Raw genomic sequence first — 57,671 nt, 5'->3', positions numbered from 1 at the left:
CCGTCTCTTATTAAGAACAATCTCATTTTGTAGTCATTAGCTTACAAATCACGTCATTAAAAGATGACATTTCAATCATGGAAATCTGGGTATGGTGAAGCCGATCAATAAGATTTTTCTAAAGGAGAGGTTGTATGAAGAAACTGCTGAGCTGTGCCCTACTGACGCTGGCGTTAAGCGTCTCCACCCTCGCGGTCGCCCAGGAAGATGCCTCGGCGCCTATCGACATCAATCAAGCCTCTGCCGAAACATTGACCCAACTGCCAGGCATCGGCGACGTCAAGGCACAGGCGATCATCGAGGATCGCAACGCGAATGGACCTTTCGCCTCGCTCGACGCCCTGACCCGCGTCAAGGGCATCGGCGAAGGAACGGTGGAAGACCTGGACGACCGTGTCACGTTCTGAAACCGCCCTATCGACGCTCGCACGGGAGGCACTCGGCGAGCGTCTTTGCAGCCGGCATCAAGTGCCGTTTGAAACGTTGACGAGCCATTAGATCCTCAGACCACCATCGCATTCCAGCACCCGCCCCGTGAAATAGTCGTTTTCCACGATATAACGCACGCTCGAGGCGATATCATCCGGCTGCCCCAGATGTCCCAAAGGAATGCCCTTGCTGATTTTCTCGAGTACTTCGGCGCGCATGGACGACGTCATCTCGGTTTCGATGAACCCGGGTGCCACCGCCGCCACTCGGATCCCTTGGCGTGCCAGTTCCTTCGCCCAGGTAACCGTCAGCGCCGCCACTCCCGCCTTGGAGGCACTGTAATTGCCCTGCCCCATGTTGCCAGATCGCGAGATACTCGAGACATTGATGATGACTCCGCCCTGGCCTGCCTCCACCATCTGCGTCGCACCTTCACGCCCGCATAGGAAGACGCCCGTCAGGTTGACGTCGATGACCTGTCGCCACTGATCTAACGTCATGCGTTTCTCGATATGCCCCGCGCTGCCTTTCACCAGCAGCCCATCGTGGGTGACGCCCGCATTATTGACCAACACAGCAAGCGGACCCAGCGATTCACGTTGTTGCGCGAATGCGCGGGTCACGGCGTCTTCATCGGTTACGTCGACCAGGAAGGCGTATGCGGAGATGTGACGCTCCGCCAATGAAGCAACCGCAGCGCTCAACATCTCTTCTTGCCGGTCGAACAATGCAAGACGCGCGCCCAATGCCCCGAGTTCAGCCGCCATCGCCAATCCCAGACCTTGGGCACCTCCCGTTATACCTACCACCGCCCCATCAAGCTGCATGGCGACACCTCCCGCTTTCAAGTAATGAGCCCGGACCTCGTGGCTCTTTTTGTGCACCGCAACATGAAGAGCTTAGCATGCGATGCATAGCGTCTCCACGAAGCAATCACAGCGTGCTTGCATCACCGCGCCGTTTCCCTTGCAATTCACACGCATGCCACCATCTACTGGAAAGTTGAGATCACACGGAGCCGCCATGCCACTGTTACTTTTCATTACGCTTTTCGGGCTACTCGATTTCGTAGTGCTGTTCGCAATCGGAGGGCAGATCGGTCTGCTTCCGACGCTGGCATTGGTACTGCTGTCCGGGGCCCTGGGTCTCCATCTGATTCGCCGCGAAGGGGTGCAGACGCTACAACGCGCCCAGAGCCGTTTTGCTCAGGGAGAACTTCCTTCGGACGAGCTGATTACCGGGGCCGCTCTGATCTTCGGCGGCGCATTACTGGTCGCTCCCGGCTTCCTGTCAGACGGCTTGGGGCTGCTTTGCCTCATCCCGAGTAGCCGTCGTTTGCTGGGCCGAGGGCTTCAACGCGGTGGATGGCGCGGCCGAATTTTTACGATGGGCTCCGGTGGCGCGACTCAGGAGAAAACCACGGGCAATGATTGGCACGAGCACACGCGGCGCTCGGATAAAGCCTCGCAAAACAGCCAAACGAATGACGAGCAACCGATCGAAGGCGACTACATAGGGAAGGACGATTCCCGGCATTGAAAAAATTCATGAAGGGCCCTTGAAAGTGGATACGTCGACCCAATCAAGCCCCTAACAGATGATTCGGCCGTAACGCCTTGATGCGTCGGCCTTATAAACAGAAGGCACTGCCTTCACCCTTGGGCTTGGCTCAACGGGATTATCCTATGATCCATAGAACCATCAGGAGAACGTGAGCAATGAAAATCCGTCCTTTGCACGATCGCGTCGTCGTCCGTCGCATGGAAGAAGAGCAAAAGACCGCTGGCGGCATCGTGCTTCCGGGTAACGCTCAAGAGAAACCGACCCGCGGTGAAGTTCTTGCTGTCGGCAACGGTCGTATTCTCGAAAATGGCGAAGTGCGCCCGCTGGACGTCAAGGTGGGTGACACGGTGATTTTCAAGGATGGCTTTGGCGTCGAGAAAGAAAAAATCGACGGTGAAGAAGTCCTGATCATGAGCGAAAGCGATATTCTGGCCGTTGCCGAGTAATTCACAACGCTCACCAGTCACATTTTCGTTTCACGTTTGCGCGACTTGATCGCGCCATTAATGGGAAGAGCTAGAAATGGCAGCTAAACAGATCAAATTCTCCGATGATGCCCGCAAGCGCATGGCGCGCGGCGTTAATATCCTGGCCGACGCCGTCAAGGTCACCCTCGGGCCCAAAGGCCGTAACGTCGTACTGGAAAAATCCTTCGGCTCACCGACCGTGACCAAAGACGGGGTTTCCGTCGCCAAGGAAATCGAGCTCAAGGACAAGTTCGAGAACATGGGCGCGCAGATGGTCAAGGAAGTTGCTTCCAAGACCTCTGATGTGGCCGGTGATGGCACCACTACCGCAACCGTTCTCGCCCAGTCGATCGTCACTGAAGGCATGAAAGGCGTGACCGCGGGCATGAACCCGATGGATCTCAAGCGTGGTATCGACCAGGCCGTCGATGCTGCCGTCAAGGAAATCCAGTCGCTTTCCGTACCGTGCACCGACGCCAAGGCCATCGCCCAGGTGGGTACCATTTCTGCGAATGGCGACAAGCGTATCGGTGAGATCATCGCCGACGCCATGCAGAAAGTCGGCAAGGAAGGCGTCATCACCGTCGACGAAGGCCGTGGCTTCGAAGATGAGCTGGAAGTCGTCGAAGGCATGCAGTTCGATCGTGGTTACCTGTCGCCCTACTTCGTGACCAACCAGGACACCATGATGGTGGAACTGGAAGATCCGTACCTGCTGATGGTCGACAAGAAGATCTCCAACATCCGCGAATTGCTGCCGGTGCTGGAAGCGGTTGCCAAGTCCGGCAAGCCGTTGGGCATCATCGCCGAGGACATCGAAGGCGAAGCGCTGGCGACACTGGTGGTCAACACCATGCGCGGCATCGTCAAGGTCGCAGCGACGAAGGCACCCGGCTTCGGCGACCGTCGCAAGGCCATGCTGCAGGACATCGCCATTCTTACTGGCGGCACCGTGATTTCCGAGGAAGTCGGCCTGACGCTCGAGCAAGCCAACCTGGATCATCTGGGTAGCGCCAAGCGCGTCACCATGTCCAAGGAAAACACCACCATCATCGATGGTTCCGGTGTCGAGTCCGACATCGAAGCGCGTGTCAGCCAGATCCGCGCTCAGATCGAAGACACCAGCTCCGACTACGACCGTGAAAAACTTCAGGAACGTGTCGCCAAGCTGGCAGGCGGTGTCGCCGTCATCCGTGTGGGTGCCGCGACCGAGTTCGAGATGAAGGAGAAGAAGGCCCGCGTCGAAGATGCGCTGCACTCCACACGTGCTGCCGTCGAAGAAGGCGTGGTGCCTGGCGGTGGTACCGCACTGGTACGCATCCTTGGCAATCTCGCCAACCTCAAGGGTGAGAACGAAGACCAGACCCACGGCATTGCCATTGCCCTGCGTGCCATGGAATCGCCGCTGCGTCAGATCGTGACCAACGCAGGCCAGGAAGCGTCCATCATCGTCAATCAGGTCAAAGCCGGTGAAGGTAACTACGGTTACAACGCACAAACCGGCGAGTATGGCGACCTGTTCGAAATGGGCGTTCTCGACCCCGCCAAGGTCACGCGTAGCGCGATGCAGTCTGCAGGCTCCGTGGCTGGCTTGATGATCACCACCGAAGCCATGATCGCCGACGATCCGGACGAGAAGGAAGCCGGCGGCGGCGCACCGGACATGGGCGGCATGGGAGGCATGGGCGGCATGATGTAAACACCGCCTACCGACTCCCGGGCGCTGTCCCGTGACTCGAAACCCCTGCCGGGCGACCGGCAGGGGTTTTTCGTTATCGGCCGCTCACCGGTGCCGTAGCCCGTAGCCCGTAGCCCGTAGCCCGTAGCCCGTAGCCCAAGTACACTATCGCCCTGCCCTAGACTGCCTCGCGATTTTCTATGCTCTCCAATATACGTATCGTACTCGTTCAGACATTCCATCCCGGCAACATTGGCCAAGCCGCGCGCGCGATGAAAACCATGGGCCTGAGTGACCTGGTGTTGGTCAATCCGCGTTGCTTTCCCGACGAAGAGGCCACTCGGCTGGCCGCTGGCGCCACCGATGTGCTCGACAACGCGCGCGTTGTCGAGCACATTTCACAAGCCGTCGGAGATTGCGTCCAAGTCGTCGGCGCCAGCGCGCGTCTGCGCAGCCTACCCCTGCCTCATTTCGACGATCCCGAGCCCATGGCGTCCGAGCTGATCGAGCATGCACAAAATGCTCCGGTGGCACTGGTGTTCGGGCGCGAGCGCTTCGGCCTGACCAACGATGAAATTCGGCATTGCACGCATCAGGTCAGCATCCCCGCCAACCCGGATTACGGTGTACTCAATCTTGCACAAGCCGTGCAGATACTCGCCTACGAAGTACGCCGTGCATGGCGTCATCACCAGGCCAGTCCCGCGACTCCGCAAACGCCGCCCTCGCTACCGACCCGCGACCAGATGGCCCATTTCGAGACGCATTTGCACGAGGCACTGGTGACATCGGGGTTTTTGACCCAACCCCACGCGCGTACCGAGGATCACCTGCGCGCACTCTTCGCGCGTGCACAGCCATCCCGCAAGGAGCTGTCCATTCTGCGAGGCGTGTTATCGACGCTGGAGAAAGCGGGCAGTGATCCGCGTTCCTCCTCGTAGGTCCCAGCGTCGCGCCGGCCCAGGCCGAGCACACTCCGGGCTGGCATTGCGCTAACACATGCCTCTCGCCCGTGGCCACACCGATGGGACCACCTACGCCATCTCTAGCCGCCTAGCAGCATTTGCGCGCCATGCCCCGTGATGAATGCCAGCCCGGCGGCGGCGGAGCCCATGAACAATGTCCGCAGCCCCGACCGCCAGGCCGGCAGGCCGTAGACCGCACTTTTCAGCATGCCGATACCCAGGAAGACACCAGCGGCTACCCCCAGGCTTGTCAGGAACTGCGTGACGGCACCCAGCCCCGGCACCGCGTACGGCACCAAGGGCAACGCCCCCACCACCAGAAAGGCCAAGAAAGTGACGAGCGCAGCGCGCAGGGGGCTCAGGCCCTCGCGTGACAAGCCATATTCTTCTCGCAACATGGTGCTCACCCAGACCTCGGGATCGCGACACAACACCGCCACGACCTGCTCGAGCAACTCGCCCTCGAACCCCTTGGCGCGAAACAGCTGGCGAATTTCCTCGCGCTCGCCTTCAGGCACCAGGGCAATATGCCGATGTTCGGTGCGCTCCGCGCTGGCGATCTGGGCTAACTGCGCCTGCCCCGCCTCGTAATTGCTGACCGCCATGCTCAAGCCATCGGCCAGCAAGTTGGCAAAGCCCAGCACGAGCGCCACCTGCGGCGAGAATCCAGCGCCGAAGGCGCCCGAGACCACCGCGAAAGTGGTCACACAACCATCGATGCCCCCAAGCACGGCATCGGGCAATGTCGATGCTCTCGGCGATATGCTCAGTCGTGCCTGGACGGCGTCGGGCTGGTGATCGGTAAGAAGGCGCTGACGGCTCGGGATTGGCATGACGAAGCGCTCGTGGAAAGCGAAGACGTGACTCTCGAGAAGCGCTGAGTCCCCCCGAGTCGACGTCAGATGCCAACGCTCCGCTTGCATCATCGACACCGGCAGCAACTCTCGTTCGAGATTAGCTTAGCACCGGCGAGCCAAACCTGTCGGCCAATCAGGCGAGCCGGGGTGCACGGGCGCATCGCACCACCCGGGAATGATGCATAAAAAAACCGTGCCTCGCGAGAGGCACGGTTTTCATGTGGCTATCAAGCCGAGACCGTCGCGTGCGGGACGCGACGGTGATGCGCAGGCTTATTCGCCGCCCATCTGCTGCTTGATCAAATCACCGATGGTGGTCGGGCCTGAGGACTCCGGCTCAGCTTCCTGATCGCGCAGTTTGCCCATCGCACGGCGCGTATCGACCTGATCTTTCGCCTTCACAGACAGGTTGATCGCACGATTTTTGCGATCGACACCGACGATCTTGGCTTCGACGCTATCGCCTTCGTTGAGCACGTTGCGTGCATCTTCGACGCGGTCGGGGCTGATCTCGGAAGCCTTGAGTACCGCCACGACATCAGTGGCCAACTCGACGTGCGCTTCCTTCGCATCGACTTCGACAACGCGACCGGTGACGATGGCACCCTTGTCGTTGACGGCCAAGTACTCGGAGACCGGATCGGTTTCGAGCTGCTTGATGCCGAGCGAGATACGCTCACGTTCCGGATCGATCGAGAGAATGACCGCTTCGGCTTCGTCGCCCTTCTTGAACTTGCGCACGGCTTCTTCGCCGGTTTCGCTCCAAGAAATATCGGACAAGTGGACCAGACCGTCGATGCCACCTTCCAAGCCGATGAAGATACCGAAATCGGTGATCGACTTGATGGTGCCAGAGACGCGATCGCCCTTGTTATAGCGCGCGCTGAAGTCTTCCCACGGATTGGTGGTGCACTGCTTGATGCCCAGGGAAATACGACGACGTTCTTCGTCGATATCCAGCACCATGACTTCCACGTCATCGCCGACCTGGACGACTTTCGAGGGATGGATGTTCTTGTTGGTCCAGTCCATTTCCGAGACGTGAACCAAGCCTTCGACACCTTCCTCGAGCTCGGCAAAGCAGCCGTAGTCCGTCAGATTGGTGACGCGAGCATTGACGCGGGTGTTTTCCGGATAACGATCCTTGATGTTGACCCACGGATCTTCGCCCAGTTGCTTCAAGCCGAGAGACACACGGTTGCGCTCGCGATCGAACTTGAGCACCTTGACGTTGACCTCATCACCAACGGCAACGATCTCGCTGGGATGCTTGATGCGCTTCCACGCCATGTCGGTGATGTGCAGCAGGCCATCGACGCCGCCCAGATCGACGAACGCACCGTAGTCGGTGAGGTTCTTGACGATACCGTCGATCTGCTGACCTTCCTGAAGCGTCGACAGAAGCGCTTCACGCTCGGCACTGTTCTCGGCTTCGAGAACGGCACGGCGAGAAACCACGACGTTATTACGCTTGGGATCGAGCTTGATGACCTTGAAGTCCAGCTCTTTGTGCTCGAGGTGAGCAGTATCGCGTACCGGACGGACGTCGACGAGAGAACCGGGCAGGAAAGCGCGGATGGAAGAGACATCGACCGTAAAGCCGCCCTTGACCTTGCCGTTGATCACGCCCTTGACGATTTCGTCCTTCTCGAAGGCCGCTTCCAGCTCTTTCCAGGCCTCGGCACGCTTGGCCTTTTCGCGAGACAGACGCGTCTCGCCGAAACCGTCTTCGACGGCTTCAAGGGCAACCTTGACTTCATCACCCACGGAGATGGTCAATTCGCCATTGTCATCACGGAACTGCGCCACGGGGATTTGACCCTCGGACTTCAGACCCGCGTTGACGGTAATCCAGTCACCTTCGATGTCGACCACGGTTGCCATGACGATGGCACCGGGTTCCATATTGATATCCTGGAGAGACTGTTCGAACAGTTCAGCAAAGCTTTCGCTCATGTTGTTCCTACGTGATCAACGTTAATAGCGGCCAGGCCGCTCATTCTCCGCACCACCAGCAAGCGCGGGCCTTTCCTACATACCCCTGGGGACGTTGGCGCTGGTTCGACCTGCGAAGGCTCTCGGTTATCGCCCGCGCACGTCATAACGTCTGGCCAGGGTCTCCGGATGGGTGCCCGTTTCACCCCAGCTGCTCAGTTCGGGAGGCCGAGCCCACGTGCACTAAGCAGCCTTTCGATACACTCCACCACGTCCGGTATCGCAAGACTCGTACTATCCAACAAAACGGCATCGTCTGCCGGCTTGAGTGGCGCCACGGCACGCTGCATGTCGCGCGCGTCACGAGCCTTAATTTCCTCTAGAAGACTCGTTAGATTAGCATCCCGACCGGCGTTCAGCAACTGTTCATGGCGTCGCCGCGCCCGCTCTTCCGCTGAGGCCGTCAGGTAGACTTTCAAGGGCGCATGGGGGAATACCACCGTGCCCATATCCCGTCCATCCGCCACTAGCCCTGGCATGTCGCGAAAGTCGCGTTGGCGCGTCAGCAGCGCATCACGCACCCGAGGTAACGATGCCACCTGCGAGGCAACGTCGCCGACCTTCTCGGTGCGAATGTCGCCACTCACGTCACGCCCTTCCAGCTCGATACGCGTTTCGCCATCGCACGCCACGAAGCGGACATCCAAGGTTTCGGCACAAGCCGCCAACGCAGCTTCATCGTCCAGCGCCAAGCCATGCTTGAGTGCTGCCAACGCCGTCAGACGGTACAGTGCCCCGGAGTCGAGCAGGTGCCAGCCCAGGCGCTCGGCGATCAGGCGACTCACGGTCCCCTTGCCTGCGCCGCCGGGTCCGTCGACGGTCAGTACGGGCACGTCGCTGTGCGACAAGCTCATGACGCCTCCTGTTCTTCGAGCGACAGCCCTACGCGGCGCGCCAGGTCAACGAATCCCGGGAACGACGTGGCCACATTGGCGCAGTCATCGATCACGATCTCGCCCTCGGCACGCAGGGCGGCAATGGCGAAGGCCATGGCGATGCGATGATCGCCCAGGCTATCGACATGCCCGCCGCGATAATGCGCGACATGCGTATCGCAGGCGTCGGCGCGACCGACGACGTCGATGCCATCGGAATGGACGGTATTCTCAACGCCCAGGATCGCCAGACCATCGGCCATCGCCTGGATGCGATCGGATTCCTTGACGCGTAATTCTTCCGCCCCCCGCAAGCGGGTCACGCCTTCGGCATTGGCCGCAGCGATGAACAACACGGGAAACTCGTCGATGGCCAGCGGCACTTGATCCACCGGGATATCGATGCCCTTGAGCGGTGCATGGCGAACGCGAATATCAGCGACCGGCTCGCCACCGACTTCCCGAGGATTGAGCAATTCGAGATCGGCGCCCATGGCCTTGAGGATATTGATGACCCCGATGCGTGTCGGATTGGTTCCCACATGCTCTAGGAGCAGATCCGAGCCCGGCGTGATGGCCGCCGCCACCAGGTAGAACGCCGCCGACGAGATATCCGAGGGCACGTCGATAGGCGACGCCGTTAAGCGCCCCCCACCCTGTAGCCAAGCTTCGTCAGCGTCGCGTTGCACCGCATAACCGAAACCATTGAGCATACGCTCGGTATGATCGCGGGTCGGTGCCGGCTCGCGCACCCGCGTCTCACCCTCGGCATAGAGCCCCGCCAGCAAGAGACAGGACTTAACCTGGGCACTGGCCATGGGCATGTCATAACGAAGGCCACGCAATGCCTGGCCACCGCGAATCGTCAGCGGCGGTCGACCACCTTCAGCGGTTTCGATCACCGCGCCCATCTCGCGCAGCGGATCGGCCACGCGGCCCATCGGCCGCTTGTTGAGCGACACATCGCCGGTCAACTCGGTATCGAAGGCCTGCCCGGCCAGCAAGCCCGCGAACAGGCGCATGGCGGTGCCCGAATTGCCCACATAAAGAGGGCCGGAAGGCGCCGTCAGGCCATGCAGGCCAACGCCATGCACGGTCACGCGTCCCTGGTGAGGACCTTCAATGGCCACCCCCATTTCACGAAACGCCTGCAGCGTCGCCAGGCTATCCTCGCCCTCGAGGAAGCCATGCACTTCGGTCACGCCCTCGGCAAGCGCGCCAAGCATGATCGAGCGGTGCGAGATCGATTTGTCCCCCGGCACGCGGATCCGACCGCGCACATTGCCACCGGGAGTCACGCGGTAACGGATATTGCGTTGTTCCATCGCTTGATAACTCGTCTGGTTCAAAAGCGTATCGAAATACTGCCGCGCATGACTGGCACGATCGAAGATCGCCAGCATGGCATCGCCATCATTATCGGTCACGGCACGGCGCAAACGGGCGACACCCGCTTCGAACTCATCCAGTGCGCCAAGCACCGCCTCGCGGTTAGCGCTGAAGATATCGCGCCACATGACCGGGTCGCTACCGGCGATACGCGTAAAATCGCGAAAGCCCCCCGCCGCATAGCGAAAGATCTCCAGGCGCTCGTCCTGACGCGCCAGGGTGTCGACCAACGAAAACGCCAATAAATGCGGGAGATGGCTAGTCCGCGCCAAGACCTGATCGTGGCGTGCCACGTCCATCTCCAGCAGCTCCGCCCCACACGCGGCCCATAGCACGCGAACGCGCGCCAAGGCCTCGGGATCGGTATCGGCGCGCGGCGTCAGTATCACCTTGTGCCGGTGATAAAGCGCGGAATTGGACGCCGCCACGCCGCTTTTTTCGGATCCCGCAATCGGGTGCCCCGGTACGAAGCGCGGCGGGATGTCACCAAAGACGCGCTCTACCGCCGCCTCGATGGCACCTTTGGTACTGCCGACATCGGTGATCACCTGTTCGCCTAGATGCGGCGCCAATTCGCGTAGCACAGCCTCCATCGCCAATACCGGCACCGCCAGCACGATCAAGCTGCTTTCGGCTACCAAAGGTGCCAGCTCGGTGCTGCCTGCGTCGATCAGCCCCATATCGATGCCGCGCGCTACTTCGTCAGCGTCACGATCACAGGCTAGGATACGCCCCGCAAAACCCGCTTCTTTCAAGGCCGCCGCCAGCGAACCGCCCATCAGGCCCAATCCAATGATGAGGATACCGCGCTCGGTCGGCGCACAGGACTGCTCCGACATTTACAACACACCCACGGGATAGGACCCCAACACCTTGAGCTCGGCAGCACGCAACGTAATCTCTTCCAGCACCGCCGCGACCTGCGGATCGTCACGATGCCCCTTGAAGTCGATGAAGAACACGTAATTCCAGACCCCAGTGCGTGACGGCCGCGTCTCGACGCGTGTCAGATCGATCTTGTGGCGGTGGAACGGCTCGAGCAAGTCGTGCAGCGCCCCGGGCTGGTTGCGCATGGCGACGACGATGGAGGTCTTGTCATCCTCGGAGATCGGCGTGTCGTGGTGCCCGATGATCAAAAAGCGTGTCGAGTTGTCGGGACGGTCCTCGATCTTCTCGGCGACCTTCTCGAGCTCATAACGCTTGGCGGCCATGTCGCCGGCGATCGCGGCGCTGTGCCATTCGCTCTTGATCAGGCGCGCCGCTTCGGCGTTGGAGGACACCGGCACCCGCTCGGCATTGGGATAATGCGCGTCCAGCCACTTGCGGCACTGCGCCAGGGACTGGGGATGCGAATAAATGCGCGAGAGCTTGTCGCGGCGCGTATTGTTGGACACCAGTAGATGATGGTGAATGCGCAGCACTACCTCGCCACAAATGCGCAGGCTGGCATCCATGAAGGTATCCAAGGTGCTGTTGACGATCCCCTCGGTGGAGTTTTCCACCGGCACCACGCCAAAATGCGCGGCTCCCGCTTCCACCTCGCGAAAGACCTCATCGATGGCCGCCATCGGCAAGCTCACCGCGCTGTCGCCGAAATGCTTGAGCGCTGCCTGCTGGGTGAACGTGCCCTCGGGACCGAGATAGGCCACCTTGACCGGCCGCTCCAGCGCCAGGCACGCCGACATGATCTCGCGGAACAAGCGTGCCATTTCCTCGTCGTCCAGGGGGCCCTTGTTGAGCGCCATGATACGACGCAGCACCTGAGCTTCGCGCTCGGGGCGGTAGAACGTCGCCTGCGGATCACTGTCGGTTTTGACCTGCGCCACCTGCTGTGCGCAATGCGCGCGCTCGCTGATCAGCTTGAGAATCTCGCTATCCAGCGTATCGATTCGCTCGCGCAGTGCCGGCAGGTCGGCCGGCGTGATAGAGGCATTGTTATCGAACATATCGTGATCAGCCATGGCGTCGTTCGAACTCCTGCATGAAATCGACCAGCGCGTCCACTGCCGCTTCCGGCACGGCGTTGTAGAGGCTGGCTCGCATGCCGCCTACACTGCGGTGGCCCTTGAGATTCAAAAGCCCCGCCGCCTCGGCATCATTCAAGAACGCACCGTTGAGCGACTCATCGGCCAGCACGAACGGCACGTTCATGCGCGAGCGATTGGGCATGGCGATGGGGCTGGAATAGAAGTCGCTGGCATCGATGGCTGCATACAGTTTTTCGGACTTGCGCGCGTTGAGTCGGTCCATCGCCTCGAGCCCACCCATGTCATGGCGCAACCAATCGAAGACCAGCCCCGCCAGATACCAGGCATACGTCGGCGGCGTATTGAACATCGAGCCGTTCTCGGCCATGACCCGATAGTTGAACATGGTCGGTGTATTCGGCAAGGCGCGCTCGAGCAGGTCGTCACGCACGATGACCAAGGTCAGCCCCGCCGGGCCGATATTCTTCTGGGCCCCGGCATAGAGAACGCCGAAGCGGGACACATCCAGCGGGCCCGAGAGAATCGATGAAGACATATCGCACACCAGCGGCACGTCGCCAATCTCGGGAATATAATCGAATTCCAGGCCACCGATTGTTTCATTGGCCGTGTAATGTAGATAGGCAGCATCCGACGACAAGACGATGTCCTCGGGCCGCGGCACCGCCGTAAACCCATTGGCTTCGCTGGAAGCCGCCACGTGCGCGCCCGCAAGATGACGCGCTTCGGCAACCGCCTTCTTGCCCCAAATACCGGTATACAGATAGTTCGGCGTACCGCCCGTACCCAGCAGGTTATAAGGCACCATCGCGAACTGGCTGGAGGCGCCGCCCTGCATGAACAGGACGCGATAATTGTCAGGCACGGCTAGCAGCGCGCGCAGGTCGCGCTCGGCACGCGCAGCGATCTCCGCAAAGGCATCGCTACGGTGGCTCATTTCCATGACCGACAAGCCATGGCCCTGATAGTCGAGCAACTCGTCGCGGGCGCGCTCGAGCACGGGATCGGGAAGTGCCGCTGGGCCGGCACAGAAGTTGAACTTGCGTGTCATCAGCGTGATTCCAAACGTAAAGCGACCACTCCGAAGGAGCGGCCGCATTGAGACTCAATCGCCTTGTGGCGCCTCGTCGTCATCATCCGGCGCAGGTGTTACCTCGTCGACCACCACTCCTTCTTCTTCATTGGGAGCTGCCTCCTCGGCCGGCTCATCGACCCGCACCGTGGCGACAAGATGCTCGCCTTCACCGGTGCGAATCAGAGTAACCCCTTGCGTATTGCGCGAACTGACCGAAATTTCTTCGACCCGCGTGCGCACCAAGGTGCCCTTATCGGTAATCAGCATCATTTCATCGCTGTCGCGGACTTGGATCGCCGCCACCAAGGCGCCGTTGCGCCGCGAGGTCTGCATGGCGATCACCCCTTGTCCGCCGCGCCCACGCAACGGGAACTCATCGAGACGCGTGCGTTTGCCGTAACCGTTCTCAGAGGCGGTCAGGATATAGACCTGATCCTCACTGACGCGCTGGGCCGGGGCTTCCTCGGCAACGTCATCGGTATCGTCAGCCTCGGCATCGATGGTCAACGACTGCGGAATGATCAAGCTGATCACCTCGGCGTCGCCTTGCAGGCGCATACCCCGCACACCGCGGGCGGTGCGTCCCATGGCGCGCGCCTTGCCTTCCTCGAAGCGAATGGCTTTGCCATTGGACGAGAACAGCATCGCATGGTCGTTGCCGGAAGTGATCGCGGCACCGACCAGACGATCGTCCTCTTCGAGGTCGATGGCGATCAGGCCCACGCTGCGCGGCCGCGAGAATTGCTCCAGCGAGGTCCGCTTGACGGTTCCCTTGGCGGTAGCAAAGAAGATGTAGCAGTCGTCGCGGTATTCACGTACCGGCAGGATGGCATTGATCGACTCGCCATCATCCAACGGCAGCATGTTGACCAGCGGCTTGCCGCGCGAACCACGGCTAGCGTTGGGCATCTCGTAGACTTTGAGCCAGTAGACCTTACCGCGATTGGAGAACAGCAGCATGGTGTCATGCGTCGAGGCCACCAACAGGTGTTCGATGATGTCCTCGTCTTTCATGGTGGTCGCCGACTTGCCACGTCCGCCACGCCGCTGAGCCTGGTAGTCGGAAAGCGGCTGTGTCTTGGCATAGCCGCTGCGCGAGATGGTGACCACCATGTCTTCTTCGTTGATCAGATCCTCGATGGTCAGGTCCAGATGGCTGGCCTGAATCTCGGTCTTACGGTCGTCGCCGTACTGGTCGCGAATCGCGCCGAGTTCCTCGCGAATGACCTCCAGCAGGCGCTCCGGCGAAGCGAGAATCTCGTTGAGTTCGGCGATACGCTTGAGGATCGATAAATATTCGTCGAGAAGCTTCTCGGTTTCGAGCCCCGTCAAACGGTGCAGGCGCAATTCCAGAATGGCCTGCGCCTGAGCCGGCGACAACCGATATTCACGCTCGTTGTCGGCGAGCCCGTAGCCTTCGTCGAGATCTTCCGGCTTGCAGGACGTCGCCCCAGCGCGCTCGAGCATGCCGGTGACCTGCCCCGGCTGCCAGGCACGCGCGATCAGCTTTTCCTTGGCTTCGGTGGCCGAGGGCGACGCCTTGATGAGTTCGATCACATCATCGATGTTGGAGATCGCCACGGCCAGGCCTTCGAGGATATGGCCACGGTCGCGCGCCTTCTTGAGTTCGAACAACGTGCGCCGCGTCACCACCTCGCGACGGTGCCGAATGAACGCCTCGAGAATCTCTTTGAGATTGAGGATCTTCGGCTGGCCGTTATCCAGCGCCACCATGTTGATGCCGAATACGGTCTGCAACTGGGTATGCGCGAACAGGTTGTTGACGACGACTTCGCCGGATTCGCCGCGCTTGACCTCGATCACCACGCGCAGGCCTTCCTTGTCGGACTCGTCGCGCAGCTCGGCGATGCCGTCGATACGCTTGTCCTTGACCAGCTCGGCGATCTTCTCGATCAAGCGCGCCTTGTTCACTTGATACGGCAGCTCGGTGACGATGATGTGATCGCGCCCGGTCTTGTCGTCATGCTCGATGGTATGACGAGCCCGCACATAGATGCGCCCGCGCCCGGTACGGTAGGCATCGAGAATCCCCGCGCGCCCGTTGATGATCCCCCCGGTGGGGAAATCGGGAGCCGGAATATACGCCATGAGATCGTCGATGCTCAGCGTGTAGTCATCGATCAGAGCCAGGCAACCATCGATCACCTCGCGCATGTTATGCGGCGGGATGTTGGTCGCCATGCCCACGGCGATGCCCGAGGCCCCGTTGACCAGCAAGTTAGGGACCTTGGTCGGCAGCACCTCGGGAATACGCTCGGTGCCATCGTAGTTGTCGACCCAGTCGACGGTATCTTTTTCCAGGTCGGCGAGGAGCTCATGGGCAAGGCGTGCCATGCGCACCTCGGTGTAACGCATGGCCGCCGCGCTGTCGCCGTCGATGGAACCGAAGTTACCCTGGCCATCGACCAGCACATAGCGCATCGAGAATGTCTGCGCCATACGCACGATGGTGTCGTAGACCGCGCTATCCCCGTGCGGGTGATATTTACCGATCACGTCACCCACGACACGGGCCGATTTCTTGTAGGCTTTGTTCCAGTCATTGCTGAGTTCATGCATGGCGAACAATACGCGCCGATGCACGGGCTTAAGGCCATCCCGTACATCCGGCAACGCACGGCCGATGATCACACTCATGGCGTAATCGAGATACGACTGTTTAAGCTCGTCCTCGATATTGACTGGCAGAATTTCTCTGGCGATCTCACCCATGGGTCGTTCAATCCTTTGCACCGCGCCATACCATCGGTCATGGCACTGAATGAAACGAACAGCGGCCTCACGAAGCACGAAGCCCCGCAAGCCACTCTTCAGCGCTCGACGCCAATGGCCGTCACAGCAATCATTGAGCTTCGATGGCGGGCCCAGCCTCAACAGGGCCCGAATCACGCCATCATACCATTTCACATGGCGATGCGGCAGGCTTGGTCAATGCAATCGCGTGCGCCGCACCAGCGCAAGAAGAACACGCTTCCTTACATGCCGCAGAACAAGTGCATCCGCTTGGGGGAGTGGCACCCGCCCTGGCGTTTCGCCATAATGAGCCCCTTTGTGACGGAATAGGCTCATGTGGTTCAAGCACTTGCATCTCTATCGCCTGCACGACACGACACCCATCGCGCTCGAGGCACTCGAATCGGCCCTGGAGGCCTTCGCCTTTCGTCCGGTGTCGCCCAGTGAAGGCAAGCGCCTCGGCTGGCAACGCCCCGCGGGGCGACATGGTCAACAGCTCGCCCATGAGATCCAGGGCCACCGCCTGCTGTCATTGCTGCGCCAGGAGCGCCTACTGCCAGCGTCGGTGGTACGCGAGGAAGTAGAAGAACGCGCCGCCGAGCGCGAGGCTGCCGAAGGCCACCCATTACCACGCCGCGAGCGCCAGGCACTCAAGGAACAGGTCGTAGAGGAATTTCTGCCACGCGCCTTCACGCGTAGCCAGCGCATTGATATATGGTGGGACACACGGCGCGGCCTCATCGCTGTCAATTGCGCCAGCCGTGCCCGGGCCGAGGATGCTCTCGATCTGCTGCGTCAGTCGCTGGGCTCGTTGAAAGTCACGCCGCTGGCCGTGCGCCAACTGCCCTCGCGCAGCATGACTGCCTGGCTCGAGGATATCGCCTCGCGCCCCGAGGGGCTGCAACTGGGCGATCAGGTCGAGCTCAAGGATGCCAATGACGATGGTGTATGGCGCGCTCGTGGCATCGACCTCGACGGCGAGGAGGTGCAGAGTGTGCTCGCCAGTGGGCGTCAGGCCAGCCGCCTGGGTCTGGATGTCGAGGATCAGCTATCGCTGGTCCTGCACGACGACCTGACGCTCAAATCGCTGCGCTTCGCCGACGCCTTGCTCGACGAAGCCGCTCAACAAGAAGACGATGACGACCCCACGCTACGCCTGGAAACGGACTTCGCCCTCATGGCCCAAGTGCTCTCTGGATTCATCGAACAACTCATCGACTGGCTGGGTGGCGAAGCCGACCCGGCAGCGCCGACATCATGACGCACGCATCGACTCCCCAATCCGCTCCCCACGATTTCGACGCCATTCGTCCTTATCATGACGACGAGGTGGCGACGGTACTCGACCGCCTGGCTCACTGCGACGAATTGCTCGACGCGATCACGCACTTCCGCCTCCCCCGGCTGGCGCGCTACGCGCCGCCCGTGGCGCGTTTCATCGCGCGCCTGGGGCTGCAACACGAAATGCGCAACATCGAAAGCGTCGCCGCTTTTCAGCAACGCATCGCCCGCTACATGGCGCGAATGATCGCCACCACCACGGATGCCTTCGAGATCGAAGGGCTCGAACATCTCGACGCCGACAAGGCCTATCTGTTCATCGGCAATCATCGCGATATCGCCATGGACCCGGCGTTCGTCAATTACGCGCTCTACCAGAAAGGCCGCAATACCGTACGCATCGCGATTGGCGACAACCTGCTGCAAAAGCCGTTCGTCAATGATCTGATGCGCCTCAACAAGAGTTTCATCGTGCCGCGCTCGGCCAAGGGCAAGCGGGCGATGCTGCAGGCCTATCAAACGTTATCGCGTTATATCCGCCACTCGATCACCGCCGATAACCACTCGATCTGGATCGCTGAGCGCGAAGGGCGTGCCAAGGACGGCATCGACCGCGCCGATACCGCCATCGTCAAGATGTTAGGCATGGCCCAGCGCATGGACGGCGACGAGGCCGATATCGGCGCTGCGGTATCCGAACTACGCCTCGTGCCGGTGTCCATCAGCTACGAATACGACCCCTGCGATCTCCAGAAGGCACGCGAACTATACGCCCGCCACACGGAAGGCCGTTACGACAAGGTCGAATTCGAGGACATTCAGTCCATCGTCGCCGGCATCACGGGCCACAAAGGCCGCATCCGTCTGACCTTCGGTACGCCCTTGGGGAGCGAGTTCGCGACCCCGGAAGCCGTCACCGAGGAAATCGATCGTCAGGTACTGGCGCACTACCATATGTTCCCCAGCCACCAACTCGCGCTTGAGGCAACGGGACTAGCGCCGGCGCTGGTCGATCTGAGCGAAGTCACCGACGCCGACCGGGCACGCTTCGAGGCACGCCTGGCCACGGTGCCGGACCATCTGCGCCATTGGTGGCTGCGCCAGTACGCCAACCCCATTCTCAACCGTGCCGGATATATCGAGGAAGACGCCTGACGCGTCACTTCCGCCAGAACGTGGGCGTCAACAGCACCAGCACGGTGAGGATTTCCAGACGCCCCATCAACATGCCCAGGCTCAGAAGCCACTTGGCGGCATCGGGCAATGACGAGAAATTCCCCGCGGGTCCGATGACCGGCCCCAGCCCGGGGCCGACGTTGGAGACAGCGGTGGCCGCCCCCGATAGCGCAGTCACCAAGTCCAGTCCCAACAGCGCTAGCCCCAACGCCAGACCCGCGATCGTCAGAAAGAAGAAGAAAGAAAAGGCGATGACCCCGCGCACGACCTCGTCGCTCAGCGGATTGCCATTGTAGCGTTGCGCGAAGACCCCTTGAGCATGTACGAGATGGCGCAGCTGGGTGAACAGCATGATGGCGCCGATCTGAAAGCGGAATATTTTCATGCCGCCACTCGTGGACCCGCTACAACCGCCGACAAAGGTCAGATAAAAGAATGCGGCGACGACCAACGGCCCCCACTGGGTGTAGTCGTCGGATGCATAGCCGGTGGTGGTCACCACCGAGATGACATTGAAGGCCACCTGGGTCAACGCCTCGAAGAAAGAAGCGCCCCCGGCGACGCGATACACGGTCAACCCTAGGATCACGACGCCCAACAGCCACAGCAATCCACGCACTTGCTGGTCGCGCCAGAGCACCTGAGGCGTATCGCGCAGCGCGCGAATGAACAGCACGAACGGTAGCGCACCACACAACATGAAGAACGACGCCAGCCACAGGATCAGCGGACGATCATGATAGACACCGAAGGATGCATCCGAGTTGGCAAAGCCCCCGGTGGCCATGGAACTCATGGCATGCACGACGGCATCCAGCGGTGTCATCCCTGCTAGCCAGTATGTCAACATCGCCATCAGGGTGCCGGCCAGGTAGATCGCACCACTCGCCTTGGCGATACCACCAGCGCGTGGCAGCACCTTGTCGGACCAGTCCGACGACTCGGTCTGAAAAAGGCGCATGCCCCCGACCTTGAGAAATGGCAGGATGGCGATCGCCATCACGATGATGCCGATGCCGCCCAGCCACTGCATCAGGCCACGCCAAAGCTTGAGACCGTCGGATAAGCCATCGATGCCCACCAGCACCGTCGATCCGGTGGTGGTAATCGCGGAGATGGATTCGAAGACGGCGTCGGTGAAGGAAAGCTGCGGCGCACCCAATATCAGCGGCAAGCTGGCACACGCACTCACCAGCACCCAGCTCAAGGTGGTGAGGATGAACATCTGACGCGGTCGCAGCAGGATCTCGATGCCGTGCGTGGCGAACCACATGAGGCAAGCGGCACCCGCCACGACCGCAATCGACAGCGCGAATGCAATGCGGTCGGGGTCGCCCTCCAAGGTCAATATACCTAGCGGCACGACCATCAAGATCGCCAATACGCCAAGCAACACCGCCAGAATCCTGACCACTGGGGCGGACACCACCAGGCTCCGCTTGATGCGCGGATGAATCACCGCCACCTGCCTACCTCCTCGGCCCATGCGCCCTGCCACCACCGGCGCGCCGTCTACACGGCGGCACGATTAACGGCGCGTCATTATCATGGGGCGCTACTATAAAGGGCGCGCGGGACTTTCTCCACTCGCGCGCTTTACCGCCCTCCATTCACCCTGGGGCCTACTCCCGTCCACCGCGACGATGTGCTATCGTCCGCGACATCGTCCTGCGAGTCGATTCGCGCCGTCGTGAACGTACGACACGCGATCCCGCATGAGCCACACGGAGAGAGCCCCCATGAGTTCCGCGTCCGAAATGCAGAAAGTCCGGATCATCAACGAGCTGCGTGAATTCATCAAGAAATTGCTGCAAGATCCGGCGATTCTCGAGCAATCGCTCACCATCGCCCGCGCCCATTACACCGACGACGGCGATAACCGGCAGATGTGGGCCACCATCGCCAACGAAATCTCGGACAATACCAGCGTGCACATCCCCGAGGACCCCAGCGAGCACTCGGAAGCCGACCGGCTGTTTCTGGAAGTGTTGAAGGAAGTCGTCGACGAAGGGAAGGCGTTGTACTGAAGCTCGAAGCTTCAAGAAGGAAGAGAGAAGGAAAAAGAACGAAGAGCCTCAGAGCGAACCTGAAAGAGAGAAGCTAAAAAGGCCGGCGAATGCCGGCCTGAAAACATAACTTGCTCAACCTTATGAAGTTGATGTCGTCGATTGATCGCAATTTGATGCATATTCCTCAGGAACGGTTGTCGTGCAGCTCCAAGAGCGGAAATCGTCCTCGACTGCATCCTCGCCCTCACCTTCAGTTTCAGCCTCATAGGTATAGGTGACAGTTAGGTTATCAAGATTGGAATTGGCCGTAGCATCAGTTCCGCTGCCAAAAGTATAGACTGCAGTAGCTGCACCATTAGTCTCACTCACACTAGTAATGGCACCATACTCACCCTGAGTTCTAATGCCAAGAGCATCGGCATCGGTAATGGCATCGCCCTGATCGACACGTTCCTGGATGGAGATCTTGGCGCCTCCCAGCAGTGAATGCGCTTCGGCGAACTGCGAGCGTGCGACGTAGTTCTGGTACTGCGGTATGGCGATGGCGGCGAGGATGCCGATGATCGCGACGACGATCATCAGTTCGATTAGCGTGAAACCGCGTTGCTGACGTTCCATTAAACTCTCCTGTAATCCCTTGTTGAATACCCTGCTATTCGCTTTTTGGCGAGCCCGACGCGGGCGGATGATAACGCGTTGCGGGCGATCCGGCGAGGCGTTGCCCCCCTGCCGGTTTTCTGCGAGGCAGCTACCTAACATGTTACGTTAAATTACACTTCTCATGCTGGCAAGATGATCGAGGTTAAAGTTTACCTAACGTCGGCCGATCATATACAAACACGCTAATTGACGAGATATCTCATGCCAAGGGTCACCATGACGGTCATGCATGGGGTAGGATGCGAGAAGTCACGGGGTATCGGCCGCCCCATCTGGTCACTCCTTTTGGTGTCGAAACGCTTATGCATTCGTCTTCATCGTCGTCTTCTCCCGCCCCCGGCTCGCCGTTTTTGACAGGGCTCGCCGCACGTTTGGTCACGGAAGGCCTGATAGAGGAATCCAAGGCGCAGCACGCCATGGAGGCGGTGCGCGACACGCATCAGTCGGTGCTCGAATACGTCATCGAGCAACGCTGGGTTTCCGCACGAGAGGCCACCCAGAGTGCCGCATGGGAATATGGCCTGCCGTTCGTCGACCTGGAAGCCATCAGTACCGAGCGCCTGCCCATCGGCGAGGGGCTGTCCGACACACTGATCCGCCGCCTCGGCGTACTGCCGCTAGCGCGTGGCGAGCGTCATATCAGTGTCGCGATCCCCTACCCCTCGACGCTGGCAAAACTCGATGAACTGCAGTTCACCACCGGGCTCACCGCCGAGGGGGTGCTGGTGGCCGCCGATCAGTTACAGCCGGCCGTCGAACGTTATCTCGTCCAGCGCGAGACGCATGGCATGCTCGAAGCCCTCGACGATGCCAGCGAGGCACTCGAGACGCTCGATCTCGACGATGTCACGCCTCTCAACGAAGGGCTCGACACCGATGACGACGATGCCCCAGTGGTCCGCTTCGTGCACAAGATGATGCTCGATGCCGCCCGGCGAGGTGCTTCGGATATCCACTTCGAGCCGTATGAGTCGGCCTTCCGCATCCGCTTTCGCATCGATGGCATCCTGGTCGAGGTCGCGCGGCCGCCGTTCAATCTGCGCGCCCGCCTTTCGGCACGCCTCAAGGTCATGTCGCGCCTGGATATCTCCGAGCGGCGTTTGCCGCAGGATGGCGCTATCAAGCTGCGTGTCTCGGCCTCGCGCACCATCGACTTCCGCGTCAGCACGCTACCCACGGTACACGGCGAGAAAATCGTGCTGCGCTTGCTGGACGCCGGTGCCACGCGCCTGGGCATCGATGCACTGGGCTTCAGCGAATCGCAAAAAGCGCTGTTCGAACATGCGCTCGCACAGCCGCAGGGGATGATACTCGCCACCGGCCCTACCGGCAGCGGCAAGACCGTGACCCTGTATACCGGGCTCAACATCCTCAATACCGACGCGCGCAACATCGCCACCGCCGAGGACCCCGTCGAGCTCAAGCTCGACGGCATCAACCAGGTCAATGTGCTACCCAAAATCGGGCTGGATTTCGCCAGCGCACTGCGTGCTTTTCTGCGTCAGGACCCCGATGTGGTAATGGTCGGTGAGGTCCGCGACCTGGAAACAGCCGAGATCTCCGTCAAGGCCGCGCAGACCGGCCACTTGGTGCTGTCGACGCTGCATACCAACTCGGCGGCTGAAACCCTGACACGTCTGCGTAACATGGGCGTGGCGGCCTACAACATTGCAAGCTCGGTGACATTGATCGTCGCCCAGCGGCTAGTACGCCAACTTTGCCCACACTGCAAAACACCCGTCGAACTGCCTCGGGAGCTCTTCCTCGACGCAGGCTTCACGACACAAGAAATCGAGACCTCGACCTGCTATCGCGCCACGGGCTGTACGCAATGCACCCACGGCTACAAAGGGCGTGTCGGTCTCTATGAGGTACTCCCCGTCAGTGAGTCCATGAGCAAACTGATCATGGCCGACGGCAATTCATTGGAACTCGGTGAACTGGCCCGTCAAGAAGGCCATCCCGATCTGCGGCGCAGTGGTCTGAGCAAAGTACTCGCGGGCATTACCAGCCTCGAGGAAATCAATCGCGTGGTGCTGGAATGAGCGATCCGGTCAAGTGACATGAGGGCAACGACATGGCGGTAGCGACACGCAGCAAGGCGCCTCGGCGCGTCGTCCTGCACCGCTGGCGGTGGAAGGGCAAGAATTCCCGTGGTGAAACCATTCAAGGCGAACTGGTCGCCGCGGATGAAATGGGCGTGCGCCAGGAGCTCGGGCGCCAGAACATCCTCGTCAAGCGGATTCAACGCGTGCGTAGCCCTTTCGGGCTGGGTCGCATACGTCCGCAGGACATCACCCTGTTCGCGCGCCAGATGGCGACCATGATTCGTGCCGGCATTCCCTTACTGCAGGCGTTCAGTGTCGTCTCTGAAAGCCTTAAGCGCCCCGCCATGCACCACCTTATCGAGACGCTGATGAACGAGGTCTCGGCCGGCGCCAGCTTTTCCGAAGCGCTCTCACAGCATCCGCAGCATTTCGACCGCATGTTCGTCAACATGGTCGAAGCCGGCGAACAATCCGGCTCGCTGGATCGCATGCTGGAGCGTGTCGCCAGCTACAAGGAAAAGATCGACTCGCTGCGCTCCCGCGTGCGCAAAGCGCTTTATTATCCCGCCGCCGTCGTGCTCGTGGGCATGGGAGTGACCGCCCTGCTGTTGATTAAGGTCGTACCGCAATTCGAGAGTCTGTTTCGCGGCTTCGGCGCCGACCTGCCCGCCTTCACGCAATTGACCATCCATCTCTCGGAATGGGTTCAGGCCTATTGGCCGCACTTGCTTGGCGCCTTCATCGCTGCCGGCGTGCTGATACGTCTCGGCATGCGGCGCTCACCACGCTTCGCCTATCGCATCGATGGCCTGATGCTGCGCCTGCCGGTCATCGGTGACATCCTCGACAAATCGTCGGTAGCACGCTTTTCGCGAACCCTAGCGACGACGTTTAGTGCCGGGGTTCCCTTGGTCGAGTCACTGCAGACTGCGGCAGGCTCGACCGGCAACCGCATCTACCAGCGCGCCATCAATGAGGTGCGTGAACACGTCGCCAGTGGCCAGCAACTCAACTTCGCCATGCGCGCCACCGGACGCTTTCCCAACTTGGCCGTACAGATGATCGGGGTCGGCGAAGAATCCGGCGCGCTGGACGCGATGCTCAACAAGGTCGCTGATTTCTACGAGGAAGACGTCGACACCAAGGTCGACGCGCTGACATCGTTGCTCGAACCCTTCATCATCGTAGTGCTGGGCGTTCTGGTCGGTGGTCTCGTCGTGTCGATGTATCTACCGATCTTCGAGATGGGATCGGCCATCTAGGACGCTACCGCGTTTCCCAATTCATCCGCCCCGGCATTTCGCCGGGTGCGTTCGTTTCAGGAGTGGCACGTTGCTTGCCGATATTCCTTTACCGTGGCTGGCCGCAATGGCGTTCGTCCTCGGGACCTTGCTGGGCAGTTTTCTCAATGTCGTCATCGTACGCTTGCCGGTGATGCTGATGCAGCACTGGCGCCAAGAAGCACGCGATGCACTGGCGCTTCCCGAGGAAGAGGTCGCACGCTACAACCTGTGCACGCCACGCTCGCAATGTCCGAGCTGCCGCCAGACAATCGCCTGGCACGACAACCTGCCGCTCATCGGCTGGTTCAAACGCCGGGGCCGCTGCGCGCATTGCCGGGCACGCATCAGCGTGCAATATCCGCTGATCGAGCTGATGGCGGGTCTATTGATGGCGAGCGTCATCATCGTACATGGCGCCACCTGGGCGGCGCTGGCCTGGAGCGGATTGTGCCTGGCATTGCTGGTGCTGGCAGTCATCGATCTGCGGACCCAGTTGCTCCCCGATATCATCACCTTGCCCTTGCTGTGGGCCGGCCTGCTTTATCAGCTCTTCTTTCAGCCCTATATGCTCGAGAATGCCGTGATCGGTGCCATGGCCGGCTATGTGCTGCTGTGGAGCTTCTACTGGCTGTTCAAATGGCTGACCAAGAAGGAAGGCATGGGGTACGGTGACTTCAAGCTGTTAGCGGCGCTGGGCGCCTGGCTAGGCTGGACGATGCTGCCGATGCTACTGATGCTATCCGCCGGGTTGGGCGCCATCATCGGGGTACTGTTGCAGCTCTCGCTGCCCCGCTTGCGCGGCATGCCACTACCATTCGGCCCCTTTCTCGCCCTTGCCGGATGGGTCGCGGTACTCTTCGGCGCACCACTACGCGCCTGGACCGGCTTATGAGGAATTGGCCATGACATCCGCCGCCCCCATCATCGGCGTAACCGGTGGCATCGCTTCAGGCAAGTCCACCGTCGCCGCCATGTTCGCCGAACTGGGCATTCCCTGGGTCGATGCCGATCTCGTGGCACGCGATATCGTCGCGCCCGGCGAACCCGCGCTGGACGAAATCGTGGCACGTTACGGAAACTCGCTTCTCGACGCACACGGCGAGTTGCAACGCCGCGCCTTGCGCGACATTGTCTTCGCCGATGACGGCGAGCGCGCGTGGCTGGAAAGCGTCACGCATCCACGCATCCGTCAACGATTGCGCGAGCGTCTCGAGGCGATACGCCAGGACGCAGCCCCTTATGGGCTACTCGTGTCGCCGCTGCTGTTCGAGACGGATCAAGTCTCGCTGGTCGACCGCCGTCTGGTCATCGATGTTCCCGAAGCGCTTCAGGTGTCGCGCACTCAGGCACGCGATGAAGTGAGTGAAGCTCAGGCGCATGCTATCCTCGCGGCACAGATGCCCCGCCAAGAGCGGTTGGCGCTTGCCGACGACGTAATCGAGAATCATGGTGACATGACGGCGCTGAAAGCGCAGGTCGCCAAGCTCGACGCACATTATCGGCAACTATTCGATGCCACCCATCAGGAGCATTCGCTTTAGCATGACGGAGACATCCCAAGACCGCCCCCTTGAAGTCGCCTGTCCTCAGTGTCGCACCAAGGTCGCCTGGACAACCGACAACCCGTATCGCCCTTTCTGCTCGAAGCGCTGCCGCTTACTCGACCTTGGCGCCTGGGCCGATGAATCCCATCGTATCGCGGGCGAGCCCGCTATGGATGAAACCGACCTCGATCGTTTGATCGACGATCTGGAGCGCGGCGAACCACGCCAATAAGGTATAAACGCCAACGGCCCGCCAAAATGGCGAGCCGTTGGTATGCGATATCACGCTGTCGCGACGAGGCGAGCGCGTTATTTCCAGAGGTCGCGAATCGTCGCAATCCCCTGGGCGCCCACTGCACGCGCCTGGTCTATATCGTGTCGCGTGACCCCTCCTAGCGCATAGACCGGCATGCCTGCGGTTTCCACTAGCTGCTGGAAGTCATGCCAGCCGACCGGCGCAGTATCGGGGTGGCTCGGCGTCACGCGCAGCGGCGAAAAGGTCACGAAATCGCAGCCAATCTCAGCGGCCTGATCGAGTTGGTGAGGATCGTGCGTCGACGCTCCTAGCCACTTGTCATGAGCGATGGGGCGGTGCTTGAGCGCCATCAGTGAACGACTGGGCAAATGAATGCCATCGGCATCGATGCTGTCGAGCAGTGCTGGATCGCCATTGAGAATCAAGCGTGCCTCATAGCGACGACAAAGCGCGAGTGCTTGCTCGGCACGTTTGAGATACGCGCTATCATCCAGCGTTTTGGCCCGCAGTTGCACCAGGCGCACGTCCTCATCGCGCAAGGCGCGCTCGAGCTTGTCGAGAAACACCGTGTCGTCGGCTTCTTCGTCACTGATCAAATACTCGTGCGGCAGGCACACCGCGCGCAAGATCGGGTGGTTGGCTTCCGGGAACGGGTAATTATGCAACTCGTTCTGCGGTACCCAGCGCACCGCCTGGCCCTCGCGCCCGAAGGGCTCGCCCTCGAACTCATGTACCTGCCAGACATCGAGCAAAATGCGTTTGTCGGCATATTCATGGTGAACGCGAATGAGTGGTTGAGCGCGCAGGATCTCAATGCCTAGCTCTTCACGGAGTTCACGCCTGAGCGCTTCGAAACCAGTTTCGTAGGGTGCCAGCTTGCCCCCGGGGAATTCCCATAGCCCACCCTGATCGACGATCGAGGGACGGCGTGCCAGCAACACATGGCCATCCTCGCGAATGATGGCAGCCGCCGCTACGTGTACCCTTCTCTTCACCATGTTGGTCATTTCACCTTGACTGACTATTCATGATCCGCAGACCGAAGACGGCCCGCTTATCGCTGCTGCCATCCGCACTCGGCTAGCCGTTCTGTACGACTCGCACTCAGCTACGGTAGTCGGCATTGATGGAGACATAATCGTGTGACAAGTCCGACGTCCAGACCGTCGCCGCGGTATCTCCGCGTCCAAGATGGATGCGAATCGTAATCTCGGACTCGGCCATGACTGCGCTGCCCGCCTCCTCGGTATACGAAGCCGCGCGACCGCCTCGCTCGACGAGTGCCACCTCACCGAGGTCGATAGCGATACGCGACACATCCAAGTCGGGCACCGGAGCACGCCCGACCGCCGCCAAAATACGCCCCCAATTGGCGTCACTGGCATAAAGCGCCGTTTTCACCAAGGGCGAATGCGCCACGGTAAAGGCAACGTCCAACGCTTCCTGCCGATGCGTTGCCCCTTCGACCTCAAGGGTAACGAACTTGGTCGCACCCTCGGCATCACGGATGATGGCCTGCGCCAATTCTACCAGTACCTCGGTCAGCGCCGCAGCAAAGCGCGACTCGTGCTCATCGGTATCGATGCGAGCACCGCGTCCGGTGGCAGCCAATGTACAGGCATCGTTGGTAGAAGTGTCCGAGTCCACGGTGATGCAATTGAAGGAGTCATCGACGGCCCGCCGCAGCAATACCTGCAGGCGCGCGTCGTCGATGGCGGCATCGGTGAAGACGAAGCTCAGCATCGTGGCCATATCGGGCTTGATCATGCCTGAACCCTTGGCGATGCCGTTGATCGTCACCGGCTGGCCATCAATCTCGATACACGTCGTGGCGCCTTTGGCTCGCGTATCTGTCGTCAGAATGCCTTCGGCCGCGGTCTGCCAACCATCCGCCGACAACACGGCAAGCGCTTCCGGCAACGCATCGCATAGCCGCTTTACCGGCAGGGGCTCGCCGATCACGCCGGTCGAAAACGGCAAGACGGACTGCGCGGCGACACCCGCCAGCTCGCCCAGCGTCTGGCAACTCTGCTCAGCATCGAGCATGCCCTGCTCACCCGTACCGGCATTGGCGTTACCGGTATTGATCAACAGATAACGCGGCTTTGCCGCCTCGAGATGACGTCGCGCCACATGAACCGGCGCCGCGCAAAAAGCGTTGCGCGTAAACGCCGCCGCCAGCGTCGTTGACTCGGGCAACTCGATCACTACCAGATCACGGCGCCCCGCTGCCTTGATGCCTGCCATCGACGTGCCCAGGCGAATACCTTCGATGGCCGGCATCGCCGGAAAACTCGCTTCCCCCACCGCCATGTCGTCTCTCCTCACGCCACGCTTGCCTTGAGCTCAGCTCAACTTGCCATGGCAATGCTTGTATTTCTTGCCAGAACCGCAAGGACACGGATCGTTACGACCCACTTTAGGGCCTTCACGGCGTACCGGCTGTGTATCTTCTTCGTCGCCAGCACGCTCCTCGCCTTCGGCGGTCACCGCCTCGGCCGAGGCCACGGCGTCTTCATGCACCGGTTGGCTGACCGCACGTTCGCGCTCCAGCGTGGCACGCCGTTCACGCTCCAGCTCATCGACTTCTTCCTGACGCCGCACTTGCACATGACTCAGGATGCGAATGACATCATGCTTGATGTTGGCCAGCAGCGTTTGGAAGAGTTCGAAGGCTTCACGCTTGTATTCCTGCTTGGGATTCTTCTGTGCATACCCACGCAAATGGATCCCGCGACGCAGATGGTCCATGTGCTGCAGGTGTTCTTTCCAGCGCGTATCGAGCACTTGCAACATGACCTGCTTTTCGAAACGACGCATCAGCTCCGGGCCGACTGCCTCGGCCTTGCTGGCAAAGAGACCGCGATGCTGATCGTGCAGACGTTCACGCAACAGGTCTTCATGGAAGTGTTCGTCTTCTTCTGCCCATTGCACCAAGGGCACATCGAGGTTGAACTCCTGCTTGAGATAGTCCTGCAACCCAGCAAGGTCCCACTGCTCGGGCAAGCTCTGCGCCGGCACATAACTGGTAATGGCCTCGGACAATACTTGCTCACGAATCTCGGCGATATTGGACGAGAGATCATCGGTGACAAGCACTTCATTGCGCTGCTGATAGACAACACGTCGTTGATCGTTGGAAACGTCGTCGTATTCCAGCAGCTGCTTGCGGATATCGAAGTTGCGGCCCTCGACCTTTTTCTGAGCACGCTCGACGGCATTGGACACCATCTTGTGTTCGATCGCCTCGCCACGTTCCAGTCCCAGGGCCCCCATCAACCGCTGCACGCGATCCGAGCCGAACAACCGCATGAGGTTGTCTTCCAATGAGAGGAAGAAGCGTGTCGACCCGGGATCGCCCTGACGACCTGAGCGCCCACGCAGCTGATTGTCGATGCGTCGGGATTCGTGGCGTTCGGAACCAATCACATGGAGACCGCCCGCAGCAAGTACAGCATCGTGGCGTTCCTGCCATGCGGCCTTGAGTGCTGCGACCTGCTCGTCGGAAGGATTATCGAGAGCCGCCGCTTCGGCTTCCCAGTTACCGCCCAGCACGATGTCGGTACCACGCCCGGCCATGTTGGTGGCGATGGTCACGGCACCGGGCTGCCCCGCCTGGGCGATGATTTCCGCTTCACTCTGGTGTTGCTTGGCGTTAAGCACATTGTGCGGTATCTGATACTTCTGCATCAGATGGGCGAGATATTCGGAGGTTTCGATCGATGCCGTGCCCACCAGAACCGGGCGACCTGCCTCGCGTTGCGTCTTGACGTCGTCGATGATGGCTTCGAATTTTTCCTCACCACTCATGTAGACCAAGTCATTATGGTCCACACGCACCAACGGGCGGTTGGTGGGAATCACCATGACATCCAGGCCATAGATCTGACGGAACTCGAAGGCCTCGGTGTCGGCGGTCCCTGTCATCCCCGCCAGCTTCTCGTAAAGACGGAAGTAGTTCTGGAAGGTGGTAGAGGCCAACGTCTGGCTCTCTTTCTGGATCGTGACCCCTTCCTTGGCCTCGACCGCTTGGTGCAGCCCCTCGGACCAGCGGCGGCCCGGCATGCTGCGCCCGGTGTGCTCATCGACGATGACGACTTCATCGTTGTTGACGATGTAATCGACGTCGCGATGATAGAGATGACGCGCACGTAACGCCGAATGCACATGTTGTAGAAGCCCCAGATTCTGGGCCGAGTACAACGAGTCGTCCGCGCCCAGAAGCTCCGTCTCTCTCAGTATCCCTTCCAGCTTCTGGTGACCGGTTTCCGTCAGCTCCACCTGCTTTTGTTTCTCATCGAGGATGAAGTCCCCGCTGGTCGGGTCCTCTTCGTCGCTGCACTCTTCAAGCCCCAGGGAAAGCTGATTGATACGCCGGTAAAGCTCGATGTTTTCTTCTACCGGGCCGGAAATGATCAGCGGCGTGCGCGCCTCGTCGATGAGAATCGAGTCGACTTCATCGATGATTGCGTAGTGCAGCGTACGCTGGACCTTGTCATCCAGCGAAAACGCCATATTGTCACGCAGATAGTCGAACCCAAATTCGTTGTTGGTGCCGTACGTGATATCGCAGGCGTAGGCTTCACGCTTCTGGGGCGAGGCCTGGCCGGAGTAGATCGTGCCCACGCTGAGATCGAGAAATTCATAGAGAGGGCGCATCCACTCGGCATCGCGGCTGGCCAGATAATCGTTGACCGTCACCACGTGCACGCCCTTGCCCGGCAATGCATTGAGATAGACCGCCAGGGTACCGACCAAGGTCTTGCCCTCGCCGGTTTTCATCTCGGCGATGCGGCCTTCGTGCAGCGTCATCCCGCCGACCATCTGCACATCGAAGTGACGCATTCCCATCACGCGCTTACTCGCCTCGCGCACGACGGCGAAAGCTTCGGGCAGTATCTTATCGATGGATTCGCCTGACTCCAGGCGCGTGCGGAATTCGCTGGTCTTTGCCGTCAGCGCGGCATCCTCGAGAGACTCGAACGTGGGTTCCAACACGTTGATGGCCTCGGAGGCCTTGCGCATGCGTTTGACTTCGCGCTCGTTCTTCGAGCCAACCAGCTTACGAACGATAGTATTGAGCATGTGAGATCCTGAAATCCAAAAGTGCCTAAAACGTCATATCGGCCACCGCATCGACGCGGCGCCAGCATCAATATCAGGCGATTAATCGCCCGATACCTCGAAACAAGACACTGCGTGGAGGACCTCGGCGCGAGAGAACATCGAGTCCCACGCTCAACACATGATAGAAGCGCTGCGGCAAGCGCCACAGGCGAGGAGACGGGGGGCGACGTCGCCTAGTGCCCAACAAGCGCTTGCGTCGCTCCACACGACGCGATTGGGCACGAATGGCTTCCGGCGCCATCAGACAGATCTGCGTCAACCGCCCGGCGATACGTAGTGCGTCGGAGTGCATCAACCCCGCCGGTAACAAGCACCCGACCAACAGACCGGCGAGCCACCATTGCGCACGGTGACGCGCGCGAACGCGACGCGGCGACGTTGAGCTATGGTGCGTAGCGCTGGTCATGCTATCGACGAGCTCCGGCTCATGGTAGATTGCGCAGACATTCTGCTTTCCTTCGCGCGGGCAAGCCCATGAGTATAAAGGCTAAGCGTTTCCGAGCCCAGTCCATCCACCATCTCATCGACGGATCCGGCGAATTGGGGTCGGTGGTACGTATGGCGAAACTACTACAGCGGGCCCAACAGCACCTGCGTGCCGGGCTTCCCGCCGAAATCGCCGAACATGTCTATGTCGGTGGCTACCGGGAAGGCGCTCTGACGCTCATTACCGATGGCGCCGTATGGTTGACGTGGCTACGTTACGAACGCCAACGCCTTCTCACACTGCTGCGCCAACTCCCCGAATTCGAAGCCGTACTCGCGCTCAACTTCAAGGTCCGTCCTGTACACCCTCTCAAGACGCCCACCTTTCAGGCACGCGCACTTTCAACCGAAGCCGCCCATCATCTCAAGGCATGCGCAGACGACACCGCGGACCCCAAGCTAAAAAAAGCGCTGACGCGCCTGGCGTCTCATGCCCCGGACGACGGCTAGACGGTCGTGTCCGCGTCACCCCCATAAAAAACGCCGACCTATCGGTCGGCGTCAATAAAAGCTTGGTCTTACGCTTAATCTTACAAACGGTGCGGCTATCAAGCCAACGCTGGCGCCGCGTACGAGATAGGCGCTGCTTGCGTCTCGTCTTCAAAGGTCACGATTTCCCAGGCATCCTGCTGCGCCATCAAGGCGCGACATAGCTTGTTATTCAAGCCATGGCCGGATTTGACGCCGCGAAATTCACCGATGAGGCTATGTCCCAACTGGTACAAATCGCCAATGGCGTCGAGCACCTTATGCTTGACGAACTCATCTTCGTAGCGCAAACCCCCTTCGTTCACGATACGATAATCATCAACGACGATGGCATTATCCAAGCTGCCACCGAGCGCCAGATTCTGGGCACGCAGGAACTCCAGATCACGCATGAATCCGAAAGTACGCGCGCGGGAGACTTCTTTCACGAACGACGTCGTCGAGAAGTCGACGCTCGCCGTCTGCTTCTGGTGCGCGAAAACCGGATGGTCGAAGTCGATGGCGAACGCGACTTTAAAACCGTTATGCGGTAAGAAGCGCGCTTCCTTGTCGTCCTCTTCAACCACGATCTCACGTTTGATGCGGATAAACTTCTTGGCCGCCCCTTGTTCAGCGATGCCCGCGGACTGAATCAAGAAGACGAACGGTCCAGCGCTACCATCCATGATGGGCACTTCCGGGGCGCTGAGCTCGACGAAGACATTGTCGATCCCCAAGCCGGCAAATGCCGACATCAGGTGTTCCACCGTCGCCACTTTGACGTCGTCACGCGAAAGCGCGGTACAAAGCGTCGTGTCGGTGACGTATTCGGCGTTGGCGGCTATCTGCACCACTGGATCGAGATCGGTACGTACGAAGACGACGCCAGTATTGACCGGCGCGGGGCGCAGCGTCAGGTAAACCTTTTCACCTGAGTGCAAACCCACACCAGTGGCACGGATGGTATTCTTTAATGTACGTTGTCTAATCATGGGCGTAAGCCAAGCTTGGAAATCGTTATGAAACGCTGTTCACTATAACACCGAACGAACGTTTCAACAAAAAAATGTCGCCTGGCCACGCCTATGCGCCCAGCATGTCGTCCGATCAATCGGCCTGACGGCGCAAGAACGCCGGGATATCCAGGTAGTCGTCGAGCTCTTGCGACTTACGGCGCGACTCCTGCCTAGACTTAGCCGACTCATCCTGCTCCTTCGCAGCCTGCTGGCGCATGACCGTTGGCTGCTGCAGCTTGCGATAATCGGGCGATTCGGCACTGCGTGCCGCCGCAACGGTCTCACGCTGCGGTGTAGCGACTGTCGCCTTTTCCTTGAGGCCCTCGAGGCCCGCTGCCACCACGGTGACGCGCAACTCGTCGGACAACTCCATGTCGATGGACGTCCCCACCACGATCGTCGCGTCCTGGGAAGCGAACTCTTGTACGGTAGCCCCCACATCGTTGAACTCGCCGATGGAAAGGTCCGGCCCCGCCGTGATGTTGACCAAGATGCCGCGCGCGCCATGCAGGTCGATGTCTTCCAGCAAGGGGCTGCGGATGGCCTTTTCGGCGGCTTCACGCGCACGGTTCTCGCCAGTGGCCGCGCCGGTCCCCATCATCGCCATGCCCATCTCGGACATCACCGTGCGCACGTCGGCAAAGTCGACGTTGATGATGCCAGGACTGGTGATTAGCTCGGCGATCCCCTGAACCGCGCCCAACAGTACGTCGTTGGCGGCACTGAACGCCGACAGCAGGCTGGCGTTCTTGCCGAGCACTGCGAGCAGCTTCTCATTGGGAATGGTAATCAGCGAGTCGACATACTCGGACAGCGCTTCCATGCCCTCTTCGGCAGCCCGCATGCGCTTGGGCCCCTCGAAGGGGAATGGACGCGTCACTACCGCCACGGTCAGAATACCCAGCTCTTTGGCGACCTGTGCCACGATAGGCGCGCCGCCGGTCCCGGTACCGCCTCCCATGCCGGCCGTGATGAACACCATGTCGGCGCCTTGCAGCAGCTCGGCGATCCGCTCACGGTCTTCCGTGGCCGCTTGACGACCAACCTCGGGGCTGGCGCCAGCCCCTAGCCCCTTAGTGATTTCGCTGCCGAGCTGAAGAACGGTCTTGGCAGCGACGCGCTTGAGCGCCTGAGCGTCGGTATTGGCACAGATGAACTCAACGCCTTCGATGTTGCTTTCGACCATGTGGTTGACGGCATTGCCACCGCCACCACCGACGCCAATCACCTTAATAACCGCGCTGCTAGAAGGTGCGTTATCTACCAGTTCGAACATAAGCCCCGTCTCCTGTGACCGCTACTTGTGCGGCCCTCTCAGAAATTTCCTTTGAACCAACCTTTGATCCTTTCCAACCCCGAGCGTTCTTGCCTTTGTCCACGTCGGGTATGAGCCTCTTCTCTACGGGGCTGAGCCGACACGACAGCATTACGTTTGGCATCATTCATACCGTAGAGTAGCAAACCCACTCCCGTCGAATAAATCGGGTTACGAACGACATCGGCGAGGCCGCGAACGTTTTGGGGATAAGCAATGCGCACGGGCATGTGAAAGATTTCTTCGGCTAGCTCGACGACACCCTCCATGCGCGACGTACCGCCGGTTAGAACCACTCCGGCCGCCACGAGATCTTCGTAGCCACTACGCCGCAATTCTTCGCGTACCAATGTAAACAATTCTTCATAGCGCGGTTCGACTACTTCGGCCAACGCCTGACGAGAAAGATCGCGCGCCGGTCTGTCTCCCACGCTGGGAACCTTGATCATTTCGTCGCTACTCGCGAGCTGGGTCAGCGCGCAAGCGTATTTGACCTTGATATCCTCCGCATACTGCGTCGGCGTGCGCAGCGCCATGGCGATGTCATTGGTGACTTGGTCACCCGCGATGGGAATCACCGCCGTGTGGCGTATGGCCCCCTCGGTAAACACGGCGATATCGGTGGTGCCACCACCGATATCCACCATGCACACGCCCAGCTCGCGCTCGTCCTCCGTCAATACCGCATGACTGGAGGCCAACTGCTCCAAAATGATGTCATCGACTTCCAAGCCGCAACGACGCACGCATTTCTCGATGTTCTGAACGGCATTCAATGCTGCCGTGACCAAATGAACCCGCGCCTCGAGACGTACACCGGACATCCCCATCGGCTCACGAATACCTTCCTGATTGTCGATGGCGAATTCTTGAGGCAACACATGAAGGATACGCTGTCCTTCAGAAATAGCACGTGCGCGAGCCGAATCGATGACACGCTCGATATCCGAGGGTGTTACTTCCCGCTCCTTGATGGCTACGACACCGTCGGAATTCATCGAGCTGATATGACTGCCCGCCACGCCAACATACACCGAGTGAATATCGCAACCCGCCATCAACTCAGCTTCCTCGACGGCACGCTGAATCGACTGCACGGTCGACTCGATATTGATGACGACCCCTTTTTTCATGCCTCGAGAGGGGTGCGAGCCAATACCTGCGATCTCGATGCTTCCATCATCGGAAGGCTGGCCGACGATAGCCACCACCTTGGACGTTCCGATATCCAGCCCGACCACCATGTTGGAAGCATTGGATTGTCCTGCCATAGGTCGGGGTCACTCCTCGAACTGCACTGGGTTTGAAATTCATTGATCTATAAAAACGCGCTGGGCCAATTATAGGAACATGTTACTTTACATCACCACCCAACAAATGAAACCGGCCTCAGAATACGGTGATTTTTTCGAAAAGGGAAACCCCCGTCGCCCGGATTTCGTGGCCTGGCGCCGAAAAAGGCAACTGCGCCGTTACTCTGTCGCATCTATTTCTGTCTGTCCATGCCAAGCGACGGAAACACCATTGGGATAGCGTAAATCAATGTAGCGAATTTGCGACGCCTGCGTTCCCAACTGTCGTTGCCAGGCCGCCGTAAAACGTGCCAGACGAGATTCGAGATCGGTACGCCCCAGGATAACCCATACACTGTCATTCACCTGAAAACGCCAAGCGCCACGATCTTCCAAACGTAATTGAGTCACACGCAAGTCCAAGGTCTCCAGACGGCGTAGCAACGAGTCGAGATACGCCAATACTTCAGGCCCAGTGCCCTCGGGGCCCGCTAGATCGGGCAAAGGTTTATCGAAATCATCGACCGGCCCCGGTGAAAAAGGCTCACCATGCGTATTGAGCAGCTTGTCGTCGTTCCAGTGTGCAACCGGTGCTTGTTCGAAAAGCTCAAAGCGTAAGGCATTCGGCCATTCACGCGAGACTTTCACCTCCGACAGCCAGTCTATATTGCGCGCCTTGTCACGCACCTGGTCGAGATCGATGGATAGCCAGGTTTCACCGCTGACCAAGGGCGCGAGATTGCGCTGCAAGTAAGTCGCCGAAACGTAGTGCAGATCGCCGCCGATGGAGACCCGCTCGATGGGCCGGTCGAGCCAAAGCCACAACGTGCGCCCGCCCGCACCGAGCAAAACGGCCAACAAGATCAAGCCTAATAAGGCACCGCGCAAACCGGCCTCCTTCATTCTCGCGTCACTCGCCGGTCGTGGTGTCGAGAATCCGCAACACCAGCGCATCGAAGTCGAGACCGGCATGTGCCGCCGCTTGCGGCACCAGGCTATGATCGGTCATGCCCGGCACCGTATTGACTTCGAGTAGCCAGAAGCGTCCCTGCGCATCGCGCATCACATCGACACGCCCCCAGCCACTGCCGCCGATCACCTCGAACGCGCGGCGGCATAGTTCGCCCAGCGCCCGTTCATCGTCGGCCTCGAGACCGCACGGCAATAGATAACGCGTGGTATCGGAATGATACTTGGCCTCGTAATCGTAGAAGCCACTGGGCACTTCGACGCGAATCGCCGGCAATACCTCGTCGCCAAGTAGCGACACGGTATATTCCTCGCCCTGCACGAAACGCTCGGCTATGATGGCGTTATCGAAGCGTGCCGCCTCGGCATGCGCCGCGATCAACTCTTCCCGTGTACCGACGATGCTGATCCCGATAGTCGAGCCTTCATGCACGGGTTTAACGATCAAAGGCAACCCGAGGGTCTCGATGACCGCATCCCAATCGACCGTACCCTCCAGCATGACGCTTTCCGGCGTGGGCAGGCCATGCGCGCGCCAGAACTGTTTGGTGCGTTCCTTATCCATCCCCAGCGCAGAGGCCAGCACACCGCTACCCGTATAGGGGATGTCCAACAACTCCAGAGCACCCTGCAAAGAGCCATCCTCACCGTCCCGACCATGCATGGCGATGAAGACACATTCCGGCGCAAGCGCTTCTAACCCACTCAACCCACCACCGGCGAAATCGAATCCGTGGGCGTCGACACCGCTACGCTTGAGCGATGTCAGGATAGCGCGGCCACTAAGCAGCGACACTTCACGTTCAGCAGAACGGCCACCGTATACCACGACGATGCGCCCCGGATGTAGACGCTTCGCCCCCTCGTTCGTCACGCTGTCATTCATAATTCCATTCCATCCAGATGTAACCGACAACCGGCTAGACGCAACGAAATCCCACCAATGTCACCGGCGCCCTGGGTGATCAGGATATCGTCGGGGCGCAGCACGCGTGACAACAGCGCCGGCAGCTCCTGCTTGCTTTCGACGAACAAGGGATCGACTTGACCACGCTGACGAATCGACCCGGCCAATGTCCGGCCCTCCGCCCCCGGAATGGAAGCTTCCCCAGCGCTGTAGACATCCAGCAGCAACAGCGTATCCACGCCCGAGAGCACACGCACGAAATCCTCGTATAGATCTCGCGTACGCGAATAGCGATGCGGCTGGTACAGCATGACCAGGCGACGATCGGGCCAGCCCGCACGCACCGCGTCGATGACCATTTCCACCTCACGCGGATGATGGCCGTAATCGTCGACCAACATGACCTCGCCTTCGGCAGCCGGTGCCGGAAACTGCCCATGCACCTGGAAACGCCGCCCCACACCGGCAAAGTGTGCCAGACCGCGCTGAATGGCCGCATCGTCGACACCCGCGTCGCTAGCCACGGCGATTGCCGCCAACGCATTGAGGGCATTGTGGCGCCCTGGCATGCCCAACTTAATCTCGAGCGGCGCCATACCAGGCGGGCGCTCGGCGGTAAAATGCACTACGCCACCGCGCTGGACGAAATCACACAACCGGTAATCGGCATCCTCGGCGAAACCGTAGGTGACGAACTGACGCTGGAGACGCGGAATCAAGCCACGCACGTTGTCATCGTCGATGCACAGCACCGCCAGCCCGTAGAAAGGCAGGTTATGCAAGAATTCCAGGAAGGTATCCTTTAGCCGCGTGAAGTCGCCCCCGTAGGTCGCCATATGATCGGCATCGATATTGGTGACGATCGAGACCATCGGCTGCAAGTGCAAAAACGAGGCATCCGACTCGTCGGCCTCGGCCACCAGATAATCGCCCTCGCCCAGGCGCGCGTTGGCGCCGGCACTGGTCAGCTTGCCGCCAATCACGAAGGTCGGGTCGAGCCCACCCTCGCCGAGCAGCGTCGAGGTCAGGCTGGTCGTAGTGGTCTTGCCATGCGTACCCGCCACGGCGATGCCATGGCGAAAACGCATCAATTCGGCAAGCATTTCCGCACGCCTGACGACGGGAATGCGATGCTCGCGCGCCCAGCGAATTTCCGGGTTCTCGGTGTCGACGGCCGTGGAGACGACCAGGACATCGGCCCCCTGGGCGTGCTCATCGACGTGCCCGATGCACACGCGAATGCCGCAGTCGCGAAGATGCCGCGTGACCGGCGACTCACGCAGGTCGCTGCCGCTGACCGTATAGCCCTGATTGGCCAGCACTTCTGCGATTCCGCACATACCGGCACCGCCGATGCCCACGAAATGGATATTATGAATGCGGCGCATGCCCAATCCGGTGCGGTTCGGGCGGGTTGGGCCGGAAACGTTATTCGCTGTCAACATTTGCCTCCATGCACCCTGCCACCAGGCGCTCGATCGCTTCCAAACGCGCTTCGGAGCGAGCCGCGACCGCCATGGTGGCCAAGGTCTCAGGTTCGAGAAGAGCCGCCAACGTCTCGGCGAGACTCACCGCCGATAGTTGTTCCTGCGGCATCAAACGCGCGGCCCCGGCATCGACTAATTGCCGCGCATTGAGTGTCTGATGATCGTCGACGGCATGCGGAAACGGCACCAACACCGAGGGCTTGGCCGCCGCCGCCAGCTCGGCGATTGTCAAGGCTCCCGCGCGGCATACGATCAAGTCCGCCCAGTCATAAGCAGCCGCCATATCGTCGATGAAGGCACTGACCTCGGCGCTGACCTCCATCTCGGCGTATTCCGCTTGCGTCGTGGTTTCCTTGTCGCGACCGGCCTGATGTCGAACATCGGGACGTTGCGCCGCCGGCAATCGAGCAAGCGCCTGGGGCACGTGGCTGTTCAATGCCTGGGCCCCCAGCGACCCACCCAGCACGAGCAGGCGCAAGGGGCGCGCGCGAAGCGTCTCGACATCGCGGGGTGTCTCGCCCAGCGTCGCGATGTCATCGCGGACGGGATTTCCCACCACATCCGCGTGGCGTTCGCCGAACGCACCAGGAAATGCGGCATAGACGCGATCCGCCAGACGCGATAGATAGCGATTGGTCATCCCAGCCACGGCATTCTGCTCATGAATGATCAAGCGTCGCCGCATCAACCAGGCGGCCAGCCCGCCTGGCCCACTGGCGAAGCCGCCCAGCCCGACGACCAGTTGCGGGTCGAATGTGGCAATCACCTGGCGTGCCTGCCAGATGGCTTTGGCCAGACGCCATGGGGCCCACAGCCACCCGGCGATCCCATTGCCACGCAGCCCGGATACTTGTACGCGATGCAAGGTAATATCCGCCGCCGGCACCAATTGGTTTTCGATTCCCCGAGGGCTGCCCAACCATTCCACCACGACACCGCGCTCGCGCAGCGCCTTGGCCAGCGATAACGCGGGCACCACATGACCACCAGTACCACCGGCCATGATCAGAACACGGGACACTTGCTGATGAGGCACTAGCGCTCTCCTCGTTCTTGCTTTTTCGCTTGGCGTGCCGCTTGAGTGGCGCGCATCTTGGCTCGCATTTCGGCATCGACGCGCAGTAACAAGGCAACCATGACACAGCTAACTGCCAAGCTAGAGCCCCCATAGCTCAATAGCGGCAACGTCAGCCCTTTGGTAGGCAACATGCCCGTGCTGACGGCAATATTGATGAATGCTTGCGCCCCAAACACCAGCGAGATGCCATAGCACAGGTATGCGGAAAAAGCCCAGCCTCGCAATTCGGCCTTGCGCCCGATGCGAAGCCCACGAAAGACAAGCAGCGCGAAAAGGCAGACGACGCCCACGGCCCCGACCAATCCCAACTCCTCGGCCAACACCGCGAAAACGAAATCGGTATGCGCTTCGGGTAGATAAAACAACTTCTGGACACTATTACCAAGCCCAAGTCCCAACCAATGTCCACGTCCGAAGGCGATCAATGCTTGCGTCAGCTGGTAGCCACTGGAGTATTGATCTGCCCAAGGGTTGGCGAAGCTGGTAATACGTTCCAGGCGATAAGGCTCGGCCACGGCCAGCAAGCCACCGGCTGCCACAACCACGATCATGACGAGCCCAAAACGGCCCAACGGCGCTCCCGACATCAGGAGCATGCCCATCATGCAACCGCCGATCACCACGACGGCACCGTAATCCGGCTCGAATATCAGAAGTGCCACGTATACTCCGAGCACCACGAATGGGCGCAAGAAAGCCCCCCAGTCACGACGCACTTCGGGTAAGTAACGTTGCAAGTAATCGGCGAAGTAGACGATCAGACACAACTTGGCGACTTCCGAGGCTTGAATATTGGCAATGCCCAAGGGGATCCAGCGTTTGCTGCCATTGACTTCGTGCCCGATGAGAAGAACCGCGATAAGAAGCACGATGCCCAACAGCAGTAAACCCGGTCCCCAGGAACGCCAGCGCTCGAGCGGTATACACAGCGCCACGAGCCCGAAAAAAATCGAGCAAAGGACGAAAACGCCATGGCGAATACTGAAATAATAAGGGTTGCCGGTAAGGCTAGTCGCGATCTCGGACGACGCCGACGTCACCATTATCCAGCCCACCACCAACAACGAGAATGTCGCCAGCAGCAACCACCCATCGGTGACTTGTCCCTGGGTGGACAGCCGTTTTTCCCAACGCGCTAACATATCGTCGCTCCGCCCTGCGTCAGCCACTGTCGGAACGCGTCTCCACGCGCCATGTAATCGGGAAATTGGTCGAGGCTTGCACACGCGGGCGACAACATGATGGCATCACCAGCGCACGCAATGGTATGCGCCCGCTGCATGGCCGCGTCGAGGTCGGCAACACGGGTAACCGGAACGTGCCCGGACATGACATGCTCGAGGCGCTGAGCATCGCGCCCAAACACCACTACCTCGCGCGCATGGCGCATCAGCGGCTCAACTAGTGGCGTAAAATCCGCACCCTTGCCGTCACCACCCGCCAGTAGAATAAGGCGACCCTCGAGCACCGGCCCGACGCCGTCAATCGCCGCCAATGTCGCGCCCACATTGGTGCCCTTGGAATCATTGATCCAGCGCACGCCATCGCGCTCGACAACCAGCTCGCCTCGGTGCGGCAAGCCGGGGAAACGCTCGAGCACACGACGCATGGCCGTCAGCGGCAGTCCCAATTGTGTCCCCATCGCCAGGGCCGCCAGGGCATTGGCATGATTGTGCCGCCCGGGCATGCGCACACGACGCGTCGACATCAGCGGCGTATCGCCATGCACAAGCCAGGATTCCCCAGCATGCTCGGCGATGCCCCAATCGCCGCCAGAAGGGGCTTGAGTGGTGAATCGTGCCACTTCACGCACATCCGTATCAGGCCATGTGGCGGTATCGTCAGCATTGACGACGGCATGCCGCGCGCCACGAAAGACACGCTGCTTCGCCGCCCGGTAGCCGTGCATATCGCCGTGGCGGTCCAGGTGATCCTCGCAAAGATTGAGAAACGCCGCCGTTTCGGCGCTCAACCATGCAGTGGTTTCCAGCTGAAAGCTTGAGAGTTCGAGCACGAACAGTTCGGCGTCTGGCGCGTCGGCAAGCAAGTCGAGGGCCGGCGTGCCGAGATTTCCCCCGACTGCGACGCGAAGGCCTGCCTCCCATGCCATCTCACCGAGCAGCGTGGTCACCGTCGATTTGGCATTGGAGCCGGTGATTGCGGCTATCGGCGCACGACACGCACGCACGAAAAGCGCAATCTCGCCGACCACGTGCGGGCCTTCGCCCTCAGCATTCACGTACTCGATGAGCCCCGGCGTGCGCAAATCCACCCCAGGGCTAACCACGATTTCACGTGCCTCACGCATGTCCAGCGCTTGCAGCGGGCCACACACCACTTCGACGTCTGGATAGGCTGCACGAAAAGTCTCCAGGCCGGCAGGCGTCTCGCGCGTATCGGCAATCATGAACGCCACTCCCAGGCGTTTCAGATGCCGCGCAATCGCTAGGCCGGAGACACCCAGCCCGATGACCAGCGTATATTCAGGGGGCACCTTGGCCATGTCAGCGAATCTTCAACGTCGCCAGCCCCAGCAAGACCAGCACGACCGTGATAATCCAGAAACGCACGATGACACGCGGTTCAGGCCAGCCCTTGAGCTCGAAATGATGATGCAACGGGGCCATGCGAAAGATACGTCGCCCTGTCAGCTTGTAGGACCCCACCTGCAGCATGACCGAGACGGTTTCCATCACGAAAACGCCGCCCATGATGAACAGTACGATTTCCTGACGCACGATGACGGCGACCACGCCCAACGCCGCGCCCAGGGCCAATGCCCCGACATCGCCCATGAACACTTGAGCAGGATAGGTGTTGAACCACAAGAAGCCCAGCCCGGCCCCCGCGATGGTGCCGCAGAACACGGCCAACTCGCCGGCGCCCGGCACCAGGGGAATATGCAAATATTGCGCGAAGACGGTATTACCGCTCGCATAGGCGAAGATCGCCAACCCCATGGCAACGAGCACGGTCGGCATGATCGCCAGGCCATCGAGACCATCGGTGAGATTGACCGCATTGGAGCTACCGACGATGACCAAATAGGTCAGTACGATATAGAACAGCCCCAACGGCACTACGATGTCCTTGAACAACGGAACGATCAGGCTGACCTCGACGGGACTGGCAGCCGTCAGATACAACACCACCGCCGCGCCGAGCCCGATCGCCGATTGCCAGAAGTATTTCCAGCGAGCCGGCAAGCCGCGCGGATTCTTCTCCACGACCTTGCGGTAATCGTCGACCCAGCCGATGGCGCCGAAACCCAGCGTCACGGCCAGCACCAGCCAAACGTAGTGATTGGTCAGGTCCCCCCAGAGCAGGGTGCTGATAGCGATGGCAATGAGGATCATCGCGCCACCCATAGTCGGCGTGCCGGCCTTGGAAAGGTGCGATTGCGGTCCATCGTCGCGCACCGCTTGGCCGATCTGACGTTCGACCAGACGCTTGATGACCTGAGGCCCCAACCATAGGCAAAGCATGAGAGCCGTCAGCGTTCCCAGAATCACGCGCAGGGTCAGGTAGTTAAAAACGTTGAAGGCGCTTTGAAAATTCGCCAATAAGTCAGCCAGGAAAAGCAGCATGAGTCGCGTTCACCTTGATGCATCCGTGCGCAGTTCGGCAATCAAACGCTCCATGCCGGCACTGCGCGACCCCTTGACCAGCACACTGGCCCCAGAGGGAAGATGGTCGTGGGCATAACGCACGAGCGTCGCCCAATCATCGAAATGACACGCCGAATCGCCGAATGCCGCCACCATGGGGCGGGCATCGGCACCGAACGTGCCGAGAAAGTCGATCTTCAGTTCCCGCGCAGCGCGGCCCAAGTCAGCATGCAAGCGCTCGCTATCGCGGCCCAGCTCCCCCATGGCGCCCAGGAAGCACCAGCGAGGCGCGGGCATATCGGCCAACACCGCCAGGGCCGCACGGACCGCACCGGGGTTGGCATTGTAGGTATCATCCAGTAGACGCGAGCCACGCGGCCCCGGCACACACGCCATACGGCCGGACATTGCCTCACAGGCCTCGAGCCCGGCGACGATATCCTCGCACGAGACGCTGAGTGCCCACGCCGCCGCCGCACTGGCCAGCGCATTGAGCACATTATGGCGCCCCATTAAAGCCAACTGGATCCGGCCCAAAGGCTCGCCATCCACGGATAGCGTGAAAGCATAACGCCCGGCGTCGTCACAGGCCAGCGCCTGGGCACGCACTCGTGCCGTGGCATCGAGTCCGAAATCGACCACCTCGACCTCACCCGCCAGTTCCCGCCACAGAGGATAAAACCGATCGTCGCGATTGAGCACGGCCGCGCCCGAGGCCGGCAATCCCTGGAGAATTTCCGCCTTGGCCTGGGCGATCTGGCCGAGACCGCCGAACTCACCGATGTGCGCGCCCGTGACATTGGTAATCACCGCCACATCGGGACGTGCCAACGCCGTCGTCCAAGCGATTTCCCCCAAGTGATTGGCCCCCATCTCAATGACCGCGCGGCGATACGTTGACGATAACGCCAGTAATGTCTGCGGCACGCCGATATCATTGTTGAGGTTGCCCTGCGTAGCGAGGGTGGGCTGCGAACGGGACAGGATCGCCGCGAGCATTTCCTTGACCGTGGTCTTGCCACTGTTACCGGTGACAGCCACTAATTCACCCGACCACGCGCGCCGCCGAACGCGCCCCAACATCCCCAGCGCCAAGCGCGTGTCGGCGACTTCGATCTGTGGCAAGGAGGTCGCCATGGGCCGCGATACGATCGCCCCCGCCGCGCCCCTGGCACGCGCCTCCTCCAAGAAATCATGGCCATCGAAGCGTTCGCCGACCAAAGCCAAGAAGACGTCGCCCGGCGCGATTCGACGTGTATCGCTAACCACTTGCACAGCCTCGGTGTCTCCCCCCGGGGGAGACACCCCCAGCCAACCGGCGATATCGCGTAGCGTCGTCGCGCTCATGCCTCATGCTCCCGACGTCGCTCGAGTGCGGCCTGTGCCACCTCGACATCGCTGAACGGATAACGTCGGCCATCGATATCTTGATAAGCTTCATGCCCTTTGCCAGCAATCAGCACGATGTCGTCCGCGCCGGCCTCCTGCAGGGTACGCTCGATCGCCTCGCCACGTCCCGCCACGCATTGCGTGCGAGCCTGGCTCGTACTCGAGAGCCCTGCCACGACCTCGTCACGAATCGACGCCGCCGGCTCGCCACGCGGGTTGTCGTCGGTGATCACCAGGCGGTCGGCGAGTGCCTCAGCGGCTTGCGCCATCAGCGGGCGCTTACCGCGATCGCGATCACCGCCGCACCCAAAAACGCACCATAGCTTGGCCCCTTCTTGGGCGGGCACATGGGCGCGTAACGCCTCGAGTGCGTTGTGAAGTGCCTCCGGCGTATGCGCGTAGTCGACCACCACAGTCGGCGCATCATCCGCGACCAGACGCTGCATACGCCCCGGCACCGGCGCGAGTTGAGCGGCGGCATCGAACAACACGGCCAAGTCGCTGCCCAGGCCGTAGAGCGTTGCCATCGCCAAGAGCACGTTGTCGAGATTGAAACGCCCCAGCAGCGACAGCTCCAATTCTCGCTCACCTTCCGGCGTTGCGATCAAAGCACGCTGTCCAAGCGCATGCGGAAACCAGTCGATGACCCGCAAAGTAGTCGCTTCATCGCTCCCCGTGGCGAGCACGCGCACCCCCTTGGGAAGGCCGGCCAGCATCAATGGCGCCAAACGATCATCGCCGTTGACCACCGCAAGCGACAACTCACGATGCTTGAATAGGCGTGCCTTGGCCGCTGCGTAGGCGGCCATGCTACCGTGATAATCGAGATGATCGCGGCTGATATTGGTGAACACTGCGGCATGGAACCGGCACCCGACCACACGCCCTTGCTCGAGCGCATGCGACGAGACCTCCATGGCGACGCGCTCGATACCCTGCGCACTCAGATTCCCCAATGATTCTTGAAGCGCCAACGGCCCCGGCGTCGTCAACGCGGCAGGTTCGAGCTGCCCCGGACGTCCAATGCCCAAGGTGCCGATAACCGCCGTCGCCGTACCCAGCGATTCCGACAGTGCGGCCATATAATGGGTGACTGAACTCTTGCCATTGGTGCCGGTCACGCCAATCAGTTCCAGTGTTTTGGGGACACCGAACAGGTAACGCCCGAGCTCACCGAGACGCCCGCGCAGACCTGGCACGCCAAGCACACGCGCATCCTGTAAGGGAACATCTTCCGGCATCGTGTCCGCATCGCAGAGTACCGCGTCCGCGCCGGACGCCAGCGCCTGGCTGATAAAAGCACGCCCATCGACATGCGCCCCCGCCACGGCCACGAACAACACGCCGGGGCCCGCTTCGCGACTGTCGAGCGTCATCACACAAGTGGATAGCGCAGGACGCCAGCCATCGAGCAGCGCAGGCGTGGCGTGCGATGGCCAGAGCAACGCCAAGGTATCCGCCAAACGTTGCGTATCGGTTTCCATCACTCGGAAGTCTCCTGTTTATCGGGGGGCACATCGAGAAGACGCAGCGCCTTGCCCACTACACGGCCAAAGACCGGTGCCGCCACCAGACCACCGTAATACTCGTCTCCCTTGGGATTGTCGATCATCACCACCGTCACGATGCGCGGATCGGAAACCGGCGCAATACCCGCGAACAGGCCGCGGTAGGCTTTTTGCTGATAGCCCCCGGCGGTCACCTTGCGAACCGTGCCGGTCTTGCCCGCGATGCGGTACCCCTCCACCATCGCACGCGAGCCACCGGCATCGGGCTGCACGATCTTCTCCAGCATGCCCAGTAATTCATGCGCAATCGTCGGCGACATGACTTGATCCCCGATAGGCGCCGAGGTGCGCTTCAACAACGAGGGATGTAGGCGCCGACCGTCATTGGCGATCGCCGTGTATGCACTGGCAAGCTGCAATGGCGTCAGCGAGAGACCATAGCCATAGGCCATGGTAGCCTGGGCACTGCGCGACAGGCCGGTTAAGGACGGTAGACTGCCACTACCTTCGCCCGGAAAACCGGTTCCCGGGGGCTGCCCAAGCCCCAGCTTCTGATATTGCTTCCAGATAGTGCCCTTATCCAGCTTCAAGGCGATATGAGACATCCCGATATTGGACGAGTGCAGCAGGATACCCCCGGGGGTAAGCTTGCCGTAATTGCGAAAGTCGCTAATCGTATACCCATCGATGACCATCCACCCGGGTGAGGTGTCGATGACCGTATCGGGATCGATCTTGTCCGTCGCCAGCGCCGCCGACATCGCCAACGGTTTCATGACCGACCCTGGTTCGATAGCGTCGGTCACCGCTTGGTTGCGCAGACCATTGACGTCGATCGAAGTGCGATTGTTGGGGTTATAGGACGGAAGATTGGCCATCGCCAGGACCTCGCCGCTGCGCGCATCCATCATGACCAAGGAACCACCGTCGGCATCATGCTCGTCGACGGATTTCTGCAACTCACGGTACGCCATGTACTGCAAGCGCAGGTCGATCGATAGCGTCAGATCGCCCCCCGGCTTGGCGTCCTTGAGCAAGTGTAGATCGCGCACCAGACGGCCTTTGCGATCCTTGAGCACACGACGCTTGCCAGGCTGGCCACTGAGATAGTCGTCGTAAGCCAACTCCAAGCCTTCCTGGCCATGGTCGTCGACATTGGTGACACCCACCAGTTGCGCGGCAACATCCCCCGAGGGGTAATAACGCTTGTACTCGTCTTTGGCGTAAACGCCCGGTATATCGAGGTCGCGGGCAGGTTTTGCCGCTTCCGGCGTCATGCGCCGCCGCAGATACATGAACTCATGCTCGGAATAACGCTCGACACGCGCTTCGAGCGTATCGGGATCCATCTTCAAGGCGCGCGCGAGCGTCGTCAGTTGGGCCGGATCGGAAGGCAGTTCCTGGGGATTGGCCCATAGAGTAACCACCGGCGTGGAGATCGCCAGCGGATCACCATTACGGTCGGAGATCATCCCTCGATGCGCATTGATGGGCTCGACACGCAACGTGCGTGCATCGCCCTGATTCTGCAGAAAGTCTCGGTCGATGACGTTAAGGTAGGCAATGCGACTGACCAGGGCGCCCAGGCCGATGATGACGATGCCCAGCAAAAAAAGGTAGCGCCCACGCCCCATTGGCCCGTTATTCGGCGAACGACGCCCGGTGGTGGATCGGCGTTCGCGACTCATGGACGAATCACCTCGACATCATCGACGTCGGGGACACGCATATCCAGGCGCTTAACGGCCATGTCCTCGACCCGCGCCGGCGCCGACCAGGTGCTCTCCTCGAGAAGCAGTCGCCCCCAGACGGTCTGCAAGCTATCACGCTCGCTTTCAAGCTCTTGAAAGCGAGCATACTGCACGCGTGTCATATGAGTACTGGCGATGGATGCCAACGAGCTGATCAGCATCACGCCAATCAGCACCAGCAAGATGATATGGCGCCAACGCAAGCGGCTGGCGAAAGGCCAGCCTGTCTTGAGCGCGGTGTTTCGTCCTTGAGCCGCCATCACGAACCTCAGTCGAGTTTCCGGGCCACGCGCATCACGGCACTACGCGCACGAGGATTGAGGGCCACCTCACACTCCCCGGGACGACTCGCCTTGCCGACCATGGCCAGGCGTCGATTCAACTGCGTATCGCGAATCGGGAAGTCGCGTGGCAGGTGCGTATCGCCACGTGCCTGGTCGCGAATGAAGCGTTTGACCAGCCGGTCCTCCAAGGAATGAAAACTGATCACCACTAAACGCCCACCCGGCGCCAGCGCCTCGAGTGCTGCAGCGAGCGCGGCCTCGAGCTGCTCGAGCTCGCCGTTGATATGAATGCGAATCGCCTGAAACACCCGTGTCGCGGGATGTTTGCCTTTTTCCCAGGCCGGGTGCGCGGCCTTGACGAGTTCCGCCAGATCTTCGGTATGCGTGATCGGTCGCTCAGCGCGGCGTGCGATGATCGCTTTGGCAATGCGTCGCGCGAAGCGCTCCTCGCCATAACGTTTGAAGACATCGCTCATTTCGCGCTCGGGGACGCGGGCCAGCCAATCGGCGGCACTTTCTCCCTGAGTGGGGTCCATCCGCATGTCGAGCGGCCCATCGCGCAAGAAGCTGAAACCACGCGAAGGATCGTCAAGCTGTGGCGATGAAACGCCAACATCCAATAACACCCCGCTTAAGCGACCATGCAACGCGTGATCGTGGGCGATGGTGTCCAGCTCGGCGAAGCGGCCGTATTGAAGAGAGAAACGCGAGTCATCTAGCGTAGCGCCTTCGGCAAGCGCCGCCGGATCGCGATCGATGGCCAGCAGGCGTCCTTGGGGGGATAGACGCTCGAGGATCGCGCGGGAATGCCCACCGCGGCCGAAGGTGCCGTCCAGATAGCAGCCGTCGGGGTCGGTGATCAGTGCGTCTACCGCACCGTCGAGCAACACACTCGCGTGTCGGTAATCAACCGCCCGATCATCAACAGCACTCGGCGTATCGGAAAGCGGGTCCTTCTCGGGATTGTCACGATGCTGCATGAATCACTCGGGCGTTAGGGCCTGCCGCCGCTGTATCGGGCCGCCCGAAGGCAGATGTCGCGGCATGACGCGCACAGACCCGGAGATCTGAAATTCGAATGGGAGCCAGCCTATAAGCCGGGTTCTGTCGAGGACAGCCATTCCTCTAGGGGCCGCGTCACCACGACCCTCAAGCAACCTACCCGAACCCAGCGCGGGCCACGCCTTTGGGTTCCTATTTGGTCTTGCTCCGGGTGGGGTTTACCTTGCCACGCACTGTTACCAGGCGCGCGGTGCGCTCTTACCGCACCCTTTCACCCTTACCGGCGGGCCAAAGCCCGCTTAGGCGGTCTACTCTCTGCTGCACTTTCCGTCGACTCACGCCGCCCAGGGGTTACCTGGCACCCTGCCCTATGGAGCCCGGACTTTCCTCCCCCGCGCAATACGCGGCGGCGACTGTCCGGCCGGCTCCCAAGCGCGCAAGAATAACAGCCCCTTGCAGGCCCCTCAAGCGCCTAAACGCCGCAGGGACACATTGTTACGCATCACTCTCCTTGAGGGCCTGTGCACATTGGTACCAATATTTTTTGCGCCCTCCGAGGCGGCTGGCGACGACCGTCGCCGCGGCCTTGACGCCGACGCCTTCGGCGAGCATTGCTGCAAGCCACGCCTCGCCTTCGACCAGGGCTTGTGTCTCATCGTCACGCGGCTCGGCGCCCGCCACCATGATCACGAATTCACCGCGTGCCTGGTTGGGATCTTCACGCATGTGCGCCAGCAATGTCTCGGCATCGGCGTCGAGAAAGGTTTCGAACGTCTTGGTCAACTCACGCGCCAAGACCACGCGCCGCGAGCCGAATAACGCTGAGATGTCCTGAAGCGTCGCCTGAATGCGATGCGGCGATTCGTAATAGACCAAGGTTTCTTCACGCTCTAGCGCTGCCGTCAGACGCTGGCGTCGCGCACCTCCCTTGGCGGGTAGAAACCCTTCGAATAGAAAGCGATCCGTCGCCAAGCCGGCGGCCGACAACGCCGCGACCAGTGCACAGGCACCGGGCACTGGGATGACCCGATGCCCGCTAGCACGCAGCTCCCGCACCACCACGAAGCCAGGATCAGAGATCAGTGGCGTTCCTGCATCGCTGATCAACGCCACATCCTGGCCGGAGGCCAGCGCATCGCGTAGCGCCGTCACCCGCGATGCTTCATTGTGCTCATGTAACGAAACCAACGGCTTATCGATTCCCAGATGACGCAACAAGCGTGCGCTGTGCCGCGTATCCTCTGCAGCCACCCAGGAAACCTCACCGAGCAGACGGGCCGCGCGAGGGCTCAGATCCTCGAGATTCCCAATCGGCGTGGCGACCACGTACAATGCCCCTTCACATCCTTCGCTCATTCGTTAACATCCCGGTTGCGACGCTCTATTGGATAACTTGCGTCGTGTCATGTCGCCAGAGTGCCACGCGCCAGTGGAGCATGCAGTCGGCGCCAGACTTAGCACGCATCAGACATAATCCGGAACAGGGAACCGTCCGAGTCACACCGCCATAAAGGAATGACACCATGCCCAAATCGTTGCGCAGCCTGTTCGGGCTCGCCTTGATCGCCCTACTACTCGCTGGGTGCGCCAGCGGCCCGGGGCCCAGCGACACACGCCCCGCTACGCAAGGCCTCAGCGCTAGCGAACTGCTCGATAAGGCCCAAGGCCAATCCGCCAGCCAAGCAGCACAGAGCAGGCTCCAAGCGGCCCACATTCTATCACGGCAAGGCAATGACGAGCAGGCGCTGGACATTGCCCAAGACCTCGATGCGTCTCGACTAACACGCGAGGATCGCATCGATCGCGCGCTTCTGATCTCCGATCTCAGCCTGCGCAAGGAAGATGGCCGAAGCGCGCTGGTGGCCACTCAGATACTCGGCGATATCAACGACATACCACGCGATGCGCAGCAGACATTACGCCATCGTCGCGGCCTGGCGCTAACCCTAGTCGGCGAGTCGCGTGCGGCGGCGGAATCCCTGATCGAATTGCAACGCGACGAGGCACCGTTCGAACTCAACGACGACATCTGGACGCCACTGTCGCGACTGAGCGAGACCGCACTCGACCGCATGGAGGCGCGAGACGACACCCTCACCCAAGGCTGGGTCGAGCTCGCACGGCTATATCGCCAAAGCGGCGGTGACATGTCCCGCCTCACCGACGCACTGGCCGATTGGCGCGCGAATTACCCCAACCATCCCGCTGCCCGCCGTCTGCCTAGCGACCTCTCCGCACTGAAGGATCTGCGCGGCAACGATGTGAAGCACATTGCCATCTTTCTCCCGGAGTCCGGCCCGCTGGCCAACGTGGCCAACGCGATAAAGAAAGGCATCGAGGCACGCCACATGGACGCCCTTAACCAGGGCGAACAGACACCACAACTGACGTACTACGACAGTAGCGCAGGCAATCTCGAAGCCCTTTACGCACAAGCAACCATGGATGGCGCACAGGTCGTACTAGGACCGCTCGACAAGGACTTGGTGTCGCAACTCGAACTGCGCGACAGCGTCGCTCTGCCGACGCTGGCCCTCAACTACGGCGAACACGACCGCAATCAAGCAGACGAGCTTTTCCAATATGGGCTGTCGGCCGAGGACGAGGCGCGTCAAGTCGCCAAGCGCGCACGCATGGATGGCCATCACGGGGCAGCCGCACTGATCCCTGACAATGCTTGGGGCGAACGCGTATTCAAGGCTTTCCGCACGAATTGGGAAGACCGGAAAGGCGAGCTCGATTCCGTCGTGCACTATGACCCCAAGGGCTCCGTCAGCGAGGCGACCAAACGCTTGTTGAATGCCGATGGCAAGCGCAGTGGAAACGAGGATATCGACATGCTCTTTCTCGTGGCATTGCCTAGCTATGCGCGCCAAGTCCCCCCCACGCTGGACTATTACTACGCAAGCGATCTCCCGGTCTACGCGACGTCTCAGGTCTATGGCGGCCAACCCGAACCGCGCGCCGACCATGACCTCAACGACGTGATGTTCATGGATATCCCCTGGCTAATACCGGATGCGGCGACCGGCGGCGAAGAAGCGCTGCCGTTCTACTCCACTTATCGCGAACTCAACGCGCAAGACGATCCTAGCTTGCTCAAGCTCAATGCCATGGGCGTCGACGCCTACGAATTAGCACGGCGTTTACCACTGATGCAGGCACTGCACTCACTGGAAGTCTTCGGCGCAACCGGAACGCTTCAGGCACGCGATGACGGACGCATCCAACGCACGCTGCCCTGGGCCCAATTCCAGTCCGGCGTGCCCGCGCCGCTACTGACCGGCGGGTCCGACCTGGATATCGGCAATGTCACGCTCGACCCATGACCCACGGCGGCGCGGCCTCGACATGGAGCGCCGCACCGCCGACTGGCTGACCACCCATGGCTTGCAGTTGGTGGATACCAACCAACATGCCAGACGTGGCGAGATCGATCTCGTCATGCGCGACGGCGAGACGCTGGTCTTCATCGAAGTGAGGCACCGCACCCACACCAGCCATGGTCACCCCCTTGAGACCGTGACCGCCGCCAAGCAGCGTCGCCTGGTCAGCGCGGCACGTTTTTATCTCCATCGCAACGGGCTATCATGTGCGTGTCGTTTCGACGTCGTCGGCGTCACCGGCACGCCACCCCATCTGTCGTTCGAGTGGATTCGTTCGGCATTCGACGCCTTTTGACCCAAGCAAGGCCTACTCATGGATTTCCAATCACGCATACTCGGCCACTTCAACGCCAGCATCGATGCCAAGACCTATGCCAGCGAGGTTCTTCCTCCCTTCATCGAAGTCGCGAGCCAGATGATGGTTCAGTGCCTGGTCAGCGAAGGCAAGATTCTCGCCTGTGGCAACGGCGGCAGTGCCGGTGACAGTCAGCACTTCTCATCCGAGTTGCTCAACCGGTTCGAGCGCGAGCGTCCGAGCCTGCCGGCCCTGGCCCTGACCACCGACACCTCGACTCTCACCTCGATCGCCAACGACTACAGCTACAACGAGATATTCTCCAAGCAGATACGCGCCCTGGGCCAACCCGGCGATATCCTGCTGGCCATCTCCACGAGCGGCAACTCCGCCAACGTGGTGCAGGCCATCCAGGCCGCCCACGATCGCGACATGCACATCGTGGCGCTCACCGGGCGCGACGGTGGCGACATGGCCTCGCTGCTCGGCCAGGACGACTGCGAAATTCGCGTTCCCTCGACCTCCACGGCACGCATCCAGGAAGTGCATCTGCTCGCGATACACTGCCTATGCGATCTCATCGATCAACAACTGTTTGGCAGCACCGAATAAGGAATTCGTCATGACACGACAGGTTATTCTCCCGCTCCTCCTTGGCATCACGCTGGCACTGACCGGCTGCGCCTCGCCTTCCACCGACAACCAGGGCGGTGAAAACTACGGCAAGCGCACCCCCGGCATGAAGGTGGAAGACGAAAGCATCCAGGACAAGATTTCCGACAACCTTGTCAGCACCGACGCGCGCTTTCGCGACGCGCATCTCAACATCGACAGCTACAACGGCATGGTACTTCTCACCGGCCAGGTGGCGAGCGACGAACTCAAGCAAAAAGCCGGCAACGTAGCCGAACAAGCCCGGCAGGTGCGCCGCGTTCACAACGAACTGGAAGTCGCCGCCAACTCCCCCATCGGCCAGCGTATGACGGATACCTGGATCACCGGAAGGATCAAGGCAAACCTCGCGACCGACGAGCGCATCGACGGCAGCCGAATTCGGGTCATCACCGAAAACAGCACGGTCTATCTGATGGGCATGGTGACCCACCAGGAAGCAGATATCGTGACCAACATCGCTTCACAAGTGGGTGGCATTCAGAGGATCGTCAAAGTCTTCGAATATCTCGATTGAGCACCGAGCAGGGTCGAAGACCCTGCTTTTACTTCACGACACGCAGTGACGGGCGCCCTTTGGTACGCGGGGCCTCGTCACTTTCGCTCTCAGCTTCACTGGCCTCTTCATCGTCAGACGCCTCGACGCTTTCAAGCGCAGGGCGGTCGCCATCGCCTTCCGGCTGAGTGCCGTCACCTTCGCCCGCTTCGGCTTCCGGCATGACCGGCTCATGACCAAAGACCATGCCAACCCCATTCTCACGCGCGTAAAGCGCGATCAATGCCTCCATGGGCACGATGACCTGCATCGGCTGGCCTGCAAAGCGCGCGCCGAAGGTTACAGCGGCATTCTCGATATACAAATCACGCACTGCGGAAGGCGCAATATTGAGGACGATCTGCCCGTTTTGCACAGACTGACGGGGGACGTTCACACCTTCACGTTCGGCATCGACAACGATATACGGTGTATGTCCGTTGTCCAGCAACCACTCATAGAGTGCGCGGGCCAAATAAGGGCGACTGGAAAGCATTGGCAACTTCCTCTTTCGGTTCGCGGCGACGATTCATCAGCGCTGCACACTCATGCATGGCAACGCTAAGTGCGCATTTCCTTCTCTGCCTCCAGCAGGGAAGCCTTGAAGGCATCACGACTGAAGAGGCGCTCCATGTAGTTCACCAGCGGCTGGACTTGCTTTTCCGGCAGCTCGACGCCCAGCGACGGCAGCCGCCAGAGAATCGGTGCGATGCAGCAATCTGCCAACGAAAACTCGTCGCTCATGAAAAACGGCATGTCTTCGAAGATCGGTGAAATACCCGTGATGCTTTCGCGCAACTCCTTGCGCGCCTTCTCGGCATCTTTCTTGCTGCCTTGCTGGATCGTTTCGACCAGCGGGCACCACTCGCGTTCGATGCGATGCATCCACAAACGGCTCTGCGCACGGGCCACGGGATAGACCGGCAACAGCGGCGGATGCGGAAAACGCTCGTCCAAGTATTCCATCATGACCTTGGACTCATAAAGCACCAGATCACGATCCAACAGGGTAGGCACGCTGTTGTACGGGTTGAGATCGGCAAGCTCTTCAGGGCTATTGTCATCGTTGACCTCGATGACATCGACGGCCACCCCCTTTTCCGCCAACACGATACGCACGCGATGGCTATAATGATCATCGCTACCAGAATAAAAGGTCATCGACGACCGCTTGGCCACTACACCCATGAAACATTCCTCGCTTCAGTTCGAACCCAGATGATAACACGTTAATAGGGGGCACGAATGCCACCCGCCGCCACTCATTGAGCATGCCGGGAGGGTAGATAAGGTCATGCACCCATACAAGCGCCCCTATCGAGTGCTTCACGCAAAAAGGCCCGGACGACAGGTCCGGGCCTTTGCGTAGCGCGCACCGATGGGTGCGAAGCGCTGCGTCTTAACGCTTGGAGAACTGCGGACGGCGACGCGCCTTGCGCAGACCGATCTTCTTACGCTCGACCTGACGGGCGTCACGCGTCACGTAGCCCGCATCACGCAGCGGACGACGGAAGTCTTCGTTGTAGGCGAGCAAGGCACGCGTAATGCCGTGACGAATCGCGCCCGCCTGCGCGGAGCCACCGCCACCGCTCACGGTGACATAGACGTCGAACTGGCCAGTGGTTTCAGTCAACTCGAACGGCTGACGGACGACCATCTCACCGGTGACACGACCGAAATAGTCGTGCAAGTCACGGTTGTTGACGGCGATTTTGCCGGTGCCCGGCTTCAAAAACACCCGAGCCGTGGAAGTCTTGCGGCGCCCGGTACCGTAATACTGCTGTGTCATGGCGAAGAATCCCTTAGAGGTTCAGTTCAAGCGGCTGCTGCGCGGCATGCGGATGCTCAGCACCAGCATACACCTTGAGCTTGGAATACATGGCGCGGCCCAATGGCCCCTTCGGCAGCATGCCCTTGACCGCACCCTCGATAACGCGCTCAGGCGCATGATCGATCAATTGCTCGAAGGACATGGAGCGCAGACCGCCCGGATACCCGGTATGACGGTAGTAATTCTTGGCTTGCGCCTTGTTGCCGGTGACACGAACCCTTTCGGCGTTGACGACGACGATGTAGTCGCCGGTATCGACGTGGGGCGTGTATTCCGGCTTGTGCTTGCCGCGCAAGCGGCGAGCGATTTCGGTGGCCAGGCGGCCGAGCGTCTTGTCAGTCGCATCGACGACATACCAGTCGCGTGTGACGGACTGTGGCTTAGCACTGAACGTCTTCATGGGTGAATCACCAATTGCTTGTGTGGACGTCACGCGTGTCAAGGGCGTGATCAGCCAATCCCTATTTTTCTTGGTTGCCGCGTCCCGAAAGACGGACAACGTTAGAGCGAGCGCGCATTGTACACGACGTTTCTCCGACCATAAAGCACGATTTCGCGCTTCACGGCAACCCTCACGGCTTGTGCGGCAATGCCAGATATTCCTTGGACTGCATTTCCTGTAGGCGAGACAGTGTCCGCTCGAACTCGAACTCCAACTGACCATGAGTGTAGAGCGACTCGATGGCGACCTCGGCGGACAGAAGCAGCTTGACACCGCGATCGTAGAACTCGTCGACCAGGTTGATAAATCGCCGCGCCAGGTCCTCCGTGGCGCCGCTCATCTGGGGCACATTGGAGACGAGGACCGTATGAAACTCGCGGGACAACTCTATGTAGTCGTTCTGGCTCCGCGGACCATCGCATAGCGTCTCGAACTCGAACCATACGACATCTTCATGCAGACGACGAGGCTGCAGGACACGATGGTTAACGTCGATCTCAGCATCCCTCTCGCCTTCGGCACCCGCAATGG

Annotated in this window: 53 protein-coding genes and 1 other RNA gene (1 of these 54 running past the window's edge); 18 read left to right on the top strand and 36 right to left on the bottom strand. The window is 60.5% G+C overall.

From position 1 onward, the window contains the following. The first annotated feature begins 134 nt into the window (after positions 1 to 134). Positions 135 to 407 carry a ComEA family DNA-binding protein gene (locus KZO83_RS13980; RefSeq protein WP_247621228.1) on the top strand — a complete coding sequence of 91 codons (273 nt, stop codon included), beginning with the start codon at positions 135 to 137 and terminating at the stop codon, positions 405 to 407. Between the two features lie 87 nt (positions 408 to 494). Here the strand turns inward: KZO83_RS13980 and KZO83_RS13975 are convergent, their stop codons facing one another. Further along, positions 495 to 1,256: an SDR family oxidoreductase gene (locus KZO83_RS13975; RefSeq protein ID WP_247621227.1), complete on the bottom strand. Its 762-nt coding sequence runs from the start codon at positions 1,254 to 1,256 to the stop codon at positions 495 to 497. 196 nt (positions 1,257 to 1,452) lie between these two features. Here KZO83_RS13975 and KZO83_RS13970 point away from each other — a divergent pair, with 196 nt between their 5' ends. From KZO83_RS13970 to KZO83_RS13955, 4 genes are all read left to right on the top strand, one after another. Then, complete coding sequence (locus KZO83_RS13970; protein ID WP_040241714.1) at positions 1,453 to 1,968, top strand: FxsA family protein; 516 nt, start codon at positions 1,453 to 1,455, stop codon at positions 1,966 to 1,968. A gap of 179 nt (positions 1,969 to 2,147) precedes the next feature. Further along, complete coding sequence (locus KZO83_RS13965) at positions 2,148 to 2,438, top strand: co-chaperone GroES (protein WP_040241717.1); 291 nt, start codon at positions 2,148 to 2,150, stop codon at positions 2,436 to 2,438. Between the two features lie 76 nt (positions 2,439 to 2,514). Further along, positions 2,515 to 4,158 carry a chaperonin GroEL gene (groL, locus tag KZO83_RS13960; protein WP_040241719.1) on the top strand — a complete coding sequence of 548 codons (1,644 nt, stop codon included), beginning with the start codon at positions 2,515 to 2,517 and terminating at the stop codon, positions 4,156 to 4,158. A gap of 179 nt (positions 4,159 to 4,337) precedes the next feature. Next, on the top strand, positions 4,338 to 5,078 hold the full coding sequence (locus KZO83_RS13955; RefSeq protein ID WP_178997237.1) for an RNA methyltransferase: 741 nt from the start codon (positions 4,338 to 4,340) through the stop codon (positions 5,076 to 5,078). 104 nt (positions 5,079 to 5,182) lie between these two features. Here KZO83_RS13955 and KZO83_RS13950 read toward each other — a convergent pair whose 3' ends face one another. The 7 genes from KZO83_RS13950 to gyrA form a co-directional block, all read right to left on the bottom strand. Further along, entirely contained in the window at positions 5,183 to 5,935 is a 753-nt protein-coding gene (locus KZO83_RS13950; RefSeq protein ID WP_247621226.1) for a VIT1/CCC1 transporter family protein, read from the bottom strand. A 297-nt stretch (positions 5,936 to 6,232) separates the two neighbouring features. Beyond that, positions 6,233 to 7,915, bottom strand: coding sequence for a 30S ribosomal protein S1 (gene rpsA / locus KZO83_RS13945; RefSeq protein ID WP_040241722.1), 1,683 nt, complete (start codon positions 7,913 to 7,915; stop codon positions 6,233 to 6,235). Positions 7,916 to 8,109: 194 nt separating this feature from the next. Next, positions 8,110 to 8,808 (bottom strand): (d)CMP kinase, encoded by a 699-nt coding sequence (cmk, locus tag KZO83_RS13940; RefSeq protein WP_040241723.1) that lies wholly within the window; start codon positions 8,806 to 8,808, stop codon positions 8,110 to 8,112. Then, entirely contained in the window at positions 8,805 to 11,057 is a 2,253-nt protein-coding gene (locus KZO83_RS13935) for a bifunctional prephenate dehydrogenase/3-phosphoshikimate 1-carboxyvinyltransferase (protein ID WP_247621225.1), read from the bottom strand. The genes cmk and KZO83_RS13935 overlap by 4 nt, the downstream gene beginning before the upstream one ends. Beyond that, a complete protein-coding gene (pheA, locus tag KZO83_RS13930) occupies positions 11,058 to 12,179 on the bottom strand; it encodes a prephenate dehydratase (RefSeq protein WP_247621224.1) in 1,122 nt (373 codons plus the stop codon). It lies immediately after the preceding gene. After that, entirely contained in the window at positions 12,172 to 13,257 is a 1,086-nt protein-coding gene (gene serC / locus KZO83_RS13925) for a 3-phosphoserine/phosphohydroxythreonine transaminase (RefSeq protein WP_247621223.1), read from the bottom strand. The genes pheA and serC overlap by 8 nt, the downstream gene beginning before the upstream one ends. A 54-nt stretch (positions 13,258 to 13,311) precedes the next feature. After that, on the bottom strand, positions 13,312 to 16,014 hold the full coding sequence (gene gyrA / locus KZO83_RS13920) for a DNA gyrase subunit A (protein WP_247621222.1): 2,703 nt from the start codon (positions 16,012 to 16,014) through the stop codon (positions 13,312 to 13,314). Between the two features lie 355 nt (positions 16,015 to 16,369). Here gyrA and KZO83_RS13915 point away from each other — a divergent pair, with 355 nt between their 5' ends. Both KZO83_RS13915 and KZO83_RS13910 read left to right on the top strand, forming a co-directional pair. Next, positions 16,370 to 17,296 (top strand): recombination-associated protein RdgC, encoded by a 927-nt coding sequence (locus tag KZO83_RS13915; protein WP_178997221.1) that lies wholly within the window; start codon positions 16,370 to 16,372, stop codon positions 17,294 to 17,296. Beyond that, positions 17,293 to 18,471 carry a 1-acyl-sn-glycerol-3-phosphate acyltransferase gene (locus KZO83_RS13910; RefSeq protein WP_247621221.1) on the top strand — a complete coding sequence of 393 codons (1,179 nt, stop codon included), beginning with the start codon at positions 17,293 to 17,295 and terminating at the stop codon, positions 18,469 to 18,471. The genes KZO83_RS13915 and KZO83_RS13910 overlap by 4 nt, the downstream gene beginning before the upstream one ends. Positions 18,472 to 18,475: 4 nt before the next feature. Here the strand turns inward: KZO83_RS13910 and KZO83_RS13905 are convergent, their stop codons facing one another. Beyond that, positions 18,476 to 19,957 (bottom strand): TrkH family potassium uptake protein, encoded by a 1,482-nt coding sequence (locus KZO83_RS13905; protein ID WP_247621220.1) that lies wholly within the window; start codon positions 19,955 to 19,957, stop codon positions 18,476 to 18,478. A 274-nt stretch (positions 19,958 to 20,231) separates the two neighbouring features. On the opposite strand from KZO83_RS13905, the gene KZO83_RS13900 reads away from it, so the two are divergent. Further along, positions 20,232 to 20,519 (top strand): hypothetical protein, encoded by a 288-nt coding sequence (locus tag KZO83_RS13900; RefSeq protein WP_246940614.1) that lies wholly within the window; start codon positions 20,232 to 20,234, stop codon positions 20,517 to 20,519. 120 nt (positions 20,520 to 20,639) lie between these two features. Here the strand turns inward: KZO83_RS13900 and KZO83_RS13895 are convergent, their stop codons facing one another. After that, positions 20,640 to 21,119 (bottom strand): pilin, encoded by a 480-nt coding sequence (locus KZO83_RS13895; protein WP_272493616.1) that lies wholly within the window; start codon positions 21,117 to 21,119, stop codon positions 20,640 to 20,642. Between the two features lie 344 nt (positions 21,120 to 21,463). Between KZO83_RS13895 and pilB the strand changes: the two genes are divergently transcribed. The 5 genes from pilB to yacG all read left to right on the top strand — a co-directional run bounded on the left by pilB (position 21,464) and on the right by yacG (position 26,268). Next, a complete protein-coding gene (gene pilB / locus KZO83_RS13885) occupies positions 21,464 to 23,206 on the top strand; it encodes a type IV-A pilus assembly ATPase PilB (protein ID WP_247621219.1) in 1,743 nt (580 codons plus the stop codon). A 32-nt stretch (positions 23,207 to 23,238) separates the two neighbouring features. Continuing rightward, the gene (locus tag KZO83_RS13880) at positions 23,239 to 24,471 is read left to right on the top strand and encodes a type II secretion system F family protein (RefSeq protein ID WP_247621218.1); all 1,233 of its coding nucleotides are present in this window, start codon (positions 23,239 to 23,241) and stop codon (positions 24,469 to 24,471) included. A gap of 70 nt (positions 24,472 to 24,541) precedes the next feature. Next, entirely contained in the window at positions 24,542 to 25,384 is an 843-nt protein-coding gene (locus tag KZO83_RS13875) for a prepilin peptidase (RefSeq protein WP_418904312.1), read from the top strand. 10 nt (positions 25,385 to 25,394) lie between these two features. Beyond that, the gene (gene coaE / locus KZO83_RS13870; protein ID WP_247621217.1) at positions 25,395 to 26,033 is read left to right on the top strand and encodes a dephospho-CoA kinase; all 639 of its coding nucleotides are present in this window, start codon (positions 25,395 to 25,397) and stop codon (positions 26,031 to 26,033) included. A 1-nt stretch (position 26,034) separates the two neighbouring features. After that, positions 26,035 to 26,268 (top strand): DNA gyrase inhibitor YacG, encoded by a 234-nt coding sequence (gene yacG / locus KZO83_RS13865; RefSeq protein ID WP_178997204.1) that lies wholly within the window; start codon positions 26,035 to 26,037, stop codon positions 26,266 to 26,268. Between the two features lie 77 nt (positions 26,269 to 26,345). Here yacG and KZO83_RS13860 read toward each other — a convergent pair whose 3' ends face one another. The 4 genes from KZO83_RS13860 to KZO83_RS13845 all read right to left on the bottom strand — a co-directional run bounded on the left by KZO83_RS13860 (position 26,346) and on the right by KZO83_RS13845 (position 31,825). After that, positions 26,346 to 27,290: a Nudix family hydrolase gene (locus tag KZO83_RS13860; RefSeq protein WP_247621216.1), complete on the bottom strand. Its 945-nt coding sequence runs from the start codon at positions 27,288 to 27,290 to the stop codon at positions 26,346 to 26,348. 106 nt (positions 27,291 to 27,396) lie between these two features. Beyond that, the gene (gene argJ / locus KZO83_RS13855; protein ID WP_247621215.1) at positions 27,397 to 28,605 is read right to left on the bottom strand and encodes a bifunctional glutamate N-acetyltransferase/amino-acid acetyltransferase ArgJ; all 1,209 of its coding nucleotides are present in this window, start codon (positions 28,603 to 28,605) and stop codon (positions 27,397 to 27,399) included. Between the two features lie 33 nt (positions 28,606 to 28,638). Further along, the gene (gene secA / locus KZO83_RS13850; RefSeq protein WP_247621214.1) at positions 28,639 to 31,377 is read right to left on the bottom strand and encodes a preprotein translocase subunit SecA; all 2,739 of its coding nucleotides are present in this window, start codon (positions 31,375 to 31,377) and stop codon (positions 28,639 to 28,641) included. A 73-nt stretch (positions 31,378 to 31,450) separates the two neighbouring features. Continuing rightward, positions 31,451 to 31,825 carry a hypothetical protein gene (locus KZO83_RS13845; RefSeq protein ID WP_247621213.1) on the bottom strand — a complete coding sequence of 125 codons (375 nt, stop codon included), beginning with the start codon at positions 31,823 to 31,825 and terminating at the stop codon, positions 31,451 to 31,453. A 68-nt stretch (positions 31,826 to 31,893) separates the two neighbouring features. Here KZO83_RS13845 and KZO83_RS13840 point away from each other — a divergent pair, with 68 nt between their 5' ends. Further along, positions 31,894 to 32,355 (top strand): DUF721 domain-containing protein, encoded by a 462-nt coding sequence (locus KZO83_RS13840; RefSeq protein ID WP_247621212.1) that lies wholly within the window; start codon positions 31,894 to 31,896, stop codon positions 32,353 to 32,355. A 98-nt stretch (positions 32,356 to 32,453) separates the two neighbouring features. On the opposite strand, the gene lpxC is transcribed toward KZO83_RS13840, so the two are convergent. From lpxC to rsmI, 17 genes are all read right to left on the bottom strand, one after another. Next, positions 32,454 to 33,365, bottom strand: a complete 912-nt coding sequence (lpxC, locus tag KZO83_RS13835; RefSeq protein ID WP_247621211.1) for a UDP-3-O-acyl-N-acetylglucosamine deacetylase — start codon at positions 33,363 to 33,365, stop codon at positions 32,454 to 32,456. Between the two features lie 115 nt (positions 33,366 to 33,480). Continuing rightward, positions 33,481 to 34,665: a cell division protein FtsZ gene (gene ftsZ / locus KZO83_RS13830; RefSeq protein WP_178997189.1), complete on the bottom strand. Its 1,185-nt coding sequence runs from the start codon at positions 34,663 to 34,665 to the stop codon at positions 33,481 to 33,483. Between the two features lie 38 nt (positions 34,666 to 34,703). Further along, positions 34,704 to 35,975, bottom strand: a complete 1,272-nt coding sequence (gene ftsA, locus KZO83_RS13825; RefSeq protein ID WP_247621210.1) for a cell division protein FtsA — start codon at positions 35,973 to 35,975, stop codon at positions 34,704 to 34,706. Between the two features lie 201 nt (positions 35,976 to 36,176). Next, positions 36,177 to 36,899 (bottom strand): cell division protein FtsQ/DivIB, encoded by a 723-nt coding sequence (locus tag KZO83_RS13820; RefSeq protein ID WP_040241759.1) that lies wholly within the window; start codon positions 36,897 to 36,899, stop codon positions 36,177 to 36,179. 7 nt (positions 36,900 to 36,906) lie between these two features. Then, positions 36,907 to 37,851 (bottom strand): D-alanine--D-alanine ligase, encoded by a 945-nt coding sequence (locus KZO83_RS13815; protein ID WP_247621209.1) that lies wholly within the window; start codon positions 37,849 to 37,851, stop codon positions 36,907 to 36,909. Next, positions 37,848 to 39,317 carry a UDP-N-acetylmuramate--L-alanine ligase gene (gene murC, locus KZO83_RS13810; protein WP_040241765.1) on the bottom strand — a complete coding sequence of 490 codons (1,470 nt, stop codon included), beginning with the start codon at positions 39,315 to 39,317 and terminating at the stop codon, positions 37,848 to 37,850. Before murC ends, KZO83_RS13815 begins: the two co-directional genes overlap by 4 nt. Continuing rightward, positions 39,301 to 40,362 (bottom strand): undecaprenyldiphospho-muramoylpentapeptide beta-N-acetylglucosaminyltransferase, encoded by a 1,062-nt coding sequence (gene murG / locus KZO83_RS13805; protein WP_040242151.1) that lies wholly within the window; start codon positions 40,360 to 40,362, stop codon positions 39,301 to 39,303. Before murG ends, murC begins: the two co-directional genes overlap by 17 nt. Positions 40,363 to 40,394: 32 nt before the next feature. After that, complete coding sequence (gene ftsW / locus KZO83_RS13800; RefSeq protein WP_040241766.1) at positions 40,395 to 41,579, bottom strand: putative lipid II flippase FtsW; 1,185 nt, start codon at positions 41,577 to 41,579, stop codon at positions 40,395 to 40,397. After that, entirely contained in the window at positions 41,573 to 42,940 is a 1,368-nt protein-coding gene (gene murD, locus KZO83_RS13795) for a UDP-N-acetylmuramoyl-L-alanine--D-glutamate ligase (protein WP_247621208.1), read from the bottom strand. Before murD ends, ftsW begins: the two co-directional genes overlap by 7 nt. Before the next feature lies 1 nt (position 42,941). Continuing rightward, the gene (mraY, locus tag KZO83_RS13790) at positions 42,942 to 44,024 is read right to left on the bottom strand and encodes a phospho-N-acetylmuramoyl-pentapeptide-transferase (RefSeq protein ID WP_040241771.1); all 1,083 of its coding nucleotides are present in this window, start codon (positions 44,022 to 44,024) and stop codon (positions 42,942 to 42,944) included. A gap of 9 nt (positions 44,025 to 44,033) precedes the next feature. Further along, the gene (locus tag KZO83_RS13785) at positions 44,034 to 45,392 is read right to left on the bottom strand and encodes a UDP-N-acetylmuramoyl-tripeptide--D-alanyl-D-alanine ligase (RefSeq protein WP_247621207.1); all 1,359 of its coding nucleotides are present in this window, start codon (positions 45,390 to 45,392) and stop codon (positions 44,034 to 44,036) included. After that, entirely contained in the window at positions 45,389 to 46,918 is a 1,530-nt protein-coding gene (locus KZO83_RS13780; protein ID WP_247621206.1) for a UDP-N-acetylmuramoyl-L-alanyl-D-glutamate--2,6-diaminopimelate ligase, read from the bottom strand. The genes KZO83_RS13785 and KZO83_RS13780 overlap by 4 nt, the downstream gene beginning before the upstream one ends. Beyond that, positions 46,918 to 48,630, bottom strand: a complete 1,713-nt coding sequence (locus KZO83_RS13775; protein WP_075369815.1) for a peptidoglycan D,D-transpeptidase FtsI family protein — start codon at positions 48,628 to 48,630, stop codon at positions 46,918 to 46,920. The genes KZO83_RS13780 and KZO83_RS13775 overlap by 1 nt, the downstream gene beginning before the upstream one ends. Continuing rightward, entirely contained in the window at positions 48,627 to 48,953 is a 327-nt protein-coding gene (ftsL, locus tag KZO83_RS13770) for a cell division protein FtsL (protein WP_247621205.1), read from the bottom strand. The genes KZO83_RS13775 and ftsL overlap by 4 nt, the downstream gene beginning before the upstream one ends. Before the next feature lie 8 nt (positions 48,954 to 48,961). After that, on the bottom strand, positions 48,962 to 49,957 hold the full coding sequence (gene rsmH, locus KZO83_RS13765; protein ID WP_247621204.1) for a 16S rRNA (cytosine(1402)-N(4))-methyltransferase RsmH: 996 nt from the start codon (positions 49,955 to 49,957) through the stop codon (positions 48,962 to 48,964). A 97-nt stretch (positions 49,958 to 50,054) separates the two neighbouring features. Continuing rightward, an RNA gene (gene rnpB / locus KZO83_RS13760) (RNase P RNA component class A) lies at positions 50,055 to 50,408 on the bottom strand. Between the two features lie 66 nt (positions 50,409 to 50,474). After that, positions 50,475 to 51,335, bottom strand: a complete 861-nt coding sequence (gene rsmI, locus KZO83_RS13755; protein ID WP_247621203.1) for a 16S rRNA (cytidine(1402)-2'-O)-methyltransferase — start codon at positions 51,333 to 51,335, stop codon at positions 50,475 to 50,477. A 167-nt stretch (positions 51,336 to 51,502) separates the two neighbouring features. On the opposite strand from rsmI, the gene KZO83_RS13750 reads away from it, so the two are divergent. From KZO83_RS13750 to KZO83_RS13735, 4 genes are read left to right on the top strand one after another with little or no spacing between them, the layout of a single operon-like run. Continuing rightward, positions 51,503 to 53,308 (top strand): penicillin-binding protein activator, encoded by a 1,806-nt coding sequence (locus KZO83_RS13750; RefSeq protein ID WP_247621202.1) that lies wholly within the window; start codon positions 51,503 to 51,505, stop codon positions 53,306 to 53,308. After that, positions 53,289 to 53,660 (top strand): YraN family protein, encoded by a 372-nt coding sequence (locus tag KZO83_RS13745; RefSeq protein ID WP_247621201.1) that lies wholly within the window; start codon positions 53,289 to 53,291, stop codon positions 53,658 to 53,660. Before KZO83_RS13750 ends, KZO83_RS13745 begins: the two co-directional genes overlap by 20 nt. Positions 53,661 to 53,678: 18 nt before the next feature. Continuing rightward, positions 53,679 to 54,272, top strand: coding sequence for a phosphoheptose isomerase (locus KZO83_RS13740; RefSeq protein WP_011507499.1), 594 nt, complete (start codon positions 53,679 to 53,681; stop codon positions 54,270 to 54,272). A gap of 10 nt (positions 54,273 to 54,282) precedes the next feature. Further along, positions 54,283 to 54,849, top strand: coding sequence for a BON domain-containing protein (locus KZO83_RS13735; RefSeq protein WP_247621200.1), 567 nt, complete (start codon positions 54,283 to 54,285; stop codon positions 54,847 to 54,849). 28 nt (positions 54,850 to 54,877) lie between these two features. On the opposite strand, the gene KZO83_RS13730 is transcribed toward KZO83_RS13735, so the two are convergent. The 5 genes from KZO83_RS13730 to zapE form a co-directional block, all read right to left on the bottom strand. Then, entirely contained in the window at positions 54,878 to 55,363 is a 486-nt protein-coding gene (locus KZO83_RS13730) for a ClpXP protease specificity-enhancing factor (protein ID WP_178997159.1), read from the bottom strand. Between the two features lie 65 nt (positions 55,364 to 55,428). Next, positions 55,429 to 56,055, bottom strand: a complete 627-nt coding sequence (gene sspA, locus KZO83_RS13725; RefSeq protein ID WP_040241796.1) for a stringent starvation protein SspA — start codon at positions 56,053 to 56,055, stop codon at positions 55,429 to 55,431. Between the two features lie 211 nt (positions 56,056 to 56,266). Continuing rightward, positions 56,267 to 56,656, bottom strand: a complete 390-nt coding sequence (rpsI, locus tag KZO83_RS13720; RefSeq protein WP_040241799.1) for a 30S ribosomal protein S9 — start codon at positions 56,654 to 56,656, stop codon at positions 56,267 to 56,269. 13 nt (positions 56,657 to 56,669) lie between these two features. Then, positions 56,670 to 57,098 carry a 50S ribosomal protein L13 gene (gene rplM / locus KZO83_RS13715; protein WP_040241802.1) on the bottom strand — a complete coding sequence of 143 codons (429 nt, stop codon included), beginning with the start codon at positions 57,096 to 57,098 and terminating at the stop codon, positions 56,670 to 56,672. A 172-nt stretch (positions 57,099 to 57,270) separates the two neighbouring features. Continuing rightward, positions 57,271 to 57,671: the end of a cell division protein ZapE gene (gene zapE, locus KZO83_RS13710; protein ID WP_040242152.1), read on the bottom strand. The gene runs 775 nt beyond the window's last position; 401 of the gene's 1,176 nt are visible here — the last part of the coding sequence; its start codon lies off the right edge, out of view; it ends in the stop codon at positions 57,271 to 57,273.

It is taken from the genome of Chromohalobacter moromii (assembly GCF_023091865.1).
Classification (GTDB): domain Bacteria; phylum Pseudomonadota; class Gammaproteobacteria; order Pseudomonadales; family Halomonadaceae; genus Chromohalobacter; species Chromohalobacter moromii.
This window is presented reverse-complemented; position numbering and strand designations above follow the sequence as displayed.

Coding starts and splice junctions, on each gene's coding strand:
- KZO83_RS13980 (WP_247621228.1), top strand. CDS start 135: ATGAAGAAACTGCTGAGCTGTGCCCTACTGACGCTGGCGTTAAGCGTC.
- KZO83_RS13975 (WP_247621227.1), bottom strand. CDS start 1,256: ATGCAGCTTGATGGGGCGGTGGTAGGTATAACGGGAGGTGCCCAAGGT.
- KZO83_RS13970 (WP_040241714.1), top strand. CDS start 1,453: ATGCCACTGTTACTTTTCATTACGCTTTTCGGGCTACTCGATTTCGTA.
- KZO83_RS13965 (WP_040241717.1), top strand. CDS start 2,148: ATGAAAATCCGTCCTTTGCACGATCGCGTCGTCGTCCGTCGCATGGAA.
- groL (WP_040241719.1), top strand. CDS start 2,515: ATGGCAGCTAAACAGATCAAATTCTCCGATGATGCCCGCAAGCGCATG.
- KZO83_RS13955 (WP_178997237.1), top strand. CDS start 4,338: ATGCTCTCCAATATACGTATCGTACTCGTTCAGACATTCCATCCCGGC.
- KZO83_RS13950 (WP_247621226.1), bottom strand. CDS start 5,935: ATGCCAATCCCGAGCCGTCAGCGCCTTCTTACCGATCACCAGCCCGAC.
- rpsA (WP_040241722.1), bottom strand. CDS start 7,915: ATGAGCGAAAGCTTTGCTGAACTGTTCGAACAGTCTCTCCAGGATATC.
- cmk (WP_040241723.1), bottom strand. CDS start 8,808: ATGAGCTTGTCGCACAGCGACGTGCCCGTACTGACCGTCGACGGACCC.
- KZO83_RS13935 (WP_247621225.1), bottom strand. CDS start 11,057: ATGTCGGAGCAGTCCTGTGCGCCGACCGAGCGCGGTATCCTCATCATT.
- pheA (WP_247621224.1), bottom strand. CDS start 12,179: ATGGCTGATCACGATATGTTCGATAACAATGCCTCTATCACGCCGGCC.
- serC (WP_247621223.1), bottom strand. CDS start 13,257: ATGACACGCAAGTTCAACTTCTGTGCCGGCCCAGCGGCACTTCCCGAT.
- gyrA (WP_247621222.1), bottom strand. CDS start 16,014: ATGGGTGAGATCGCCAGAGAAATTCTGCCAGTCAATATCGAGGACGAG.
- KZO83_RS13915 (WP_178997221.1), top strand. CDS start 16,370: ATGTGGTTCAAGCACTTGCATCTCTATCGCCTGCACGACACGACACCC.
- KZO83_RS13910 (WP_247621221.1), top strand. CDS start 17,293: ATGACGCACGCATCGACTCCCCAATCCGCTCCCCACGATTTCGACGCC.
- KZO83_RS13900 (WP_246940614.1), top strand. CDS start 20,232: ATGAGTTCCGCGTCCGAAATGCAGAAAGTCCGGATCATCAACGAGCTG.
- KZO83_RS13895 (WP_272493616.1), bottom strand. CDS start 21,119: ATGGAACGTCAGCAACGCGGTTTCACGCTAATCGAACTGATGATCGTC.
- pilB (WP_247621219.1), top strand. CDS start 21,464: ATGCATTCGTCTTCATCGTCGTCTTCTCCCGCCCCCGGCTCGCCGTTT.
- KZO83_RS13880 (WP_247621218.1), top strand. CDS start 23,239: ATGGCGGTAGCGACACGCAGCAAGGCGCCTCGGCGCGTCGTCCTGCAC.
- coaE (WP_247621217.1), top strand. CDS start 25,395: ATGACATCCGCCGCCCCCATCATCGGCGTAACCGGTGGCATCGCTTCA.
- yacG (WP_178997204.1), top strand. CDS start 26,035: ATGACGGAGACATCCCAAGACCGCCCCCTTGAAGTCGCCTGTCCTCAG.
- KZO83_RS13860 (WP_247621216.1), bottom strand. CDS start 27,290: ATGGTGAAGAGAAGGGTACACGTAGCGGCGGCTGCCATCATTCGCGAG.
- argJ (WP_247621215.1), bottom strand. CDS start 28,605: ATGGCGGTGGGGGAAGCGAGTTTTCCGGCGATGCCGGCCATCGAAGGT.
- secA (WP_247621214.1), bottom strand. CDS start 31,377: ATGCTCAATACTATCGTTCGTAAGCTGGTTGGCTCGAAGAACGAGCGC.
- KZO83_RS13845 (WP_247621213.1), bottom strand. CDS start 31,825: ATGACCAGCGCTACGCACCATAGCTCAACGTCGCCGCGTCGCGTTCGC.
- KZO83_RS13840 (WP_247621212.1), top strand. CDS start 31,894: ATGAGTATAAAGGCTAAGCGTTTCCGAGCCCAGTCCATCCACCATCTC.
- lpxC (WP_247621211.1), bottom strand. CDS start 33,365: ATGATTAGACAACGTACATTAAAGAATACCATCCGTGCCACTGGTGTG.
- ftsZ (WP_178997189.1), bottom strand. CDS start 34,665: ATGTTCGAACTGGTAGATAACGCACCTTCTAGCAGCGCGGTTATTAAG.
- ftsA (WP_247621210.1), bottom strand. CDS start 35,975: ATGGCAGGACAATCCAATGCTTCCAACATGGTGGTCGGGCTGGATATC.
- KZO83_RS13820 (WP_040241759.1), bottom strand. CDS start 36,899: ATGAAGGAGGCCGGTTTGCGCGGTGCCTTATTAGGCTTGATCTTGTTG.
- KZO83_RS13815 (WP_247621209.1), bottom strand. CDS start 37,851: ATGAATGACAGCGTGACGAACGAGGGGGCGAAGCGTCTACATCCGGGG.
- murC (WP_040241765.1), bottom strand. CDS start 39,317: ATGTTGACAGCGAATAACGTTTCCGGCCCAACCCGCCCGAACCGCACC.
- murG (WP_040242151.1), bottom strand. CDS start 40,362: ATGGCCGGTGGTACTGGTGGTCATGTGGTGCCCGCGTTATCGCTGGCC.
- ftsW (WP_040241766.1), bottom strand. CDS start 41,579: ATGTTAGCGCGTTGGGAAAAACGGCTGTCCACCCAGGGACAAGTCACC.
- murD (WP_247621208.1), bottom strand. CDS start 42,940: ATGGCCAAGGTGCCCCCTGAATATACGCTGGTCATCGGGCTGGGTGTC.
- mraY (WP_040241771.1), bottom strand. CDS start 44,024: ATGCTGCTTTTCCTGGCTGACTTATTGGCGAATTTTCAAAGCGCCTTC.
- KZO83_RS13785 (WP_247621207.1), bottom strand. CDS start 45,392: ATGAGCGCGACGACGCTACGCGATATCGCCGGTTGGCTGGGGGTGTCT.
- KZO83_RS13780 (WP_247621206.1), bottom strand. CDS start 46,918: ATGGAAACCGATACGCAACGTTTGGCGGATACCTTGGCGTTGCTCTGG.
- KZO83_RS13775 (WP_075369815.1), bottom strand. CDS start 48,630: ATGAGTCGCGAACGCCGATCCACCACCGGGCGTCGTTCGCCGAATAAC.
- ftsL (WP_247621205.1), bottom strand. CDS start 48,953: ATGGCGGCTCAAGGACGAAACACCGCGCTCAAGACAGGCTGGCCTTTC.
- rsmH (WP_247621204.1), bottom strand. CDS start 49,957: ATGCAGCATCGTGACAATCCCGAGAAGGACCCGCTTTCCGATACGCCG.
- rsmI (WP_247621203.1), bottom strand. CDS start 51,335: ATGAGCGAAGGATGTGAAGGGGCATTGTACGTGGTCGCCACGCCGATT.
- KZO83_RS13750 (WP_247621202.1), top strand. CDS start 51,503: ATGCCCAAATCGTTGCGCAGCCTGTTCGGGCTCGCCTTGATCGCCCTA.
- KZO83_RS13745 (WP_247621201.1), top strand. CDS start 53,289: ATGTCACGCTCGACCCATGACCCACGGCGGCGCGGCCTCGACATGGAG.
- KZO83_RS13740 (WP_011507499.1), top strand. CDS start 53,679: ATGGATTTCCAATCACGCATACTCGGCCACTTCAACGCCAGCATCGAT.
- KZO83_RS13735 (WP_247621200.1), top strand. CDS start 54,283: ATGACACGACAGGTTATTCTCCCGCTCCTCCTTGGCATCACGCTGGCA.
- KZO83_RS13730 (WP_178997159.1), bottom strand. CDS start 55,363: ATGCTTTCCAGTCGCCCTTATTTGGCCCGCGCACTCTATGAGTGGTTG.
- sspA (WP_040241796.1), bottom strand. CDS start 56,055: ATGGGTGTAGTGGCCAAGCGGTCGTCGATGACCTTTTATTCTGGTAGC.
- rpsI (WP_040241799.1), bottom strand. CDS start 56,656: ATGACACAGCAGTATTACGGTACCGGGCGCCGCAAGACTTCCACGGCT.
- rplM (WP_040241802.1), bottom strand. CDS start 57,098: ATGAAGACGTTCAGTGCTAAGCCACAGTCCGTCACACGCGACTGGTAT.